This is a genomic window from uncultured Brevundimonas sp., from assembly GCF_947305955.1.
GTDB lineage: Bacteria > Pseudomonadota > Alphaproteobacteria > Caulobacterales > Caulobacteraceae > Brevundimonas.
Window position 1 is genome coordinate 1 of the sequence record NZ_CAMZFB010000011.1, and the last position, 57671, is coordinate 57671.

The 57671-nt window shown below is 62.4% G+C and carries 45 protein-coding genes (1 of these 45 running past the window's edge); 14 read left to right on the forward strand and 31 right to left on the reverse strand.

What is annotated here, in order from left to right; genetic code table 11:
* Positions 1-799: 799 nt before the first annotated feature.
* Positions 800-1687, reverse strand: a complete 888-nt coding sequence (locus Q0Y42_RS04620; RefSeq protein ID WP_297800690.1) for a hypothetical protein — start codon at positions 1685-1687, stop codon at positions 800-802.
* A 1157-nt stretch (positions 1688-2844) separates the two neighbouring features.
* Here Q0Y42_RS04620 and Q0Y42_RS04625 point away from each other — a divergent pair.
* Positions 2845-3663, forward strand: coding sequence for a TIGR02587 family membrane protein (locus Q0Y42_RS04625; RefSeq protein WP_297800693.1), 819 nt, complete (start codon positions 2845-2847; stop codon positions 3661-3663).
* A complete protein-coding gene (locus tag Q0Y42_RS04630) occupies positions 3660-4046 on the forward strand; it encodes a hypothetical protein (RefSeq protein ID WP_297800695.1) in 387 nt (128 codons plus the stop codon). Before Q0Y42_RS04625 ends, Q0Y42_RS04630 begins: the two co-directional genes overlap by 4 nt.
* Positions 4047-4095: 49 nt before the next feature.
* Here Q0Y42_RS04630 and Q0Y42_RS04635 read toward each other — a convergent pair whose 3' ends face one another.
* Together Q0Y42_RS04635 and Q0Y42_RS04640 are read right to left on the reverse strand one after the other, a co-directional pair.
* Positions 4096-5001, reverse strand: a complete 906-nt coding sequence (locus Q0Y42_RS04635; protein WP_297800698.1) for a manganese catalase family protein — start codon at positions 4999-5001, stop codon at positions 4096-4098.
* Between the two features lie 16 nt (positions 5002-5017).
* Complete coding sequence (locus Q0Y42_RS04640; RefSeq protein ID WP_297800703.1) at positions 5018-5533, reverse strand: ferritin-like domain-containing protein; 516 nt, start codon at positions 5531-5533, stop codon at positions 5018-5020.
* 174 nt (positions 5534-5707) lie between these two features.
* Here Q0Y42_RS04640 and Q0Y42_RS04645 point away from each other — a divergent pair, with 174 nt between their 5' ends.
* The 4 genes from Q0Y42_RS04645 (at position 5708) to Q0Y42_RS04660 (ending at position 14698) form a co-directional block, all read left to right on the forward strand.
* The gene (locus Q0Y42_RS04645) at positions 5708-6085 is read left to right on the forward strand and encodes a hypothetical protein (protein WP_297800706.1); all 378 of its coding nucleotides are present in this window, start codon (positions 5708-5710) and stop codon (positions 6083-6085) included.
* 125 nt (positions 6086-6210) lie between these two features.
* Positions 6211-6420: a hypothetical protein gene (locus tag Q0Y42_RS04650; protein WP_297800708.1), complete on the forward strand. Its 210-nt coding sequence runs from the start codon at positions 6211-6213 to the stop codon at positions 6418-6420.
* Positions 6421-6598: 178 nt separating this feature from the next.
* Positions 6599-7324 (forward strand): hypothetical protein, encoded by a 726-nt coding sequence (locus tag Q0Y42_RS04655; RefSeq protein ID WP_366108052.1) that lies wholly within the window; start codon positions 6599-6601, stop codon positions 7322-7324.
* 312 nt (positions 7325-7636) lie between these two features.
* Positions 7637-14698, forward strand: coding sequence for an autotransporter-associated beta strand repeat-containing protein (locus Q0Y42_RS04660; protein WP_297800712.1), 7062 nt, complete (start codon positions 7637-7639; stop codon positions 14696-14698).
* A 128-nt stretch (positions 14699-14826) separates the two neighbouring features.
* Here Q0Y42_RS04660 and Q0Y42_RS04665 read toward each other — a convergent pair whose 3' ends face one another.
* From Q0Y42_RS04665 to Q0Y42_RS04710, 10 genes are all read right to left on the reverse strand, one after another.
* Positions 14827-16239: an alginate export family protein gene (locus Q0Y42_RS04665; protein WP_297800714.1), complete on the reverse strand. Its 1413-nt coding sequence runs from the start codon at positions 16237-16239 to the stop codon at positions 14827-14829.
* Positions 16240-16332: 93 nt separating this feature from the next.
* On the reverse strand, positions 16333-17691 hold the full coding sequence (locus Q0Y42_RS04670) for an MFS transporter (protein ID WP_297800717.1): 1359 nt from the start codon (positions 17689-17691) through the stop codon (positions 16333-16335).
* 110 nt (positions 17692-17801) lie between these two features.
* Positions 17802-18482 carry a class II aldolase/adducin family protein gene (locus Q0Y42_RS04675; protein WP_297800719.1) on the reverse strand — a complete coding sequence of 227 codons (681 nt, stop codon included), beginning with the start codon at positions 18480-18482 and terminating at the stop codon, positions 17802-17804.
* Positions 18482-19336 carry a VOC family protein gene (locus Q0Y42_RS04680; RefSeq protein ID WP_297800721.1) on the reverse strand — a complete coding sequence of 285 codons (855 nt, stop codon included), beginning with the start codon at positions 19334-19336 and terminating at the stop codon, positions 18482-18484. The genes Q0Y42_RS04675 and Q0Y42_RS04680 overlap by 1 nt, the downstream gene beginning before the upstream one ends.
* 35 nt (positions 19337-19371) lie before the next feature.
* On the reverse strand, positions 19372-19566 hold the full coding sequence (locus tag Q0Y42_RS04685) for a 2-hydroxymuconate tautomerase family protein (RefSeq protein WP_297800722.1): 195 nt from the start codon (positions 19564-19566) through the stop codon (positions 19372-19374).
* Positions 19567-19569: 3 nt separating this feature from the next.
* Entirely contained in the window at positions 19570-20346 is a 777-nt protein-coding gene (locus tag Q0Y42_RS04690; RefSeq protein ID WP_297800724.1) for a fumarylacetoacetate hydrolase family protein, read from the reverse strand.
* Positions 20343-21146 carry a fumarylacetoacetate hydrolase family protein gene (locus Q0Y42_RS04695; RefSeq protein ID WP_297800727.1) on the reverse strand — a complete coding sequence of 268 codons (804 nt, stop codon included), beginning with the start codon at positions 21144-21146 and terminating at the stop codon, positions 20343-20345. Before Q0Y42_RS04695 ends, Q0Y42_RS04690 begins: the two co-directional genes overlap by 4 nt.
* Positions 21127-22623, reverse strand: a complete 1497-nt coding sequence (locus Q0Y42_RS04700; RefSeq protein ID WP_297800730.1) for a 2-hydroxymuconic semialdehyde dehydrogenase — start codon at positions 22621-22623, stop codon at positions 21127-21129. The genes Q0Y42_RS04695 and Q0Y42_RS04700 overlap by 20 nt, the downstream gene beginning before the upstream one ends.
* Before the next feature lie 2 nt (positions 22624-22625).
* On the reverse strand, positions 22626-23660 hold the full coding sequence (dmpG, locus tag Q0Y42_RS04705; protein WP_297800732.1) for a 4-hydroxy-2-oxovalerate aldolase: 1035 nt from the start codon (positions 23658-23660) through the stop codon (positions 22626-22628).
* Positions 23661-23668: 8 nt separating this feature from the next.
* The gene (locus tag Q0Y42_RS04710; RefSeq protein WP_297800734.1) at positions 23669-24616 is read right to left on the reverse strand and encodes an acetaldehyde dehydrogenase (acetylating); all 948 of its coding nucleotides are present in this window, start codon (positions 24614-24616) and stop codon (positions 23669-23671) included.
* 142 nt (positions 24617-24758) lie between these two features.
* Between Q0Y42_RS04710 and Q0Y42_RS04715 the strand changes: the two genes are divergently transcribed.
* Positions 24759-25445: an FCD domain-containing protein gene (locus tag Q0Y42_RS04715; protein WP_297800736.1), complete on the forward strand. Its 687-nt coding sequence runs from the start codon at positions 24759-24761 to the stop codon at positions 25443-25445.
* A gap of 15 nt (positions 25446-25460) precedes the next feature.
* Here the strand turns inward: Q0Y42_RS04715 and Q0Y42_RS04720 are convergent, their stop codons facing one another.
* The 4 genes from Q0Y42_RS04720 to Q0Y42_RS04735 all read right to left on the reverse strand — a co-directional run bounded on the left by Q0Y42_RS04720 (position 25461) and on the right by Q0Y42_RS04735 (position 30165).
* Entirely contained in the window at positions 25461-27506 is a 2046-nt protein-coding gene (locus tag Q0Y42_RS04720; protein WP_297800738.1) for a TonB-dependent receptor, read from the reverse strand.
* Between the two features lie 140 nt (positions 27507-27646).
* On the reverse strand, positions 27647-28819 hold the full coding sequence (locus Q0Y42_RS04725; RefSeq protein ID WP_297800740.1) for an acetyl-CoA C-acyltransferase: 1173 nt from the start codon (positions 28817-28819) through the stop codon (positions 27647-27649).
* Positions 28820-28998: 179 nt separating this feature from the next.
* Positions 28999-29859 carry a Ku protein gene (locus tag Q0Y42_RS04730; RefSeq protein WP_297800742.1) on the reverse strand — a complete coding sequence of 287 codons (861 nt, stop codon included), beginning with the start codon at positions 29857-29859 and terminating at the stop codon, positions 28999-29001.
* Between the two features lie 72 nt (positions 29860-29931).
* Positions 29932-30165, reverse strand: coding sequence for a DUF5961 family protein (locus Q0Y42_RS04735; protein WP_297800744.1), 234 nt, complete (start codon positions 30163-30165; stop codon positions 29932-29934).
* A gap of 119 nt (positions 30166-30284) precedes the next feature.
* Between Q0Y42_RS04735 and ligD the strand changes: the two genes are divergently transcribed.
* A complete protein-coding gene (gene ligD / locus Q0Y42_RS04740; protein WP_297800746.1) occupies positions 30285-32735 on the forward strand; it encodes a DNA ligase D in 2451 nt (816 codons plus the stop codon).
* A 4-nt stretch (positions 32736-32739) separates the two neighbouring features.
* On the opposite strand, the gene Q0Y42_RS04745 is transcribed toward ligD, so the two are convergent.
* The 9 genes from Q0Y42_RS04745 to Q0Y42_RS04785 form a co-directional block, all read right to left on the reverse strand.
* On the reverse strand, positions 32740-34368 hold the full coding sequence (locus tag Q0Y42_RS04745; RefSeq protein WP_297800748.1) for a HAMP domain-containing sensor histidine kinase: 1629 nt from the start codon (positions 34366-34368) through the stop codon (positions 32740-32742).
* Positions 34347-35057, reverse strand: a complete 711-nt coding sequence (locus Q0Y42_RS04750) for a response regulator transcription factor (protein ID WP_297800750.1) — start codon at positions 35055-35057, stop codon at positions 34347-34349. Before Q0Y42_RS04750 ends, Q0Y42_RS04745 begins: the two co-directional genes overlap by 22 nt.
* 146 nt (positions 35058-35203) lie before the next feature.
* Complete coding sequence (locus Q0Y42_RS04755) at positions 35204-36184, reverse strand: DUF4105 domain-containing protein (RefSeq protein ID WP_297800752.1); 981 nt, start codon at positions 36182-36184, stop codon at positions 35204-35206.
* Between the two features lie 191 nt (positions 36185-36375).
* Entirely contained in the window at positions 36376-36612 is a 237-nt protein-coding gene (locus tag Q0Y42_RS04760; RefSeq protein WP_297800754.1) for a hypothetical protein, read from the reverse strand.
* A 101-nt stretch (positions 36613-36713) separates the two neighbouring features.
* Positions 36714-38411, reverse strand: coding sequence for a 2-isopropylmalate synthase (gene leuA, locus Q0Y42_RS04765; RefSeq protein WP_297800756.1), 1698 nt, complete (start codon positions 38409-38411; stop codon positions 36714-36716).
* 325 nt (positions 38412-38736) lie between these two features.
* Positions 38737-39564, reverse strand: coding sequence for a DUF2314 domain-containing protein (locus Q0Y42_RS04770; protein WP_297800758.1), 828 nt, complete (start codon positions 39562-39564; stop codon positions 38737-38739).
* Between the two features lie 113 nt (positions 39565-39677).
* Positions 39678-40994: an Hsp70 family protein gene (locus Q0Y42_RS04775; protein WP_297800806.1), complete on the reverse strand. Its 1317-nt coding sequence runs from the start codon at positions 40992-40994 to the stop codon at positions 39678-39680.
* A 125-nt stretch (positions 40995-41119) separates the two neighbouring features.
* Complete coding sequence (locus Q0Y42_RS04780; protein WP_297800807.1) at positions 41120-42406, reverse strand: amidohydrolase family protein; 1287 nt, start codon at positions 42404-42406, stop codon at positions 41120-41122.
* Between the two features lie 137 nt (positions 42407-42543).
* Positions 42544-45561 (reverse strand): TonB-dependent receptor, encoded by a 3018-nt coding sequence (locus Q0Y42_RS04785; RefSeq protein WP_297800760.1) that lies wholly within the window; start codon positions 45559-45561, stop codon positions 42544-42546.
* Positions 45562-45871: 310 nt separating this feature from the next.
* On the opposite strand from Q0Y42_RS04785, the gene Q0Y42_RS04790 reads away from it, so the two are divergent.
* On the forward strand, positions 45872-46777 hold the full coding sequence (locus tag Q0Y42_RS04790; RefSeq protein ID WP_297800762.1) for an acyl-CoA thioesterase II: 906 nt from the start codon (positions 45872-45874) through the stop codon (positions 46775-46777).
* Between the two features lie 98 nt (positions 46778-46875).
* A complete protein-coding gene (locus Q0Y42_RS04795; protein WP_297800764.1) occupies positions 46876-47922 on the forward strand; it encodes an NAD(P)-dependent alcohol dehydrogenase in 1047 nt (348 codons plus the stop codon).
* A gap of 62 nt (positions 47923-47984) precedes the next feature.
* Here the strand turns inward: Q0Y42_RS04795 and Q0Y42_RS04800 are convergent, their stop codons facing one another.
* On the reverse strand, positions 47985-48479 hold the full coding sequence (locus Q0Y42_RS04800) for a DUF3617 family protein (RefSeq protein WP_297800765.1): 495 nt from the start codon (positions 48477-48479) through the stop codon (positions 47985-47987).
* 230 nt (positions 48480-48709) lie between these two features.
* On the opposite strand from Q0Y42_RS04800, the gene rpmB reads away from it, so the two are divergent.
* Positions 48710-49006: a 50S ribosomal protein L28 gene (rpmB, locus tag Q0Y42_RS04805; protein WP_292041291.1), complete on the forward strand. Its 297-nt coding sequence runs from the start codon at positions 48710-48712 to the stop codon at positions 49004-49006.
* A gap of 115 nt (positions 49007-49121) precedes the next feature.
* On the forward strand, positions 49122-50825 hold the full coding sequence (locus tag Q0Y42_RS04810; RefSeq protein WP_297800769.1) for a M1 family metallopeptidase: 1704 nt from the start codon (positions 49122-49124) through the stop codon (positions 50823-50825).
* 58 nt (positions 50826-50883) lie between these two features.
* Here Q0Y42_RS04810 and Q0Y42_RS04815 read toward each other — a convergent pair whose 3' ends face one another.
* On the reverse strand, positions 50884-53235 hold the full coding sequence (locus tag Q0Y42_RS04815; protein WP_297800771.1) for a TonB-dependent receptor: 2352 nt from the start codon (positions 53233-53235) through the stop codon (positions 50884-50886).
* 203 nt (positions 53236-53438) lie between these two features.
* Between Q0Y42_RS04815 and Q0Y42_RS04820 the strand changes: the two genes are divergently transcribed.
* Positions 53439-54614, forward strand: a complete 1176-nt coding sequence (locus Q0Y42_RS04820) for a serine hydrolase (RefSeq protein ID WP_297800773.1) — start codon at positions 53439-53441, stop codon at positions 54612-54614.
* On the opposite strand, the gene Q0Y42_RS04825 is transcribed toward Q0Y42_RS04820, so the two are convergent.
* The 3 genes from Q0Y42_RS04825 to Q0Y42_RS04835 form a co-directional block, all read right to left on the reverse strand.
* Positions 54587-55156: an HNH endonuclease gene (locus tag Q0Y42_RS04825; protein WP_297800775.1), complete on the reverse strand. Its 570-nt coding sequence runs from the start codon at positions 55154-55156 to the stop codon at positions 54587-54589. The two genes, Q0Y42_RS04820 and Q0Y42_RS04825, sit on opposite strands and share 28 nt — an antisense overlap.
* A 143-nt stretch (positions 55157-55299) precedes the next feature.
* Positions 55300-55950: a trimeric intracellular cation channel family protein gene (locus Q0Y42_RS04830; RefSeq protein WP_297800777.1), complete on the reverse strand. Its 651-nt coding sequence runs from the start codon at positions 55948-55950 to the stop codon at positions 55300-55302.
* Positions 55951-56046: 96 nt separating this feature from the next.
* Entirely contained in the window at positions 56047-56703 is a 657-nt protein-coding gene (locus Q0Y42_RS04835; RefSeq protein WP_297800779.1) for a DNA-3-methyladenine glycosylase, read from the reverse strand.
* A 67-nt stretch (positions 56704-56770) separates the two neighbouring features.
* Here Q0Y42_RS04835 and Q0Y42_RS04840 point away from each other — a divergent pair, with 67 nt between their 5' ends.
* Positions 56771-57671 carry the 5' portion of a cupin domain-containing protein gene (locus Q0Y42_RS04840; RefSeq protein ID WP_297800781.1) on the forward strand. It continues 233 nt past the right edge of the window, so 901 of the gene's 1134 nt are visible here — the first part of the coding sequence; it begins with the start codon at positions 56771-56773; its stop codon lies beyond the right edge, outside the window.

Here is a 57671-nt window from a genome sequence, read left to right on the forward strand (position 1 = left end):
TCAAATCAACCTCGGACTCTCGTTATGGCTGGATGAGAAACGGGGGTCACGTCACAATCTATCGCCATAGCGCAGACAAAATGTTCAATCTGGCAGGATCTCTGCCAAATAGTGCTAGATTTGCTGGGCCTACTGGTGTGTCCAGAGATAAGATGAGACCGTAAAGCTTCCGTCGACAGTGGGATCAGTAAGCACAATCAAGCTGGCCGCGCCATGCCCCGGTGTTACATAAACGGCCGCTATCGGCTGCGACGTTCGCGTCAACACCGTCGCGCTACCGAAGCTAGCATCTCCAGGAAAAGTAGCTATTATTCGTTCAGAATCCGATCGGGTTGAGGTCCAGACTCCGATGTAGCGACCAGACGGCGAAGCGAAGCCAAATCTAATGCTCTGCCGCAGTTCGTATCCCTCGATTTGCGGGGGATTCACCGGCGGAGGCTGCAAATAGGACCTCATCTCTTTGCCTGTCGACGCAAGATTTGGGGCCATCCATAAGCAAGTTACTTGCGGCACCCCAGCCTCGGACGAATAACCGTACTTCCAGGACACGACTCGCTCATCATTACCCAAGGCAAGATCAGGATTGCTGCGAAAGTCAGCCCAATAGGCCGGAAGATCCTCATCTATCCGAATCTCTAATGACCAAGAGAGCTTCAGACCCATTAAATCCGCTGGCAATGGTCCGGCGTCTAATCGGGTTACAGAGTAGGCAACCTCATGCGCTTCAACGGGAGCTGGCGACACTTCCTGCGTACAGGCAGGAAGTGCGGCAAAGATGGCTAAAGCAGTACCTATCATATCAATTCACGATATTTTCATTGCTAGGAATTTCATCTCTACCAAAAAATGTGCGGCCACTGCCGCTATCACCGGACGAACCACCGCCAGACGATCCACTACCGGCCGCACCACCGGAGGTCGCGCTGCTAACAGTAGCTGGTTGAGAGTCCACGCCGTACGTCGGAGAGAAGCCTCCAACGGAAACGCCCGCAGCATTGGCAATTCCCGTTGCAAGCGTATTAGTCCACCGTTCCAGATCTTCACTAACGCTACCCAATTCGTTCGTTTTCGCTACACCTGCACTAGTAACGTGCGCAAGTTCGTGAAGAATATAAAAATTTAGTCCGTCTTGACCATTAGCTGCATACCCCATCAAGCCCATATTACTGGAGTTGTTTGCGCCATTGATGTCAATTACGAACAAAGGGTCGCCATTTTGATGAAACGCTCCGCCAGTTCCGTTATTTCCATAGGGATCACCATTAGGTACATCAACGATCTTAAAATCTGTTTTTGACCAAAGTTCCTTCAGTTCATTTCCCGTAAGCTGACTCCCGTCAGGCATAGTGATCACCACGGTAGATGATAGACTGTTGATGGAAGCAGTGACTTCTCTAATTGCCGCTTTGAGGTCCTCTATAACCTTTTTCTCTTCAACAGTAAGGTCCCGACCGATATCTACATCAATGTCAATAGAATCAGTATCTTGAGCAACAATGCTCACACCACTTCCACCATAGAAACTGTCTACCACTTCAGATACGGCAAACATTTCAGCTCTGCCATATTCAGGCAATACCCATCCCTCTGGCGTTCTCTTTCGTGCCGTAACTTTAATCGTTCCTAAATCCGTTACATCGCCTCCACCAGCGACAGCACGAACTTCCTCAAGTGTAAGAACACGCATATCAGCACCCACCGTGTAGAATTAAATATTCCAAGACATAGGACGCACTAAAGACCTCAGCTTCGAATATCTTCTTTGCATTAGGTAACAAAAATAAGTTTCATCAATATCTGAAATTTAAACCTTGGTAAATTACTTATGTCGTTAAGTTATTGACTAAAGATAATATCAGCTAGCCACGTTATTTTCGTTTCCGTTACATTTTACTACAATATGAAGTGTAGATCTTTTGCATATGAAAAAATTTCATACCTATGCCAACCAAAGAGGAATAGGGTAAGAATCAGATAAGTTGAATTAAGATAAGAAAGTTTTAAGCTGCACCTAGAATGCCCATCTTTACTTATCAGATATACTACATTTCAGCCATATCAGCTTAATTTGAAAATCGATTTTATCGGTGCTAGATCATGCGGCCTCAGTACTGAGGAGAATTTAATCAGCTGTTAGTGTATATTCAGGTCGGTTCAGTGCCACAAGGAAGCCTACCAAGGTCGCAGCAGCGACTACAGTAAACTGCAGTGCCCCATGATCTTGTATTAACCTGAAGGATTGTCATGCCCATTGCGGAAAGCTGATATGCAAACCGAAAGGATTGAGGGCACCATAAGATGCGCCCAGAACGCGGGTCGAATTCCGCCTTGAAGATCCATGTACGGCATCAACGTGGCCGCCTTAAGCGCGAACCTAGAAATACTTTGCGATGCCTATCTTGTAAGTTCGAGCCCCATTAGAAATTGGGTATCTCCCACCGAAAATGAGCACGCTTTAAGTGGTTTTGCTCATTTTTGAGCAGCTCTTAGGTGGTCGACTTAAGTGGTCAGATTTCTAAAGCCCAACGTTGGCGGGCCCAAAGTGAGCAGCTCTTAAGTGGTCCCGACAATCCCTTGTCGAAATCACTCAACACCTGCGCAAATGCACTTAAGAGCTGCGCAGCTCAGGTTAATGCCGCCCATCGACAACTGCGCGAGACGTTGGTTCTCCCAAACACAGAACGCGCTAGTGACTGTGGAGGTCTCGCCAAATCCGCCTCGAAAACTTGCGCTCTCTGTCAAATACCGCTCAGCTGGCAACGAATTTGATGGTGGGCTGTTGCTACCTCAAGGAACAATCGAACCTTTCGGTTGGCCCGTTCAATCGAGTTCGGATCATTGCCGATGAGACCTTTGCATTGGACAAGTTGTGAGTCGGAAAGCGCCTATCTGCGTGATCTTGGACGGGCTTTCGGGGGCGCGCTTTTATTCGCCCTGCCGCTGCTCATGACGATGGAGATGTGGGAGCTGGGCATGGTGCTCGAGCCTTGGAGGCTGCTCCTTTGCCTGTTGGCTGGCCTTCCTATTCTCTACGGCCTGTCCCACTACGCAGGGTTCTCCGACCGAAGCGGTCCCGTTCTCAACCTGCTGGATACTTTGGGCGCGGTGTTTGTCGGGGCCATCACCGCTTGCGGTCTGATGCTGCTGTTCAATGTTTTGGAAGTCGACAATCTACGCATCGCAACCGGACAGATGACGCTTCAAATCGTCCCTGCCGCCATGGGGGCTCTGGTCGCCAGAAAGCAGTTGTCATCCGGGCGCGGCGACAAGGTGAAGAAGGGCGATTACGTCGGTGAGCTGTTTCTTATGGCTGCAGGCGCGCTCTACCTGGGTCTGAACCTGGCCCCGACCGAAGAAATGCGCCTGATCGCCTATCGCATCGGTCCTTTGGCAGGATTGGGCATCATGGCCCTCTCACTGGTGCTCCTGCATCTGATCGTCTTCGAGGTTGGCTTTGCGGGACAGGAAGAGAAGTCCAGCCCCATGGGTGCGCTGATGCACTTTACCGTTCCGGGCTACGCCCTTTGCCTGTTGATCAGCGCAGGCATCCTTGGCCTGTTCGGTTCGCAAGACGGACACGAGATGGCCGCCATGGCTACCAACACCGTTGTGCTGGCCTTCCCCGCCTCTCTTGGCGCAGCCGCAGCGAGGCTTCTGGTATGAAACTCTTCAAACGCTCTGTGAAAAAGCCCAAGCACCAGAACGTGTCGCGTATCCAGCTTGCTGCCGCCTGTCTTGGAGTGGCCGTCATCGCCTCATGTTCGGCCATATTGGTCATCGAGACCCTTGAGGCATCTCCCGATGCGGTCCCTGTAATCGGCGAAACTGCAATCACACGCCTTGGCGGGTCGCAGAAGGTCGATGTGACAGTGATCAACCCTGCCAGTCACACCCTTTCGGATGTCGCTGTCACCGCATCAAGCGGGGAGCTTAAGCAGTCTGTCGTCCTCGACTACCTGCCCGCAAAAGGCAGACGCACCATGACCTTCATCATCCCTACCGAAGACGGCGTGGCATTGTCGGTAGATAACTGGACCAAGCCATAAGCCTATAGGCGTGAAAATGGGGCGCGCTTTGTTAGCGCGCCCCATCGCATCAGTCGGGCTTGGCAACCGGCGTCGTCGTTCCGGCACCCGGCCCAGCACCGAGATCCGCCCCCGTAAGCGGTTGGGCCGTAGGATCGGATTGGGTGCGGTCGGCAAAGGCCTTGACGGTCTTGGCGTCAAACCCGCTGAGCTTGACCTCGCACGAGCCATCTCCGCCATCGACGGCCATTTGGGAATCCCGATCGGAAACCACGTCCCACTGCTCTCCTGTGTTCCAGGGCCCCTCGCCCGTCGGTTCACCCTGCGACATGTCGAAATAGGTGTCGGCGAATTTGGGATCAGCGGGCAGCTTACCCGGGGGGAAGTTGTCCGGAATGGCATAGAGGGCTTTCTCGAATGCCTTCTGGTGCGCCACCTCGCGGCTCATCAGGAAGCGTAGTGCATCCTTGATGCCCGGGTCATCCGTGACATTGATCAATCGCTCATAGACGATCTTGGCCCTCGCTTCGGCCGCAATGTTGGAGCGCAGGTCGCAGGTCGGATCGCCGATGGAGTCGACATAGGCCGCTGTCCACGGCACGCCTGCCGAGTTGATCAGAGGCGCTCCGCCGCCATACAGCAAGGTGGTGGTGTGGCTTTCCCCACCTTGTGTCATGGTGGCGTACAGATCGGCCTCTTCCTCGACTCCTTCGGCCAGACGGCCCTTCGCCCCGCGATTGAGCATGCTGACGATCGAACCGATGATCTCGAGGTGGCTCAGCTCCTCGGTCGCGATGTCCATCAGCAGGTCGCGGCGGTTTATATCCTCATCGGCAAGACCCTGGGTGAAATAGCGCATGGCCGCCGCCAGCTCGCCCTGCGGTCCGCCGAACTGTTCCAGCATCAGGCTCGCCAGCGCCGGATTGGGTTCGGCCACGCGCACCGTGTACATCAGTTTCTTATTGTGTATGAACATGGGTCAGTCCTCCCGATTAACGGCTGTGTTCAGCGTCGCTACGCTTCAGGGCGAGGAATTTTTCGGTGATCATGGGCAGGCTTTGATCCACCCATGAGGCCATCCTCATTTCCTCGTCAAGCGAGGCGTTCAGCGGGTCGTAGGCCGCCGAATATTCCCCGTGCCGGGCCAGCAGGATGAGCCCGCGATAGGATGCGACCTCGAAATTCTCGAAGGCGAAGTTGGCGAACGAGTTCTTGAGGATTTCGTCATCGGCAAACATGTGGCCGAGAGCCGCCATATTGCCGCTGAGGGACAAGGCAGTGTCCTTGATCGTGGACGGCTTCTCGTCAAAACCCTCCAGTAACTGCTCCAGCCGCTCGATTTGCTGCTCGGTCTCGGTCCGGTGAGACTTCAGCATGTTGGCGACTTCGGTGAAGCTTTTTGCACGCTCGATCTGTCGATCCATCAACGCCAAGGCCTGATGCTCGACCGCATGGGCATTCTTCAGGCCGCTGACGAAAACGTCGCGCCAGATGTGATCATTATTCATCTCGATCTCCTCGGAGCCCCCGAAGACAACGCGAGGAGGAGATGACGGTCCGTCTCTGTCCATCGTTGAACTAAGCGAGCCGGAAGATGCGCGGTAGCGCGGGCCAAATGTCTCGGAACAGGCCCTCAGGAACGCCCCCAGCGTGGGGGCATTTCCTTTACAAAGGAGATTACAATGTCAGGTACCTACGGCGACCCCAAGGGCTCGAAATGGCATACACCCGGCAAGGTGGACCATTCGACGGGCTCCACCAAAGACGTGCTGGTTGATGGCAACAACAACCCCACCAAGATCGGCATAGAAACGCTGGAAAACGGCGATGCGGGCGAACAGAGCCGTGGCGTCGGTCAGGTCAACATCAGCGCCGAGCCGCCCGCCAACATTCCTTCTGAGGCCTCTATAAGAGATCACCCGGACCGCGGGGCAAACAGCAAGGATGAGCGCCTCGCCACCCGCGGCGCGCAAGATCGCAATGCCCCGCCCCCGCTCACTGTCGAACGCGAACAGCGCCAGTATCCCGAAGGAAACAAGCCCAATTCCGACAAAAGCTGAGGAAAGGGGAACAGGTATTTCCGACCCGATTTGTTGCCAAAAGACCGTCGCCCGACACAACACGCTCCAGGGCAACCGGACGTTCTCAAGAGCCTTTTCTTATCGTTAACAACAGGAGAGGCCCCATGACCGATACCAACCAAAATCCTCAAGTCGATCGTCAGCAACAAGGCCAAGACCAGCGTCAACAACAAGGCCGCGACAGCCTTCAAGATCAGGCCCGCGCCGAAGCCAATAAGAACGACGTCGACAACATTTCTCCGGAAACAGACATCGACCGGGAGCAAGAGGAACGTCAGCCGGGTACTGACCCTCAACAGACCAACCCGAACTGACCCGAGCCCCGCCTTAACCGGCGGGGTTCTTTTTATGGGTGATTTTGAACTGCGCCGCGATCCGAATGGCCGCGCTTGCGTTGAGAAGGATGCGGAACAACGCCCATGAAGCAGAGGACCCCAGAAGACATTGGCCACTGACGCTACCCCCTCCGGCCTACGCTGGTGCTCCGATGAGATGGAGGGCATACGGCGCAAGAAGGCAGGACGCGGCTTCTGTTATGTGGGAGCCGACGGGAAACGCATATCCGACGCGGCAGAGCTCGCCCGAATACGGGCCTTGGCCATTCCCCCTGCATGGACAGACGTCTGGATTTGTCCGCACAGCAATGGCCACATCCAGGCCACCGGACGCGACGCGCGCGGACGCAAGCAGTACCGCTATCACCCGGCGTGGACGCAATCCCAGTCCGAGAACAAATTCTCCCGCATGCCCGCCTTTGCCGCGGCCCTGCCCCGTTTGGAGGCCGCCATCGAGAGGGGTCTGGCACGTCGCCAGTATGATCAGGAAAAGGTGGTGGCCACGGCCATGCGCCTAATGGAACTGAGCCTGATCCGGGTGGGGAACGCCCGCTATTCGCGCGAAAACCGCAGCTATGGCCTGACCACCCTGCGCAAACGGCATATCGACGTCAGCGGCACCGAACTGCGTGTCCGCTTTCGTGGCAAAAGCGGGATCATCCACGATGTCTGCGTCAAGGATCGCCGGCTGGCGACAGGGGTCCGGCGTCTGAGCGAACTGCCCGGGCACACCCTGTTTCAGTATGAGGACGAGGATGGCGAGCTGCCCCGGCGATATCGATCAACTCGTCAGTTTGAATGTCCACTCTTCCCTCCACGTCGTTATTCGCGCCTCTGCCTTTTGACAGAACCACGCCAACGGCAGGACCATTCTCTATGGTGACCCTTAGCCGTTGTGACTGGGGGGACAGTATGATCGCACTGCGAACGCAGCCAATCCAAACTCCAGATTTCCTATAATCCCATCTTATCACGCCCGCCTGTGCCAGCCATCACGCGTAAATCCTATGGGTTTATGCACTCCCAAAGTGCCCGACACAGGCTGCCCCGTACCTTAATTGTTAAGGTTACCTCCCTTAAGGGACCACCCGAGTAGGAGTGGGTAGCGTGATCTGTGGCTCGCCCAAACCGTAACAGTCATTTGTACCGCTGTCCGCAGGTCGCAGGGGCGGTGGATTAAGGGGGAGTCGACCGCATGCCTCACCGTAAGGCTTCGATTTCGCGCGCCTATCTTCAAAACAGCACAGCTTTGGACACCGCACGCGGTAAACGCGATGCTCGATCCGGTTGGCGCGAGCGGGGCTTGGCCTCTGCCGTCGCTGCCGTGCTTGGCACCGGCATACTGGCCTTTTCCGGACAAGCCTTCGCGCAGGATGTCACCCTCGACGATGTCGGCGATGACTACGACATCTCGACCCTGGGGGCTCGAACCATTGGCGCGCTCAACGGCATCGCTGGCACCAGCGTAACCCTGGGGGCCAATACCCTGACGACCGACTCGGCCGTGGACTCGGTTTACGGTGGCACGATCAGGGGCGCTGGCGACTTTATCAAGACGGGAGCAGGCACCCTCACCCTGACCGGTACCAATACCTATACCGGACGCACCACTGTGGCAGGCGGCACACTCGCTCTGGGCCTCAATGGCTCGATCAGTGCGTCGAGCGGGCTCAGCCTCGCCCCGGGTGGCCAATTCGACATTTCAGCCAGTACCACGGAACAGTCGGTCCGCTCTCTAACCGGCCAAGCCGATACGAAGATACTGCTTGGAAGCAACACCCTTACCGTCAACGCAGCACAGTCGGGTATTTACCACGGCGTGATCAGCGGTACGGGGAGCCTCGTCAAGACGGGCGCTGTGAACCTCACACTCGCGGGCGAAAATACCTATACGGGAGACACCGTCGTACAAGAGGGATACCTGCAAATCGGTGCCTACGGCACAACAGGTTCGGTGGCAGGGAACATCGTCAACAATGCAACCGTGTATTTTCTCCGAAGCGACGACTACACCTATGGCGGCGTCATCAGTGGCACCGGTGCGATCAGCCAGAACTTCACCAGCACGCTGACACTGACGGGCGCGAATACCTATACGGGTAGGACGGGTATATTCTTCGGAACCATCGCCATTGGTGCCGGTGGATCCCTGAGTGATCGTTCCATCGTGAGCTTCAGTAATGCCGACACGACGTTTGACATCTCGGCAGCGACGACCGCCCAAGCCATCGGAGGCCTAAGCGGCACATACGGGAGCGTCATCCTCGGGAGCAACGACCTCACCGTTAACTCGGTCACCTCCACCACCTTCAACGGCACAATCAGCGGAAGTGGCGGCCTGATCAAGAATGGGACCGGGCGTCTCACCTTGTCGGGAGCGAACACCTATTCGGGCGGTACCGTTATCAATGGCGGCACCCTCGCACTTAGCCAAAGCGGTACACTGAATGCCAACAGTGCACTGTCACTCGACGGAGCAGCGTCCGTCTTCAACATCTCGGCCAGCAATGTAAACCAAACCCTGGGCGAGCTCTCAGGCGTTGCAGGCTCCGAGATCATCCTCGGTTCGCGCGATCTCAACATCCTGCAGTCCACAAACACCACCTTTGCCGGTGTTATCTCCGGCACGGGGAGCGTATCCGCGCAGGGAACGGGCGTCCTGACCCTGACGCGCGAGCAAGCCTATACCGGAAGCACCGTGATCAGCGACGGCACCTTGGCCATCGCAGGCAATGGCTCACTGGCGCATTCCTCTGGAATCCGCCTTGTGGCGGGTACAGGCACGTTCGATATCTCCGCAGCCAACGCCAATCAGACCATCAGAGGCTTGGTTGGCCTGGCGGGCGACAAAGTGGTGCTCGGCTCCAGAAGCCTGACCGTCAACACGGACCTCATCGATCCAACCGACACCTTTAACGGCACCATCAGCGGGTCCGGCTCCCTCGCCACGACTGGCACTGGCACTCTGCGTCTGCGGGGCTCCAACACCTATACCGGTGCCACCAATATCAATGGCGGCACCCTTGCCCTGCAAGAAGCCGGTTCGATTTCGGCCTCCAGCGGGATCAACCTGACCACTGCCGGTGCGGTGTTCGATATCGCCCAGAAGTATGGGGGCACCACTATCGGTTCATTGTCAGGGGTCGCGGGCACCGGGGTGGTTCTGGGGGCCAACGACCTTACGATCAATCAAGTCACGGACGCGGAGTTCCGCGGCGTGATCAACGGCATCGGCAGCATTACCAAGTCGGGCAACGGCACCCTGACCCTGCTGGGTAACAACACCTATACCGGCAATACGGTTATCAATGCGGGCGCGCTCGCCATCGGCAACGGCGGAACAACAGGGGCGATTGCCAGCTCTATCGAGACCAACAGCCTTGTGACCTTTAACCGCTCCGATAACTACACCTTTACCGGCGGTATCTACGGCACCGGTTCTCTGACGAAGGCGGGCGCAGGCACACTGACCCTCCGGGGTGTACTCAGCTACGGCGGCCAAACCCTTATCGAGAACGGAACACTGGCTCTGGCCGGAACCAGCATGCTGTCGAGTACCTCTTTGGTGAATCTGGCCAGCGCCGGAACCGCACTGGATATCTCGAATGGCCTCCCGTCGATTTCCATCGGCGCTTTGACCGGCGTCTCGGGAAGCGAACTGAAGCTCGGAGGCAACTCGCTCTATGTTAATCAACGGACGTCGCAGAACTTTGCTGGCTCGGTCACGGGTACCGGCGGCATCGTAAAGGTGGGTAGCGGAACCCTCTACCTGACCGGCGACAACACCTATTCCGGCGGCACGGTGATCAGCGGGGGCACGCTCTCCATCGGTAACGGTGGCACGACAGGGTCCATTGCCAGCAGTCTGACGAACAACAGTGCTGTGGTGTTCAACCGTTCTGACGACTTTACCTATGCCGGCAGCATTGCCGGTGTCGGCAATCTGACGAAACAGGGCGCAGGCACTCTGACCCTGACGGGACGGCACACCTATTACGGTCAAACCTACGTCAACGAAGGCAGATTGGAGTTTGCAGGCGAGGCCGGTAGCGGCCCTATGGACATCGGCGGCATCGACGTCGCGTCCGGTGCCACCCTGGGCTTCTCGAGCAGGGGAACAGCGTCGGTAGGCGGCGAGATCAATCTGCAAGACGGTACCACCTTGTCCATCCGCGCCGGAAACCAGCTGACGGCGCTGCGTGCCGATAGTCTGGTTCTGGGCCAGAACACGACCTTCAACCTCAGCGGCATTGGCGATGAGGCCCGACTGCCCCTGACGCTCGTCAGCACGCTGGGCGGCATTACCGGCGACTTTGCGAGCGTGACCGTGGGCGGCTTTGCGGGTTCGGTCGACTATATGACCGTCCATACCGGCAAGTCGGCCGATGGCCTGAGCTATACCGCGAATTACGGGCTGAGCTGGAGCGCAAACAACAATCTGGCGCACGGCACCTTTACCCTGACCGATGCCACCAACAGCTTCACGCTCGGCACGGCTCTGGCCAATCAGACGGCCAATGCTGCCACAGGCTGGAACGGCACCAGCCTGACCAAGGCCGGCGCGGGGACGCTGATCCTGACGGGGGACAACACCTATACCGGTGGCACCACCATCTCGGGCGGCACGCTGCAACTGGGCAACCAGACCGCGACCGGTTCTGTCTTGGGGAACATCGTCAACAACGGGACCCTGTGGATCGACCGCACCGGAGACAACACCTTCTCGAACACTGTCTCGGGCTCGGGTGGCCTGGTCTATAGCGGTGGCGACACCCTCACCCTGACGGGTAACAACAGCTATTCCGGCGGCACGCGTGTGCTGGCCGGGACCCTGTCGGTCAGCGACAACTTCAATCTGGGTGCCGAAAGCGGCGGTGTCGAGCTGGACGGCGGGACGCTTCAACTCACCGGTTGGGGGTTCCGCACGTTCGAACGCGCCCTGACGATCGGTACCAATGGCGGCGCCATCGACATCGATGAACTGATGCTGGAGGTCGATATCACGTCGGACATTACCGGTGGCGTGCTGACCAAGCGCGGCGCGGGTATGATCTCCCTGAGTGGTAACAACCGATATGGCGGCCTTCGTGTTGAACAAGGCATCGTCTTCACGCGCCTGGACGAGATTGCAGGCGATATCGAGGTGCTAAGCCCCGATAGCGCGCTCGGCCTCGCCCATACCGACACGACCTATCTGGGTACGATCAGCGGCGACGGCTTCCTCGGCTTCAACGGCAGTGGTCATACGACGCTGGGCAGCGACAACTCCGGCTTCACGGGCAGGACCTTCGTCAGCGGCTCCCTGATTGTTGGCACGCAACAGCATGCATCGGCCAAACTGGGTGGCTCGGTCATCGTCGAAGACGGTGGGTTGCTGGGCGGCTCGGGCACCATCGGCTCGGGCGCTGGCTCGGTCATCACTATCCACGATGGCGCGACGCTGTCGCCGGGCAACTCCATCGGCGCCCTGACCATCGATGGCGATCTGGTGCTGGCCGGAGGCTCTATTCTTAACGTGGAACTGGGCACTGCCGGTAGTGCGCTGGGCAGCGCTTCGACCAATGACCGCGTGGATGTGACCGGCAACCTCACGCTTGGCGGCACCCTCAACCTGACGCAAAGCGCCGATGCCAGCGATGGCAATGTCGGCTATGGCTATTACCGCCTCGCCACCTATGGCGGGACGCTGACCAACAATGGTCTGAGCATCGGCAACTTCCCCGCCGTCGAGGGGGGCGAGTTCCAAATCCTGACCACCTCGGCGGGCGCTGTTGACCTCTTCATCGCCGCCTTTGGTGACCAGAGCCTGCAACACTGGCAGGGCGGCGACGGCGTGTGGAATGGCACCAACGCCCAGTGGCATAACCACGACGGTCAGCTTGCCTCGACTTGGGGCGGCAATACCGCCGTCTTCCGTAACGCCCAAGGGGGCAACATTGCGGTCGAGGGTGCCGTGTTCTTCGAGGGGCTGCAGTTCGTCGATGACGGCTTCAGCCTGATCGGCTCGGGCCTGTTGGAAATGGGTTCTGACGGTGCGGAAATCCGCGTCCTCGCCAACAGCGCCAACATCGCGACCTCCATTATCGGTGCGAGCGGCATCACCAAGACCCAGGCCGGTACCCTGATCCTGTCGGGCTACAACGTCTATAACGGTGGCACCACGATCACGGGTGGGACTGTCTCGGTTTCGCGCGATGAGAACCTAGGCGCAGCCAGCGGCGGTGTGACCCTGAACGGTGGCACGCTGCAGGTCACCGGCACCGACTTCGGCACCCTGTCGCGCGGCATCACCATCGGTGACAATGGCGGTGCCATCGACGTGGCCGATGCGGCCCACACCCTGACCGTCACCTCGGCGATCACGGGCGGCAACCTGATCAAGCGCGGCGCAGGCACTCTGGCCCTGATCGGCAGCAATGCCTATGGCAACACCAGCATCGAACAGGGTGCCATGACCGGCTCGCTGTCCAACTTCGGCGGCGACATCAGGGTGAGCGCCGGTGCCACCCTGAATCTGAACCAGACCTTCGGAATGACCTTCAACGGCGCGTTCGGCGGTCAGGGCACCATCAACATTAACGGCGACGGTTACACCCTGCTGACGTGGGACAACTCGGCCTTTGCCGGCACGACCAACCTGAACGGCGGCACCCTGCTGATCGGTGATGAACAGTCGGCAGGCCGTCTGGGCGGTTCGCTGAATGTGGCCAGTGGCGCGCTGCTGGGCGGTTCGGGCATCATCGGCTCGGGCTCTGGCTCGCTGGTCACCATCGGCACAGGCGCAACCCTGTCCCCGGGCGACTCCATCGGCATGCTGGTGATCAACGGCGACCTGAAGTTCGAGGACGGCGCCCGCTATGTGGTCGAGGTCAACCCGCTGGGCCTCAACAGCGACAAGCTGATCGTCACCGGCACCGCCACCCTGAACGGCGGCACGGTGGCCCACATCGGCGCGACGGGGACCTATAACCCGCGCTCGACCTACACCATTCTGGATGCAGGCACGCTGACGGGCGCGTTCGGTTCGGTCACTTCGGACTTCGCCTTCCTCAATCCGAAGCTGGTCTATGACTATGCCGCGGGTACGGTGGATCTGGAACTGGTGCGCAATGACCGCGACTTCGCTTCACTGGCCCAGACACGCAACCAGTCGGCAACCGCCAATGCCATCGAGAGCATCGGCTATGCGGCAGGCCATGCCGTCTATGACGCCGTGGTCCAACTGGCTGACGATGCCGAGGATATCCGCCGCAGCTTCGACCAGCTGTCGGGTGAACTGCACGGCTCGGTCCGCTCGACCCTGATCGAGGACAGCCGCTTAGTGCGCAACGCGGCCAACGACCGCCTGCGCGCCGCCTTCGGCCAGTCCGCAGGCGACCAAGCCCCTGTCCTCGCCTATGCCGCCAATGGCGATCAGGTCGCCGTAGACGCCACCTATGAAGGCGCCGCCTTGTGGGCGCAGGGCTATGGCTCGTGGGGCAGCTTCGATGCCGACGCCTCCAGCATCGAACTGGACCGCCAGACCGCCGGTGCCCTTATCGGTGGTGACGTCCGCCTCGGCCAATGGCGCGTGGGTGCCATCGCCGGCTTTGGCCAGTCGGACATCGACACCGATGGCCAACGCGCCGTCATCGAAAGCCGCACTCTGGGCGTCTATGCAGGCTCGCAGTGGGGCAAGGCTTCCTTGCGCCTCGCCATGGCCCAGTCGTGGCATGATGTCGATGCCAGCCGCTCGGTCCAGCTCACGGGCCTTGCCGACTATGTGGAGGGCGAATACAGCGCCACCACCCGTCAGGCCTTTGCCGAGATCGGCTATGAGCTGATCTCGCGTGACAGCAGCCAGCTGGAAGCCTTCGCCAATGTGGCGCAGGTCCGCGCCCGTACCGACGCCTTTGGCGAGACGGGCGGCGCGGCGGCGCTGGATATCGCCAAGGCGGACAACGACGTCACCTTCACCACGCTTGGCCTGCGCGGCTCGCGCCAGATCGAACTGGGTGAAACGGCAGCCATGCTGCGCGGCTCGGCGGGTTGGCGCAGCGCATCGGGCGACCTGTCTGTCGAAGGCCTGCATGCCTTCTCGGCGGGCGGTGCCTTCGCTGTCGCAGGTGCCCCGATCGCCAAGGATGCCGCTGTGATCGAAACGGGTGTGGATGTGCGCTTCAACGCCACCACCACCTTCGGTCTGACCTACACCGGCCAGATCGCGGACAAGGCACAGGACCACGGCTTCAATGCCCGCCTGAACATCCGCTTCTAACCACAGACCATCCCCGCTTCGTTCATCGGAGCGGGGATGCCTCCCCCATCCGCTTGCGGGATAGGGACCACAAAAAAAGGGCTGAACCCGCGACGGGTTCAGCCCTTCTTTTTTAGATCGCTTGGCGCTTAGAACTTCGCCGTGATCCATGCCCCGACATAGGACTGATCGTCCGAGGTGCCGGTTTCCTTCAGGAAGTCCCCTGCCGTGGTGTGGTTGACCACACCCGTCACGCTGAGATGCGGGTTGATCACGCGGGTGACAAAGGCCGCATTGCGCCAGCCGACGTAGGAAGAAGTGCCTTCCACGCCCGAGCGGATCGGCATCCCCGAAAGGGCATAGACGCCGTCCTGATCGCTCTGACGCCACAGGCCCGCGGTCATCAGGCCGACCGTGGTCTTGGGGTTCGGCTTGAAGGTCAGTTGCGGCTGGATCGTCACAAGGTTGCTGACGCCGAAATCGGTCCGCATGGAGATCGGCGGCTGGTTCAGCTGGTTATAGGTGTTCAGCTTGCCGTCGTTGCGGTTCTTGTCGCCCGAGGCAGCGTCCAGACGCACGGCCAGACGCGGCGACCACGCATGGTCAAACGTATAGCCCGCCGTGGCCGAGACGTACCACGCCTCGATATCCAGACCGCGGAAGTCACCACGCTGGATCACGCCCTCGACGTCATAGTCCCAAGCCTGCTGGCGGCCATCCAGACGCACCGAGACGGTGTGACGGTCATCGCGTCCGGCAAGGCCGGTGTCGAAAGCCACGCCCATACGGTCGGTGTTGGCGTACAGCAGCTCCAGCTTGGGTGCGGTTGCCCCCTCGCCCAGCTTGCGTGCCGCGTGAACACCGAACAGGCGATAGTCATAATTGGTGCGGTTATCGAACGAGGTCTTGGCCTCGCGGATGCCATAGCCCGCAAAAGCGCCGCCCGACCAACCGTTCGGATTGTCATAGATCACACGCGCCAGATCCAGTGCGACGCGGGCATTGCCCCCTTCGCGCGGTTCGAACAGGCGCATGGAGCCGATGCCGAACTCCTGACGGCCGACGCGCACTCGGGTGCGGCCACCGGCAATCTTGCCTTCCACCTCGACGAAGGCCTGATGGAAGTCGGTGCGGTTTTCCTCGGTGATGGTTTCGCCGCTGTCGAGGTCGTGCGAGCGACCGTCCTGCAGTTCGACGAAGGCGCGCACATTGCTGTTCAGGTGCAGGTCACCCCACAGGCGCAGACGCTGTTGCAGCAGACCGTCATCATCCTGTGCACCACGACCGAAACGCTCGTTGCCACGGTATTCGGCACGCCAGCGGCCCTCCCCGCCAAGGCTCAGCCAAGCGTCGCCCGCGATGGGGATGTATTTCAACTTGGACCAGGTGGTCGTGCGGCTGGCCGGATCGGCAAAGCGGCTCCAGTCGTCCTCGACATTGAGCGGTTTGAAAGCGACGGGCGCAGCCGCCGGAGCGGGAGCTGCCGTGGTGGCAGCGGTCGTGGCAACAGCCGGAGATGCGGACAGCAGCAAGGCTGCGGCCGCCGTAGTGGAAAGCAGCATGAATTCCTCCATGTCGCCCGTTGGATCGGGCTTTGATGTCTTGAATAAAAAAGCCGCCTCCGACGGATCGGAGGCGGCAGGGGTCTCGGGGAGTTAGCCTTGAGACTGAACCAGACGGGCTTCGGCGCGACGCGAGCCCCAGATGTGCGCACCGATGACGGCGGCTGCGATCACAGCCGGAATGGCCAGCGATGCGAGGATGGTGGCGAAGCTCCAGCCCAGTTGCAGCAGGGTACCGCCGACCAGAGCGCCGGCGATGCCACCAAAGCGACCGATGCCCAGCGTCCACGCCACGCCCGAGGCACGGCCTTCGGTCGGGTAGAATTTGGCGGCGATCGCCGGAACGGTAGCCTGTGCACCCGAGAGCAGGAAGCCCAGCACCAGAATACCCGTCGCCAGCAGGCCGATGTTGCCCAGCCAGTGCGAGAAGATGAAGATCATCACGCCCGCGATCAGATAGGTGATCGACACCACGCCGTCGTGACGCAGGCGGTCAACCAGCCATGCCACGCCGAACGCACCGACCGTGCCACCGATGTCGAACAGGGCGGCAAGGAAGCCAGCGCGCTGGATGGATTCACCCGACAGGGTCACCAGCGTCGGCAGCCAGCTGCGCAGCAGGAAGATGACCAGCAGACCGAAGAAATAGGTCGCCCACAGCGCCATGGTGCCAGCGATCAGGTCGCGGCGGAACAGCATGCGGGTACCGCCCTTCGACGACGGAACCTCGGCGGCCGAGTTGATGAAAACCGCGTTGGCCGGGATCGGACCGCGACGCTCGATGCGCGACAGCACCTTGCGGATGGTTTCGGTCGCCTGGGTCTTTTTGACGGTCAGGTACTTCAGCGATTCCGGCAGGAAGAACACCATGGCCAGAGCCAGTGCCAGAGGCGCAAGACCACCGGTGATGAAAGCGCTCTGCCAACCAAAGGCCGGAACCATAAAGCCGCCCAGCAGGCCACCGCCCGCCGAACCCAGTGTAAAGCCCGAGAACAGCACAGCCACCATCACCGAGCGGCGACGGTTAGGCGCATATTCAGCCATCAGGGTGGCCGCGTTCGACATCGCCGCGCCCAGACCGAGGCCCGTCACGAGACGCAGCCAGGTCAGCATCGGGATCGAGGTTGCCATGGCCGAAACCAACGTAAAGACGCCGAACACCAGCACCGAGGCGATCAGAACCCAGCGGCGGCCGAAACGGTCGGCCAGCGGACCGGCCGCCAGCGCACCGAAGGCCACGCCGAACAGCACCGAAGCCAGGACCGGCTTCATGGCGGCGGGTTCAAAACCCCATTCCTTGGACAGAACAGGCGCGACGAAGGCGGCGACTGCGGTGTCGTAGCCATCGAGGAACATGATCAGGAAACAGATGGCCAGAACGCCCCACTGAACGGGCGCGATCTTGTTATTGTCGAGGACGTCTTGGACGTCGACTTTTGGCAATGTCGTCACGACACTGACCTCCCTTTTTATATTACTTTGAAGCGACTGCTCTTTGCGGCAGTCGTCATTGTCCCCATCGGTCGGCAGCACAGGCCGCCGACCGCCCGAAAGGTGCGTCCCTATTGCGCCTCAGCCTCCGGATCACCGGCGGTCAGAAACTCCCACATGCGTTCGAAAATCCGTCCGGCGTCGGTGGCGCGCTTGGCGCAGTCCTCGGCCGAGATGACAGGGCCTTCGCCGCCGCACGAACGCACAGCCAGCTCCACGCGGGCCGCATCCTCGAGATACCAGGTCAGGCCCACGGCCTTCTCCAGCGTCTCGGCAGCGACCACGGCGCCGTTGCCACGCATGACAATGGCCGAGGCCTTGCCCATTTGCGCGACCATCTGGCGGGCCTGCTCGTCCGAGCGCAGCAGCTGGATATCGTCCCACAGCGGCGGCTGCGGCGCGAAATAGGTGCCAAAGCCGTGACGCGGCAGAGGCGTCGCCCCCAGCGTCGCCAGCGCCATCACCGACGGCGGCATGGTGCGGCACACGCCGCCGATTTCCGGGCGCGTGGCATAGATCTGCTGGTGGATGCGGACTTCGCCCAGAACGCCTTCGGGCAGTTCACCGCGAACCGGAACGACCGTGCCCGCCTCGCCCACGCGGACCAGTCCCATCGGACGGGCCGCACAGACGAGGAAATGATCCTCGTCCAGACGGGTGCTGCAGTGGCCATAGGCGTGGGCCAGATTGGCGCGACCAATGGCACGCGCCGCCATGCGCACGAGGACCTGGGTCTGTTCAGAAACGATCATCACTTGAACTCGGCGATGTCCGGCTTCGCGCCCCACATGCAGAAGCCTTCCGGCACGGCGGGGAACTGGCGCGGACGATGGTTTTCTTCGTCCGTGATGTGCGAAACGCCGGTCGAGTATTCATAAACCATGCCGTCCGGTCCCTCGAAATAGAGGAACATGGCACCCGAGGTCGGGTGACGGCCCGGGCCGAACTGGATGCGGACCTGACGGTCCTGCAGGAAGTACCAGGAGCGCATGATGTCATCGATGCTGGCAACCTGGTGGTTGATATGCTGCACGCCCTTACGCTGGGTCGGGAACAGCGCGATCTTGTGGTGCACCTCGTCGATACGCAGCAGCGGCGAGTTTCCGATGTAGTCGCTGACGCGGGCATTGAAGATGTTGGTCCAGAAGACCTCGTCGCGGGCCGGATTGGAGCTGCACAAACCAACGTGGCTGAAGCCGGTGATGCCTGCATCGCGCGACGGGAAATAGCGCCAGCCGCTGACTTCGGGACGGACGACCAGCTCGACCTTGTTGCCGTTCGGGTCGAACAGCGAGGCGAGACCCTTGACGCGGCGGCGCTCCATCTCCTCGACGGTGCCGAGGGTTATGGCATGGCCCGCCTCTTCCAGAGCTGCGCAGGCCTTGTCGAGAGCGGACTGGGTCGCGACCTCGAAAGCGACAGTATGGTCGGTCGGATCACCCTCGAAATAGCACAGGGTGTGCTCGCGGTTGTCGGAACGGAAATAGACTTCGTTCCCCTCGCGGCGCCCGACCTGAAGGCCGAGAATCTCGGTGGCGTAGCGTTCGGCTTCGGCCAGATTACCCGTGCCCAGACGGACATAGGTGATGTCTTCGAGATCGATCATAGTCCTGTTACTCCCCACTAAGACGCCGACTGTTTTCAGTCTTGCGCCGGTTGTCCCTTCGGCACGCCGCCCACGGACCAGTGGAAGGCAGGAACTTCATTGATGATGACGCGCACGGAACCGAGCGGCGCATCCAGCGTGCGCGACAGGGCCTCGGCCACTTCGCGCATCGCAGCCGCCCGCTGTTCAGCGGAGCGGCCTTCGATGATGGTGATTTGGGCGACGGGCACCGATCAGTCCTTCACGAACAGATCGACGCGGCCTAGGCCTTGGGTGTCGAGGCGCACGTGGCGCTTGCCCGCCAGAGCCACAGCGGCGGTTGCGCCACCGGCCAGAACGATGTCACCGGCCTGCAGCGGCTCACCGGCGTCGGCGGCCACGCGGGCGGCGGCGACCAGCGAACGCCACGGATTGCCGAGGATGGCGGCGGTCGAGCCGATTTCAGCCGGTTGGCCGTCCACGGTCATCACCATGCCGAGGTTCGACACGTCGGTGTCAGGCGAGGCCCAGTCACCGATGACAAAGCCCGACGACGACGAGTTGTCGGCGACAACGTCCGTCAGCGAGAATTTGAAGTTCTCATAGCGGCTGTCGATGATCTCGATGGCCGGAGCCAGAGCTTCAACAGCGGTGCGGGCTTCCATCAGCGACACGTCGCGCGGCAGCGGCTTGTTTAGCAGGAAGGCGATTTCCGGCTCGACGCGGGCGTGGACGTATTTGGCGCGGCTGACCTCGCCATTCTCTTCCACGCGCATGGCGTCGGTCAGACGGCCCCAGATCATGTCGTGGACGCCCATCTGCACCATCTTGGCGCGGCTGGTGAAGCCCATCTTGATACCGACGCGCTTCTCGCCGCGCTGATAGCGCAGGCCCAGCGACATCTTCTGGACGATGTAGGCATCTTCCAGCGACAGCGGCTCGGTCAGCTGCGGCGTCGCGGTTGCGGTGCGGGCAGCATTGTCCAGACGGGTGGCGATAGCGCCGAGGTCGATCATGTTCTCTTCGGTCACAGCTTGGCTCCCGAGTTGAAGGAAGCGCGGACGGTGCCGACGCCGTTGATACGGGCCTCATAGGTGTGGCCCGGCTTGACGTTGACCATCGGGCCAAGCGCGCCCGACAGGACCACGTCGCCAGCGCGAAGCGGTTGACCCAGTTCGACCATGCGGCGGGCGAGCCAGCGCAGGGCGTTCAGCGGGTGGCCCATGCACGCGGCACCGGCACCGAACGACACCGGATCGCCATTGGCTTCCATCACCATACCGGCCAGCGTCAGGTCGGTTTCGCCCAGCAGACGCGGGGTCGCGCCCAGCACGAACAGGCCTGCCGAGGCGTTGTCGGCGATGGTGTCGACGATGCTGATCTGCCAGTCAGCCACGCGGCTGTCGGCGATTTCCAGTGCCGGAACCATGTAGTCGATGGAGCTGATGACCTCGTGCAGGGCGGGCTGCTCTTGGGTCAGGTCCATGCCCAGAACAAAGGCCACTTCGGCCTCGATCTTGGGGGCGACCAGGGTTTCGAGGGCGATCAGCTCGCCCTCGTCACGGTTCATGTCGGCGAACAGAACGCCATAGTCCGGCTCGGACACACCCAGCTGGGTCTGAACGGCACGCGAGGTCAGGCCGATCTTGCGGCCGACGATGCGGCGGCCATCGGCCAGATCCATGGCGGTGACAGCGTCCTGAACGGCATAGGCCGAGGCGATATCGCCCAGACGGTCTTTCACCGGAGCGATCGACTTGGCGTCGATACGGGCTTGGCGCAGTTCTTCAGCGCAGGCCTTGATCACGGCTTCAGAGCTTGATGCAGACATTACGCAGCTCCGTGTAGAATTCGAGAGAGTGGACGCCGCCTTCGCGGCCGATGCCCGAGCGCTTCGAGCCACCGAACGGGGCGCGCAGGTCACGCAGGAACCATGCGTTGACCCAGTTGGTGCCCGCTTCCAGTTGCGAGGCCACGCGGTGGGCGCGCGACACGTCGTTGGTCCACGTCATCGAGGCGAGGCCGTACGGCGAGTTGTTGGCCAGAGCGACGGCCTCTTCCTCGTCGTCGAACGGACGGATATGGGCGCACGGGCCAAAGATTTCTTCGGTCACGCACTTGGCGTCGTCTGCCAGACCCGTCCACAGGGTCGGCTGGATCCACGAACCACCGGCCAGAGCCTCGTCCATGTCCGGAATGCCGCCACCGGTGATGGTCTCAGCACCCTGCTGACGGGCGGCTTCATAGTAGGACAGCACCTTATTGCGGTGCTCCTGGCTGATGAGCGGGCCAAGCGTGGTCGACTTGTCCCACGGATCGCCAACCTTCAGAGCCTCGGCCTTGGCCTTCAGACCTGCGACGAACTGGTCGAAGATCGGGCGCTGGACGTACAGGCGCTCGGTCTGCAGGCAGACCTGACCGGCATTGGCGAAGACCGAACGGGCGGTCGTCTCGATGGCGGCTTCGATGTTGCAGTCGGCGAAGATCAGGCCGGCGTTCTTGCCGCCCAGTTCGAACGAGACCGGACGCACGCCGCGAGCGGCGGCGCGCATGATGGCCTCACCCGTGCCGGTTTCGCCGGTGAAGGTCACACCGTCGACGTCCGGGTGGTTGGTCAGGAACTCGCCGGTCGAGGCACCGCCGAAGCCGTTGACGACGTTGTACACGCCATCCGGCACGCCGGCGTCGCGCATCACTTCGCCCAGCAGCAGAGCCGTGCTCGGGGTTTCTTCCGACGGCTTCACAACCACGGTGTTGCCGCAGGCCAGAGCCGGAGCGACCTTCCAGGTCATCAGCAGCAGCGGCAGGTTCCACGGGCAGACCACGGCGATCACGCCCAGCGGGGCGCGGATCGAATAGTTGATCGCCTTGCCACCGTCCGGGGTGGTCATGGTGGTGCTTTCGTTGGCGTGCTTCATCACGTCGGCGAAGACGCGGAAGTTGGCCGCACCGCGCGGGATGTCGAGGTGCGAAGCCAGCGACACCGGCTTGCCCGTGTCGCGCATTTCGGCGGCGAGGAAGTCGTCGAAGCGGGCTTCGATGCCAGCGGCCACGCGGCGCATGATCTCAGCGCGCTGGTCGTCGGACATCAGACGCCATTGGCCGCGGCCCGCCTTGCGGGCGGCTTGGACGGCACGATCCACCATCGCCTCGTCGGCGACTTCGATCTGGGCGATGACCTCGCCGTTGGCGGGGTTGATATTGTCATAGACGGCCGCGCCAGGGGCTTCGACATACTGGCCGTCGATGAAGGCGATGCCGCGAGAATACGCCGCGCCAGCGCCGAAGGGGGAAGTCTTACTGGTCATAGTTACTGAGCCATATTCTGAGTGGATGCCTTGGCGGCGGCAAGATCGAGCGCGACATCGACGATCATATCTTCTTGACCACCCACCATGCGGCGGCGGCCCAGTTCGATCAGGATGGCGCGGGTATCGAGGCCGAACTCCTCGGCGGCACGCTCGGCGTGACGCAGGAAGGACGAATAGACACCGGCATAGCCGAGGCTGAGGGTTTCGCGGTCAACGCGGACGGGGCGGTCCTGAAGCGGGCGCACCAGATCTTCGGCGGCGTCCATCAGGGCGAACAGATCGCAGCCGTGATCCCAGCCATATTGGTCGGCGGCGGCGATGAAGACTTCCAGCGGGGCGTTACCGGCACCGGCACCCATGCCCGTCAGGCTGGCGTCAACGCGGGTCGCGCCATGCTGGACAGCAGCGATGGAGTTGGCGACGCCCAGCGACAGGTTGTGGTGGGCGTGGACGCCACGCTCGGTTTCCGGCTTCAGAACGCGGTCATAGGCGTCCAGACGGGCGGCGATGTCGTCCATGGTCATGGCACCGCCCGAGTCGGTGACATAGACGCAGTTCGCGCCATAGGATTCCATCAGCAGAGCCTGCTCGGCCAGTTTTTCCGGCGCGTTCATGTGGCTCATCATCAGGAAGCCCGACACATCCATGCCCAGCTCGCGGGCATATTCGATATGCTGCTTGGAGACGTCGGCCTCGGTGCAGTGGGTGGCCACGCGAACCGAACGCACGCCCAGATCATAGGCCTGCTTCAGGTCATGGATGGTGCCGATACCCGGCAGCAGCAGGGTAGTCAGAACCGACTTGGTCAGGACGTCGGCAGCGGCCTCGATCCATTCCCAATCGGTGTGGGCCCCAAAGCCATAGTTAAACGACGAGCCCGACAGGCCGTCGCCGTGAGCGACTTCGATGGCGTGGACACCGGCAGCGTCCAGAGCCTTGGCGATCTTCTGGACGTGGTCCAGACCGTACTGGTGACGGATGGCGTGCATGCCGTCGCGCAGGGTCACGTCTTGAATATAAAGCTTCTTGGTCATGTCCGGGCTCAGGCTGCGGCCTTGGCGGCGCGCTTTTCGACGATGCGCTCGGCGGTACGCAGCGCAGCGGAAGTCATGATGTCGAGGTTACCGGCGTAGGACGGCAGGTAGTGGGCGGCACCCTCGACCTCGAGGAAGACGGTGACCTTCAGGCCCGACGCCTTTTCATTGCTGCCCGGAATGCGGACCGGCGCATCGGCAGGAATGGTGTCGAACTGCACCTTCTGCTTCATGCGATAGCCCGGAACATAGGACTGCACTTCCTTGACCATTTCGGCGATCGAGGCCTCGATGGCGTCGGTGTCTGCCGGATCGGCGAGGCAGTAGACGGTGTCGCGCATGATCAGCGGCGGCTCTGCCGGATTCAGCACGATGATGGCCTTGCCCTGCTCGGCACCACCGACCTGCACGATGGCGGCGCTGGTCGTCTCGGTGAACTCGTCGATGTTGGCGCGGGTGCCCGGGCCAGCCGAGCGCGAGGAGATGGAAGCGACGATCTCGGCATAGCGCACGCGGGTCACGCGGCTGACGGCAGCCACCATCGGGATGGTCGCCTGACCACCGCAGGTCACCATGTTCAGGTTCTGCTGGTCGAGGTTGGCCTCACCGTTCACCGGCGGCACCACATAGGGGCCGATGGCAGCGGGTGTCAGGTCGATCACGGTCTTGCCGTGAGCGCTCAGAATTTCGTTGTGGCGCTTGTGCGCGCCCGCCGAGGTCGCATCGAACACGATCTCGATGTCCTTGAAGCCTTCCATGGCCACCAGACCATCGATGCCGCCCGCGGTGATCGGCACGCCCATGCGCTCTGCGCGCTTCAGGCCGTCCGATTCAGGGTCGATACCGACGAATGCGCCCATTTCGAGCGTCTTGGACAGGCGCAGGATCTTGATCATCAGATCCGTGCCGATATTGCCCGAGCCGATAATGGCTACACGGGTACGAGGTGTACTCACGCCCTCTCCTCCCAAGAGTATTGACGGAATGGCCAAAGCCCGCTTGGACAGAAGCACAAATCGTCTGCGGTTTCGCTTTTTGTCGATAAAACTGTAAATCGTCGATTTTAACTGTCAACCCCGATACAAGGGCCGTTCATCGATGAACGTTGTGCAAACTGTTGAGCTGACCGACACCGAAAGAGCGTTCAACGCCCTGCGGCGCGCGATCCTGCACGGCGATCATGCGCCCGGTGAAAAGCTGAAAATGGAGGAGTTGAAGGCCCGCTACGGCCTCGGGGCCAGCCCTCTGCGCGAGGCCCTGGCGCGCCTGACCAGCGAGCGTCTGGTGGCGTTCAACGGGGGGCGCGGCTTCCGCGTCACCGGCGTTTCGGTCGAGGATCTTCAGGAAATCGCCGCCGTCCGCAAACTGCTGGAAGGGGCGGCCCTGCGGGAATCAATCGCCCGTGGCGGTGATGAATGGGAGGCGGGAATCGTCGCCGCGTTCCACCGTCTGGGCGTGGCGGAAAAGCGCGTACTGGAAGACTCCAGCGCCATGGACGAATGCGAGGCCCGCAACCGCGAATTCCACCAGAATCTGATGGCCGCAGCAGGTTCCGAACGCCTGATCCAGCTGGCCGAGGACATGTACGACCAGCACGAGCGCTATCGCCGCCTGTCGCGTCTGGAGCGCAGCCCCAGCCGCAATGTTCACGAAGAACACAAGGCCATCATGAACGCGGCGCTGGAACGCAATGCCGATCTCGCCGCCCGCCTCAACGACGAGCACATCGACAAGACCACCCAGCGTGTCAGCCAGATGATCGCCGAGATGGCCCATCCTGAATAGGCGACACAGCGTCCGTCAGTAGGTCAGCCGGACACCGGCCCGCCATGTGCGCGGCGCGGTGTATCCGGCAACGCCCGTGGCCGTCTCCGACGTCTCGATGTCCTCATCCATCAGGTTGTCGACGGCGACCCACAGCGCCGCATTGGGCAGCGCCTGCCATTCCGCTCGCGCATCCATCGTCCATGCGGCATCCAGCACGCGGCTGTTCAGGTCATCGTCGAAACGGTCGGATTCATAACGGCCATCGACATTGAGCTTCAGCCGCTCGGACACCTGCCAATCCAGCCCCAGCACAGCACTCCATTCCGGAGCCTGAGCGGGACGCAGGCCTGTCAACTGGGCGGCACGGGTGCCGCCATCCATTTCCGCATCCGTCCACGACACGGCCCCGCGAAGGTCCAAGCCGTCCGAAATGCGGGCCTTGGCGTTCAGCTCGATTCCCGTCGCATCGATGGTGCCCGCGTTCTGGCGCTGACGCAGCACACCGCCCGCCGGAACAAAGCCCGCCCGTGGAAAGGTACCCGGCCCCTCGGCAAGGGTCACATTGACGATGGCATTATCGATCCGGTTCCAGAACAGGCTGGCTCCAAACTCGAACCGCGCATCGGAATACGCCAGACCACCCTCAATCCCCCTCAGCGTCTCCGGCTCCAGCAAGGCATTGGCCTCGGTCAGGTCATTGCCGACACGGAAAGGGCGATGCAGTTCATTCAGGCTCGCCGGACGGAAGCCGGAATAGGCCGCGCCCCGCGCACTCCATCCCCCGCCCAGAGCCCTCCTGACAGCCAGACGCCCGCTGAACACCGTGTCCGAACGCTTGTCCTCGACTTCGTCCAGGGTCACATCGCCGGTCTGGAGATCTTCCTCAAACCGGAAGCCGTTTTCGTTGGTCCAGTGATCCAGCCGCACACCACCGGCCACCAGCCACGGGCCAGCCGCCCATGAACCATCCAGATAAAGCCCTGCCACAGAGGCCTCACCGCCCGCCTTGCGACCGCGCGTGAACTGTCCGTTCTGGAAGCGGAACAGCTCCTGCGTCTCGCTCTCGGTAAAGCGGGCATCGGCCCCCACTTCCCACTCCAGCAAGCCGCCCGCCACGCGGTCACGGCGACGCCACGCCGCATTCGCCCCCCAGCCTTCGGCGGGTGTGCGATATTGTTCGTTCGCGGGCGTCACACTGTTGCGGTCGCCCGCCACCGCGCCGGAGCTGTTGTAGAGATTGCTGATGGTCTGCCACGCCTGAAGCCGCCATCCGCCCTGCCCTTCGGACGGGTTGCGCGCGAGGGTCGCCGACAGGCTGTGGCCCGAGGCATTGGCGCGGTTGTTGCCCAAGCCGGACCCGCGGTCCTCTTCCCATTCTGCCGCACGGATCGACAGACGCACCTCATCCGTCACCCGCACATCCAGACGGCCCGACAGCGCTTGGGACGTCAAATCCATCGGCACATCCGCCGCGCCCGCATCTGGGCCGCGCACCGGCACATAGCCGTCCGTCGTCTCGTGAACGCCCGACACCGTCAACGCCATCCGCTCGCCGGAGATGGAGGCAGAGCCTGCCGCCCGCAGACTGCCGCGATCACCCACCGACATGTCCAGCACACCGCCATCGGCATCGCGTTCACGCAGTGCCACCACGCCGGTCAGCGCCCCCGCCCCATAAGGGCCCGCGCCCGATCCACGGATGACATCAATGCCCGACAGGCTCTCGGGCGCGGCCTGCGCCCAGATCACCCAGCCGCCGAACGGATCATTCAACGGCACCCCGTCCAAGGTCACCAGCGTGCGCCCTGCCCCGCTCGGCGCGATGGCCCTCAGCGAAAGCCCTTGCGTGGTCGGATTGGCCGAAAGGCTGGTGGTACGGCGAAACAGCGAGACCGCCGGAACCGACCTCAGCACCTCATCGGCCCGCACACTGGCCTCGATATCCCCCTGCCCCAGCCGCACAACAGAGAAGGCCGCCTCGGACGCCGCCGCAGGCAGCCGCGCCGCCGTGACCACCACATCCGAAACCTGAACCACTTCATCCTGAGGACGCTCAGGCAGCACGAGATAGTCAAACAACTCGGCAATCTCCACGAACCGGAACTGGCCCACCTCAATGCCAGCGCACAGAAATCATTGCTAGACGAAAGCAGGTCGCACGGCCCGACAAAAAAGCCCGGCAGAGCGATCTGCCGGGCTTTGTCCTGATCCACACGGAATCAGTAGATTTCGAACAGGCCTGCAGCGCCCATGCCGCCGCCCACGCACATGGTTACGACGCTATAGCGCGCCTTGCGACGGCGACCTTCGATCAGGATGTGGCCCACCATGCGCGAGCCGGACATGCCATAGGGGTGGCCGATGGAGATGGCACCGCCGTTGACGTTCAGCTTCTCCAGCGGAATGCCCAGAACCTTCTGGCAGTACAGCACCTGTACGGCGAAGGCTTCGTTCAGCTCCCACAGGTCGATGTCATCGACCGTCAGGCCAAAACGCTCCAGCAGCGGCGGCACGGCCTTGACCGGACCGATACCCATCTCGTCCGGCTCGACGCCCGCGACGGCCATGCCGACATAGCGGCCCAGCGGTTGCAGACCACGACGCTCGGCCTCCTTGGCCTCCATCAGCACATTGGCCGATGCGCCGTCGGACAGCTGGCTGGCGTTACCGGCAGTGACGATGCCGCCCGGAATGACTTCGCGCAGACCTTGCAGCCCTTCCAGCGTCGTCTCGGGGCGGAAGCCCTCGTCCTTGGCCAGAGTCACGTCCTTGAACGAGACCTCGCCCGTGGCCTTGTCCACCACCTTCATGCGCGAGGCCAGCGGGGCCAGTTCGTCGGCATAGGCACCGGCCTCATAGGCGGCGGCGGTGCGCTGCTGCGAGATCAGACCGTATTCGTCGCACTCGGCGCGGCTGATGCCATAGCGTTTGCCGACGATCTCGGCGGTGTTCAGCATGGCGATATAGGCGTCCGGCGCATTCTTCAGAACAGTCGGATCGGACTGGACGCGCATCTCGGGCGTCTGGACCATGGAGATGGACTCAACGCCGCCGCCGACCGTGATCTGCATCTGGTCGGTGATGATCTGCTTGGCCGCCGTGGCCACGGCCATCAGGCCCGAGGCGCATTGGCGGTCCAGCGTCATGCCCGAAACCGACACCGGAAAACCGGCAGCCAGAACGGCATTGCGCGCGATGGTGTGCTGGACGCCCTGCGGCATGGCACAGCCCAGCAGCACATCCTCGATCTCGCCGCCTTCCAGACCGGCGCGGCTGGCCGCTTCCCTCAGCGCGTGGCCCGCGAGGGTCGGCGACGGGGTGTCGTTGAACGCTCCACGATAGGCACGGCCAATGGGCGTGCGGGCGGTGGAAACGATGACTGCTTCTCTCATGATTTATCGCACCGTGACAGGGCCGGACACACCGGCTGCGGCCAGCTCTTGAGTGGCCTGTTAGAAACCGAACGCGGGTACATGTTCCTGCCCACGATCCACGACCTTGTCCCAGTTGGCAATGACCTGTTCGCCCGCATCCGCAGCGCGGCTGACCGAGAACCGGCAGCGACCTTAAATCAGCTCGCCTTGCGCGTGCGGGATTTGGTGGTTTTGGCCGCGCTGGATTTGGCGCTGGCCTTGGTCGATGCCTTGGTGGACTTCGCGGCCTTGGCGTCCAAGCTGGCGCGCAGGGCGGCCATCAGGTCGACGACATTGTCTTCCTTGGCCTCGGTCACCTTGGCGGGCTTCTTGCCCTTTTGCTTGTCGGCGATGAGGGCTTTCAGGGCGTCTTCGTAGCGGTCATTGAACTTGCTGGGATCAAACGGCCCGGCCTTCTGCTCGATGATTTTCTCGGCAATCTTGATCATGTCGGGATCGGCCTTGGCAGACGAAATGCCACCAAAAACCTCGTCGGGTTCGCGCACCTCGTCATCAGTTCTGAGCGTATAGGCCAGAATACCTTTGCCGCGCGGCTCAAGTGCCAGAAGCCGTTCACGCGTCGACATCACCACCCGCGCCAGGGCGATCTTGCCCGACTTTTCCATGGCGGTGCGGATGACCGTAAAGGCGTCCTGTCCGATCTTGCCATTGGGGGCGAGGAAATAGGGATTATCCCAATACAGGCGGTCGATATCCTTTGCCGGCACAAAGGTCTCGATATCGATCGTCTTGGTGCTCTCCAGCTTGACCGACTTGATCTCCTCGTCGGTCAGAAGGACGTACTCGCCCTTGGAGACCTCATAGCCCTTCACTAGCTCCGAGCGTGCAATCGGCCCGGTGTCCGGATCGGTTGTGACCATCTTGATCCGGTTATTGGTCTTGGGATTGATCAGGTTGAAGTGGACGTCCCCGCCGGTCGAGGTCGCCGTGTACAGGGCCACCGGACAGGTCACGAGCGACAGCTTCAGATGGCCTTGCCAACTCGGTCTGGAAACCATGGACGTACCTCTTTTGTGAACAGCCAAGCCGATCCGGCCCTTCACAAACGGCTGTTACGCCAAACGGTTCTCCTAGCCGCAGGCCTCAAGGTCGCCACTGTCGGTATCCAGCACGAAACAATGCTGGTTACCGTCCTCGATATCGGTCACCCACAGCTTCAACTCTGGCACTGGCGGCGAGGTGACAAAGTCCTCGATATAGCTGACCGCGGCAGCCTCTACAGTCGGTTCCTCGACCAGACGGGTCGGGTGTCCCGTTGCCGTGACGCGATAGCGGTTCAACTCTGAAGCTTCAGTTGCAGCCATAGCTTTCCTCCGTCCCCATTCAAACGCACAGCACGGCGTAAGGATTCACTGAGAGAACCGAATTCTGTGGATGAGGGAGCACAAAGCTTGGCTGGCCGTTAGCTACGGCGGAGGTCCTCATGCCTAATCCCCGTCTGGATACCTATCGCAAGATGCGCGACTTCTCGCGCACCGAAGAGCCGTCCGGCATCGGTGCCGAGGTCGCGCCCTCGGACCATCTGCGTTTTGTCATCCATAAGCATGATGCCAGCCGCCTTCATTTCGACCTGAGGCTGGAATGGAACGGCACCTTCCTGTCGTGGGCCGTGCCCAAGGGACCGTCGCTTGATCCCGCCGACAAGCGGCTGGCCATGGCGGTCGAGGACCACCCGCTGGATTACGGGGACTTCGAAGGCACCATCCCCAAGGGCCTGTACGGCGGCGGGACGGTGATGATCTGGGACCGTGGCCTGTGGATTCCCGAGACCGGCTTCGAGGACATCGACAAACACCTCCAGAAGGGCGAGCTGAAATTCGTCATGGAGGGCAACCGCATGCACGGCTCATGGGTGCTGGTGCGGTTGAAGCCCAAGCCCGGCGAAAAGGGCAGGCCTTGGATGCTGATCAAGCACAAGGACAAGGCGGCAAAGTCCGGCAATCGCGGCGGGCCGACCGATCGCGACAAATCGGCAGCCTCGGGCCGGACCATGGCCCAGATTGCCGCCAGTAAGCCCGCCGCGGTGGAGCCCTTCATGACCCTGCCGAGGAAAGCCGCAAAAGCGCGCCCTACCGCCACCTCTAAGGCCGCGCCCGCCCGCCGATCCAAGACTTCTGCATCGCCCCTGCCCGATTTCATCGCTCCCCAGCTGGCCGCCACAGCCAACAAACCGCCGACGGGTGATGCGTGGGCCCACGAGATCAAGTTTGACGGCTATCGCCTGCAGCTGCGCATCGCGGGGGGTGAGATCACCTTGCGCACGCGAAAGGGGCTGGATTGGACCGAGCGGTTTGCGCCCATCGCTGCCGATGCCGCATCGCTCGACGACGGCCTCTATGATGGGGAAGCCGTAGCCCTCGATAGCGAGGACAAGCCCAGCTTTGCGCTGTTACAGGCGGTGCTGGGGGGCGAAAGCGATGCGCCCCTGATCTATTACGCCTTTGACCTCCTGCATGACGGGAAGGCCGATCTGCGCGAACGCCCGCTGAAAGCCCGCAAGGAAAAGCTGGCCCAGCGCCTCGCCAAGGCGGATGGTTCGATCCGCTATGTCGACCATTTTGAGACGACGGGAACGGCCCTTCTGCAGTCGGCCTGCCGGCTTGATCTGGAAGGGATCATCTCCAAACGGCTGTCCGCCCCCTATCGGTCGGGGCGCAGCGAGGACTGGCTGAAATCGAAATGCCGACAGGGGCAGGAGGTCGTCATTGCCGGTTGGGCGACCACGGGCGATGCCTTCCGATCCCTCATTGCGGCGGTCTATCGCGAGGGCCAGCTGGAACATGTGGGCCGCATCGGCACGGGCTTCAGCCGCAAGACGGTCGAGCAGATCATGCCCCGCCTCAAGGCCATCGAGACCTCGAAAAGCCCCTTCCCCGACGGGCCGAAATCCATCGCGGGCGTGCACTGGGTCAAGCCAGTGCTGGTGGCCGAAATCGCCTTTGAAGGGTTCACAGGCACCGGCGCGATCCGTCAGGCCTCGTTCAAGGGCCTGCGCGAGGACAAGGCCGCGCGCGAAGTTGCTCTCGACACCCCTACCCCCGCTCAAAGCGCCCAAAAGCCCAAGGCCCCGGCACCCCTTCGCGGCGTGAAACTGTCCAGCCCCGACAAGGTCCTGTGGCCCGCCACCGACGACAGCCCCGCCATCACCAAGCGCGATCTGGCCGAATACTATGAGCGCGTCGGCGAGAAGATGCTGGAGCATATCCGTGGCCGCCCCTGCTCCATCATCCGCATGCCCGACGGCATCACGGGCCAGAGCTTCTTTCAGCGCCATCCCGTCAAGGGCCAGTCCCCCCTGATCGAAGCGGTCGAGATCAAGGGCGATCCCAAGCCCTATATCCGCATCGACACGGTTGAGGGGCTGATCGCCGCGGCCCAGTTCGCCGCCGTGGAAATCCACCCGTGGAACTGCGTGCCCTATCAACCCGACAAGGCCGAGCGGCTGATCTTTGACCTAGACCCCGCGCCGGATGTGCCGTTCGACGACGTCATCAAGGCCGCCAAGGAGGTGCGTGACCGTCTGACCGACCTCGGGCTTGAAAGCCATTGCAAGACAACCGGCGGCAAGGGTCTGCACGTCACCACCTATATCGAACATCTCGACATGGACTGGACCGAGGCCAAGGGTTTCGCGCGCGAGTTCGCCCGTGTCATGGCGGCAGAGGCACCGGATCGCTACCTGATCAACATGTCGAAGAAGCAGCGCGAGGGCCGCATCTTCATCGACTATCTGCGCAACGACCGCAAAGCGACGGCAGTCGCCCCCTATTCCCCGCGCGGCAGGCCGGGCGCTCCCGTCTCCATGCCAGTGAAATGGTCACAGGTCCGCAAGGGACTGGACCCTATGAAGTATCGCATCTCCACGGCCCGATAGGTGGTCAGCGCGGCCTCTGCGCCTTGGCATCGGCAGCGGGCAGAGACAACCGGAAGCAAGCCCCTGTCTCTGACGGCTCCAGCGACAGTTCGGCATGGCTGGCCTGAAGCAGGGACACGGCTATCGACAGGCCAAGCCCCGCCCCGCCCTGACTGCGTCGGGTGGTGAAGAAGGGCTCGAAGATGCGATCCACATCGCCCTGTGCCACCCCCGGTCCATTGTCGCGCACCCGCACCACAACCGCATCGTCGACAGCGACGGCGCTGATCTCCACGCGGCTTGCCCCCACCTGACGGCTGTTCTCGAACAGGATGGTCAGGACCATTTCCAGACTTTGCGGCGGCAGGGCTACCTCAGGCAGGTCGCCCGGCAGGTTCGGCCTTATCTCGATCCCGTCTCCCACAGCCGAGCGGACATGGGCCACAGCATCTGCAAGGTCAGCCGCCACCCCCGTCTCGGGCCGCGCCATATCCGCCCGCGCCATATCCAGCAGGCGCGTCACCAGATCGGCCAGTCTGCGGGCATCGGCATCGATATTGTTCAGGAAGCGGGTCCGCTGTTGCGGCTCCATATCCTCATGGTCCTGCAACAGTTCGACCGCGCCCTGAATACCGGCCAGCGGGGTCTTGAACTCGTGGCTGACGGCGGCGGCAAAGTCGCGCAGATACCGCGAGCGCCGCTCCACATTCTCGGCCATCCGCCCGAACTCTTCATACAGGTCGCGAATTTCCACGGCGGCGGTCGGCGGCGGCGGCGGCACCGTGCCCTCGCCCCGCGTCACATCCAGCGCCGCCCGTCGCAGCCGCTCAATCGGGCGGGCAATGCCGCGCGAGACCATCACCGCCACAAGGCTGAGGAAACCCAGCACCACCACAATGCCGATCAGGAACTTGCCCCGATCCTGATAGATGCCCTTGAACAGGGCGCGGGGAGACCGCGAGGTCAGGATGACGGCCTCGACCTTTCCGTTCACCACCACAGGTCGGGCGTGGTGGATACGCAGGCCCGAGGCGCGGCTCAGCCACTCCATCGAATAGCGCGGGCGATAGTTGGAACTTTGCCGCAGCACCGTCTCGGGCCGCCCCTTCAAGGCCGACTGCACCTCGGGCAGGGCCGCCCAGTTACCGCCGAACCCCGCCCCCAGAACCACCGTACCGTTGCGATCCAGCACGGCATAAGACGCCAGCGTCGTCCGCCCCGTCGCATCGATCACAGGGGCCAACCGGTCGGCCATGGCCATGGCGGCAGCCTCGGCAGGCCGCTCGGCCTTCACGGCGATGGGGCGCGGCGGCAGTATCTCGTCAGAGCGCAGATCGATAGTCGCAGGCTCGGGCCGATAATAGTCGGGTCGTTCGCGCTCGGCCTCCGTGGGGCGGACCAGCGTCCCCTCGCCCCACATAGAGGCCGCCGTCGCCGCAACGGCCGCGCTCTGGGCAATCAGCTCGGCCTCGGTCTGGCGCACGAGGGTGTTCTCGTACACCCGCAGAAAGATCGCGCTCAGCCCCGGCAGGACCGCCGCGAACAGCAGCACGCTCAACAGAATGGTCCGCAGCCGCATCGCCGGCCAGTGCGAGCGGACAAAGGCCCTGAGGCTTTCGATCACCCCAGCGATCAATGGCGCACGCCGAGGCATGGCCCCATCTGATAGCCGACGCCCGCGCGGGTCTCGATGACATCATTGCCTCCGACAGCGGCAAACTTGGCCCGCAGGTTGCGGATATGGCTGTCGATAGTGCGGTCGGTCAGTGCAAAGCCCGGCCCGTGGATGCGGTCGATGATGGCGTCGCGGGTAAAGACCTGACGCGGATTGGCAGCCAGAGCCTTGACGATACCGAACTCGGTCACCGTCAGCGGCACGGACGTATCATCCCATGACGAGCGCCAGCCGTCGGTGTCCAGCGACAGCCGTCCCACCCGCACGGCCCCCGGTGGGGGCGGCGGCGGGGCAAGGTTCACACGGCGCAGAATGGCCGCCACGCGGGCCACAACCTCACGCGGGCTGAAGGGTTTGACGACATAGTCATCCGCCCCCAGTTCGATGCCCAGAATGCGGTCGATCTCGTCATCGCGCGACGACAGGAAAAGGACCGGCAGGTCCCCCTGCGCCCGAATACGGCGGCACACCTCGATGCCGTCCATGCGCGGCATGTTGATGTCGAGGATCACCAGATCGGGCTGCTGCGCGTCAATGGAGGCCAGCGCCTGCTCGCCATCCCCCGCCTCACGCGTCGCCAGTCCGGCCTTGCCCAGAGCAAAGGTCAGAAGGTCGCGAATGTGGGGGTCGTCATCGACGACCAGAACGGAACGCTGCATGATGGCCATGTTCAGTCTCTGGCTCCAAAGGTCAACTCATCGGACGGCGGCTGCCGTGATGGATTGATGCCTTGGCTTCGAGCAGGCCCTATGGCGCACGCAGGGATTTTCAGCGCAGGGCGTGTGCAGTTTCTGTGCAGACGCCCCTGTCCCGCCTACAGCCCCTCACGGATAGCGACAGAAAACTCGGCGTCTTCGGGCAAGGCGCGGGCCTTTTCGGTGACGTGGGCCTTGGCCTTGATCTCGTCTAGCGGGCGGTCATTGGCGATCACACCGAGGTCATAGAGATAGTCCTCGGTATGCCCCGACAACAGGATGCGCCAATCCATCGGCAGGCGTGGATCCACCGTCCGTGCCAGCTTCCAGATCACCGTCGTACAGTTGGTGGTTATAGTCTGGTACCAGCGCGGGCGCGCCGCCAGATCATTGCCCAGCTTGAGATAGGACAGGAACAGCGCCTTCTTCTGTTCCGACGTCATGGTCAGGGGGAAGATCGACACATCCTCGCCCCGCGTATGGGTTCGCAGTTTGACGATGTCCTCCTCGGTGGCCCCGATCAGGACCAGTTCGAACTTTTTGAAAAAGCCGCCCAGCTCGGAAAAGGACTCGCCCTTCTCGCGGCGGATTTCGGCGGAAAAGACGATGTGTTGGCCGTCCTCAAAGCCAAAGCTGATCATGGTGTGGGCGATGTGCGGGCTGGCCCAGATCGTGCTGATAAAATCGACCGTCTCCAGCCGGTTCAGATCGACCGTCTGTTCGATCCAGCGCGCCTCGCCGTCATCGCGGGTGCGCCAGCGGAAGTCGCGCACATGGCGAAGATGGACCGTGCCACCCTCGATGTCCGCCTCGATACCGCGTGACAGTTCGGGCACCCAGTCGCGATACTGCAAGGGCCGGACCTGCGCCCACGCCACCGCGACCATGACCATCATGATGCCAAGGACCGCCCACGCCCGCTTCGCCCCCTTGGTCGAGGCCCACAGCACCAGAGCGGTCATAACCGCAGGGAACAGATAGACCCACCACCCCAGCGCCCCCAGCTGGAAATGCACGGCCATAAAGGTCCACGCCAGAAACGGGATGCTGATCAACAGGCTGCCCCATGCCCAACGACGCTTTTCGGTACGCGGTCCCAATCACAGCCCCTGTGTGACAAACGAAAACGGACCCATGCCTAGCACACAGGTCCGCAACGTCACTCTCAACTGCACCACCCTGCAAAAGGATGCATTGCGCCGGACGATCAAACGGTCCCGATACCGCGTGCCCGTGCCGTTACGCCAGCGCGGTCCGTTGGTAGGACCTAGACCTAGACCTAGACCTAGACCTAGACCAACACCATCGCCACCAAGGCGATCATGATGCCGACAATTGGCCACGCCCATTTCGGCCCTCGGGTCGAAGCCCACAGCACCACAAGGGCAACCACCGCCGGGGGCAGATAGACCCACCAGCCCAACGGCCCCAGAACCAGATGTACGGTCATAAAGGTCCACGCCAGAAACGGGATGCTGACGAACAAACTGCCCCAAGCCCAGCGGCGTTTTGCGGTATGCGGTCCCAATCACAGCCCCTCTGTGACAAACGGACCCATGCTTAACACACGGGTCCGCTACGCCACTGTAAACTGCTGCATCAGCGACACTGATGCATTGTGCCGGATGATCAGGCCGCCAGCGTCTGTTCCTGACGCGCAGACGCGGTATTGGCCGCGCTGATGACCGCACGGGCCGAGGCCGTGGCCACGTCGGAATCCATGCCAAAGCCGAACACCGTCTGGCCGTCCGAGGTCCGGCACTGGACATAGGCTGCGGCCTTGGCATCGGCACCCGATCCGATGGCGTGCTCCTGATAGTCGACGATCTCGAACGCCGGACCGCCCGCCTCGCGCATACCGTCCAGCAGGGCCGAGATCAGGCCGTTGCCGCGTCCGGTGATGTTCTGGACCTTGTGGCCGATCTTCACATCGCCGCTGAACACGCGCTGGCCGTCGCTCTTGGCGATGCCATGCTCGGCAAAGGTCATCAGCTCGAACTGCTGCGGGCCTTCGACGCGATAGGTCTTTTTGAAGGACTCCCAGATGTCGGCGCTGGTCAGCTCGCGGCTGGTCTCGTCGGCCAGTTTCTGGACCGCGCGGCTGAAGTCGGCCTGCATGGCCTTGGGCAGTTTCAGGCCCTTGTCCTGTTGCAGCACCCACGCCATGCCGCCCTTGCCGGACTGCGAGTTCACGCGGATGACAGCCTCATAGCTGGCACCGATATCGGCCGGATCGATCGGCAGATAGGGCACGTTCCAGATCTGGTCGTTGCGCTTCTCCTGCGCCTCGAAGCCCTTCTTGATCGCATCCTGGTGCGAGCCCGAGAAGGCCGTGAACACCAGCTCACCCGCATAGGGATGGCGCGGATGGACGGGGATTTGGTTGCAGAACTCCACCGTCTGGACGATCTCCTCCATGTTGGAAAAGTCCAGCTCCGGCGAGACGCCCTGCGTGTACATATTCAGCGCCAGCGTCACGATATCCACATTGCCCGTGCGCTCGCCGTTACCGAAGATACAGCCCTCGATACGATCGGCACCGGCCATCAGACCCAGCTCCGCCGCCGCCACCCCCGTGCCACGGTCGTTGTGCGGATGCAGCGAGATCACCACCGCATCACGGCGCGACAGGTTGCGGATCATCCACTCGATCTGGTCGGCATAGATATTGGGGGTCGAGCATTCGACCGTGGCCGGCAGGTTCAGGATCATCGGCTTTTCAGCCGTCGGCTCCAGAATGTCCTGAACGGCCTCGGCGACTTCCAAGCTGAAATCCAGCTCGGCGGTCGAGAAGGTTTCCGGTGAATATTCAAAGCGCCAGTCGGTGTCGGGACGCTTTTCGGCCTCTTCGCGCAGCATCTTTGCGCCTTCGATGGCCAGTGCCTTCACGCCCGCGCGGTCCATGTTGAACACCACCTCGCGCCATGCGGGCGAGACGGCGTTGTACAGGTGGACGGTGGCGGTGCGCGCGCCTTCCAGCGATTCAAACGTCTTCTGGATCAGGTCACGGCGTGACTGGGTCAGCACCTGCACCATCACATCCTCGGGGATGCTGTCATTACGTACCAGCCCCGAGATGAAGTCGAACTCGGTCGCGCCCGCAGAGGGGAAGCCGACCTCGATCTCCTTCAGGCCGATCTTCACCAGCATGTCGAAGAAACGCTGCTTCTTGGCGGCGTCCATCGGGTCGATCAGGGCCTGATTACCGTCGCGCAGATCGGTGGACAGCCAGCGCGGCGCCTTGGTGATCATCTTGGACGGCCACTGGCGGTTCGGCAGGTCGATTTGCGGAAACGGACGGTATTTGACCGAGGGGTCGCGCAGCATGGATTGCGCCTCTCTTGGATATGCGGATTTTTAAAGGGAGATGTGCGGCGCAGACACGTCGCCACCGAGGCAGCCGTTAACCCCGGCGGCCACTCATAAGTCGCCCAAGGGCGAGTCCGTTATGGAACTTCATCTCAACCATCGCCGCGTTCACTACTGCACTGCAGCGCAAAAATCCACCCCGCGAAATAGGCTAGACCGCACACCATAGGATCAAATTGCCTAAAACATAGAACATTTAGGAATCCTGTTCCGACTTCTTGCCGCAACGCCGACATCTTTCATCCGCCATCGACCGAAAAAGGCGATGATCATCCTTTGTCGATCAGCGGGTCAGAGCCTGAACGATCCGGTCCCAGCCCATGGCCTTGGCCAGATCCAGCGGCGTGCGGCCATCCGGCGTGCGGGCGTCGCGGTCTGCGCCCAGTTCTAGCAGAACCTCGACCGGTGCCAGATTGCCCGCGAACGCCTCCTTATGAAGCACCGTCCAGCCGTCCTCCATCGGCTGCGTCACCCATTCGGGGCTTGCCCGCAGAGATTCAGCGATGCTTTCGCGCGCATTCTCGCTCATGGGGTGCTCGTACGCCCGCGCATGGGCCAGCGCCTCCTGATACGGCAAGCCGGGTGATGCTGTTGCCTTCTTCCACAATCGCGACAGCCCGCTCGCAGGCTTGCTCTTCTCGGCCGCAAACGGCGTGATGTTGCACAGCGCCGGATCGGTGAATGGCAAGCCCCATGCCTCGTCATGCCCCTTGCGCTCGGCGGCATCCATGTCCGCCCGCATGGCCTGTACGGTGAACCCGCCACAGACCATCCCGTCGCAGACGTACATCCAGTCGTCCAGACGCTCGAACGGGGCCGACACGTCCCTGCCCGGCACCATGCCCGGAATATAGTCCGAACCGTTCAGCAGGGTTCCGCTGACGGTCTTGCCGTCAAACCCCACATCCGAGATCCACATGTGTTCGGTCTCGGGGGCATCGCCGCCCTTGGGCACATCAAACGACAGTTTGACCGCGCTCAGGCCCAGCGCCTTGACGATCCGCCGCTGTTCCCACGACTGCTCCCGCACAAAAAAGGGAAAGCTTTCCTTGGCGCGTCGCACCGCCTCGCGCAGGGCCGGATTGTCAAAAGCGGGATAAACCGAGGACACGAACGACTCCTACTGAGACTGGCGCACGGCCCCGAAGATCGGGAGCCGTTAACCACTTCATCACAGGGTCTCGTCAGCTCCAAGCTGAGCCGAAGCCGCTTTTCTTGCGGGCCTTAGCCCAGCCGTTCGCTCCACAGGTCGAGGTCGCTCTCCTGCCCGATCAGGGCCAGACCCGAGGCGATGGATTCGAACTCGCTGCCGCTCTCGATCCGCTCGGCACCAAACCGGCTGACGAAGATATCGCGCACCGCCGGAACAAAGGAGGTGCCGCCCGTCAGGAAGACGCGGTCAACACCGCCCGCATCAATCCCCGCCTCGGCCAAGGCCTTGTCCACGGCGGCCTCCATCGCGGCCAGATCGGGGGCGATCCAGCCCTCGAAGGTGGCGCGGCTGATGGTGGCGCGGATGTCGATGTCTCCGGCCTCGAACACGAACTGCGCCTCGTCCTGCGACGACAGGGCCATCTTCAGGTCGGACACGGCGCGGTAAAGGGCATAGCCGTGGTTGTCGTCCAGCACCTCGACCAGACGCTCCACCTTCTCCGGCTCCTCGGCATCGCGCACCAGCGAACGGATGTCCTTCATGTCGCGCGACGCCCGCAGCAGGGCCAGCTGCTCCCATTTGGCAAAGGCCGTGTAATAGCGTTGGGGAATGGGCAACAGTTTGCCGAAGGCGCGATATTCCGTCCCCTTCCCCAGCTCCGGCGACACCAGATTGTCGATGATCCGATAATCGAACGCATCACCCGCGATCCCCACACCCGCACGGCCAAGCGCCGTCGAGCGCAGCCCTTGCGGCGTCGGCTCGAACCGGATCAGCGAAAAGTCCGACGTACCGCCGCCGAAGTCGGCCACCAGCACGGTCGCAGCCTTGTCCAGCTTGCGCGCGAAGTAAAATGCTGCGCCCACCGGTTCATAGGCATAGCGGATATCCTCGAAACCCAGCTGTTCGAACGCCGCCTGATAGCGTTCCAGCGCCAGTTGCTCATTCGGATTGCCACCAGCAAAGGTCACCGGACGGCCCACGATCACGCGCGGCGGCAGGTCCGCCATAGCCGCGCCGCCATAGTGTTTGACCTGTTTCAAAAAGGCCGCCAGCAGGTCCTCGAACCGATAGCGTTTGCTGTCGATCACCGTCTCGATGAAGGCGGCGCTAGCGGCGAAATTCTTGAACGACTGGATGAAACGCGTTTCCAGAGGATCTTCCAGATAGGCCTCAATGGCCCACGGCCCCGCCGTGATGACGCGCTCGGCCACACCGCCCGCATTGTGCACCAGCTGGAACCCCAGCGCCGAGCGATAGCCCTTCTCCGGACCGTCCGGACCTTCCAGCGTCATGACGTGGGTTTCGCCATCCGGCTGGCTGATCGCCACCACCGTATTGGTCGTTCCAAAGTCGATACCGATGGTGGGAGAGGTCACAGTTTTGATCCGGCAGTCAGTCAGGGGGCGCTCCCCCTACAGCAAAACGAAACGCATTTCGCCCCCGCCAAAAGGGAAAAGGCCGCCCTCCTGACGGAGAACGGCCTTTGGAAGCAGTAAGAGAGAGAGATCGCTTACTGGTTCTTGTAGACGGTGCCGGCGCGCATGACGAAGTCGACGTCCATCAGGGTCGTCACATCTTGCAGCGGGTCGCCGTCAACCGCGATGATGTCCGCGCTGTAGCCCGGGGTGATACGGCCGATCTGGTCGCCCAGACGGAAGTGGTCAGCCGCATTGATGGTGGCCGCCTGAATGGCTTCCAGCGGGGTCAGGCCGGCTTGGACCAGCAGCTGGAACTCGCGGGCATTGGTGCCGTGCGGTGCCACACCGTTGTCGGTGCCGAAGGCGATCTTGACGCCAGCAGCGTGTGCGCGGCGGGCCATGTCCAGCATCAGCGGACCGGCTTCCAGCGACTTCTGGCGCTGGTTGGCGGTGAACTGGTTGCCCGGACGGACAGCTTCGCGGGCCACGAAATCACCGGCCAGCAGGGTCGGCACCAGATAACGGCCCGTCGACTTGAGCAGGCGGATACCTTCGTTGTCGATATAGGTGCCGTGCTCGATCGAGTCGCCACCGGCGCGCAGGAAGCTGGCGATACCGTCCGTACCGTGGGCATGGGCGGTGACCTGGCGGCCCATGAAGTGGGCGGTCTCGACAATGGCCTTCAGCTCTTCATCCGAGAACTGCTGGTTCAGACCGGCACCCGTATCGGACAGAACGCCGCCGGTAGCCGAGATCTTGATGATATCGGCACCATTACGGACGCGTTCACGCACGGCGCGGCGGCAATCGTCCGGACCCGAGCAAACGGCCGTCGAGCGCAGGATCGGCACGAACTGTTCGGCCACGCCGTTGGCGTCACCGTGACCACCGTGCGGGGTCACCATGCCGGTTGCGGCCAGAATGCGCGGACCGACGGTGCGGCCTTGCTGGATGCTGCGACGCAGGGCCACGGCCGATTCACCCGGCCCGCCCAGATCGGCGACAGTGGTGAAACCGGCCTCAAGGGTGATGCGGGCATAGTAGGCGGCGTTCAGAGCCGAGTCGGCCACGGTGTTGGTGTAGCGGGTCGCGCGGTCACCATCACCCTGCTGGCTGCTCAGGTGGACGTGGCTGTCGATGAAGCCCGGCAGGACGAACTTGCCCGACAGGTCCACGACATTGCCTTCACCGACGAAGCCGTCGCGGATTTCCTTGACCTTGCCGTCCTCGATCACCAGCGTCTGGCGCTCGGCCACGCGGCCCGTGGCCGGATCGGCCAGCACGCGGCCAGCGTGGATGTAGGACACCTCACCCGCGAACGCGGCACCGGCCGAAGCCAGCAGGGCGGCGGCAACGCCTGCGACCAGACCCTTCTTCATCGAAACTTTCATACTTCTCTCCTCCGCAGTGCATGTCGCACTGCCCCAAGAACATCACTCTCGCCTCGCCGGTGAAGGTTCGTCCACCGGAAAAGCAGGAAGGGGAGCCGCGAAGGATCGCCGCTCCCCAAGGGTCATCAGAACTTCTTCGTCACAGCGACCGAATAGTAGCGTCCCAGAACGTCGTAGTTCTGCGGATCATAGGTGCCGCGGTTGTCGCCGACCTGCGGCGGTTCCTTGTTGAACAGGTTGGTAACGGTGAAGCGCACCGAGGTCTCCCACGGCAGGTCGACACGGGCGTTCAGGTCGAACACGTCATAGGCATCGACACCGCGCGTGGTGCTGGTCGGCGAGGTCACACGCGCCGAGTTGATCATCTCGGAGGTGTGTCTCCAGCGCAGGCCGACATTCCAGCTGTCACGCGAATAGCCGAGGCTGGTGACGGCCTTCCACTCTGGGTGGGCCTGACCGGCGTTGGCTTCGATGGCGGTGCCCCACGTACCGGCATAGTCATAGACCGGCGCGCCCGGCAGAGCCTGAATCTCGAAGCTCTGCAGATAGGAGATGGCCGAGCCCAGCGTCACCGTGCCGGTATCGCCAAAGCCCAGATCGGCCAGATGCAGACGCCAGTCGAACTGGAAGTCCACGCCCGTGACATTGAACGCACCCAGGTTCAGCAGCGGCTGCTGCGGGTTGATCATATTGCCGTCGACCGTGCTGCGGCCCTGCAGCTGGCAGTAGTAGTTGTTCTTGTCGTAGGTCGGGTTGTTGCCACCGTCGTTGAAGCAATAACGGATGGCATTGTTGACCGTCAGGGTGCCCACCGCATCGGCCACCTCGATCTGGTACCAGTCGATCGAGGCGTTGATGTTGCTCAGCCACGGCGACTGGAAGTTCGGCGAGATGACCGCGCCGAACGAATAGGTGTCAGCCGTTTCCTCTTCCAGATCGGGGTTGCCGCCGGTCAGGGCAAAGACCTGTGCCGCACCGAACTGATAGGTGTCGATGATGGTTTCCGGCACGCCCAGGGCGACGCATAGGGCCGCGACCTGCTGGCCGTTCGGACCTTGGCGGAAGGACGAACGGGTATCGCACGGATCGCCGTCGGTATTGGCCGCGGTGGCGGTACCGATGTTCACCGTTGCTGTCGAGATCGGCGCATACAGCTCACCCACGCTCGGCGCACGCACGGCGCGGTTATAGCCGCCGCGCAGACGCAGGATGTCATTGACCTCCCAGTTCACGTCCGCCTTGTAGGCCTGCACGCCGCCGACCGAGCTATAGTTGGAATAGCGGTAGCCCAGATCGATCTCGAGCGCCTTGACGAATGGCAGGTCCTTCAGGACCGGAATGAGGAATTCGGCAAAGATTTCGGTCGAATCCACATCCCCCGAAGAGGCGCGCAGTTCCGAATAGCCGAGGATGTCGCTGGTGCCATCGGGCTGGGCCAGCAGCGAGTCCGGCTCGAAGGCGAAATCGTTGTAGCGATAGCCGACACCCGCGGCGAAGCGAACCTCGCCAGCAGGCAGTTCGAACAGGCCGCCGGTCACGCTGGCTTCCGCCATGCGCTGGTTCAGCTCATTGGTGTTCTTGGTACGGCGGGTGATGTAGTTCACGCATTCCGCAGACGGAACGTGCGCCCCGAACGGATTGAAACCACCGTCGCACAGTTCGCTGCCACCGGTCGGGCTGTAGAGCAGTTTCGAGATGGCCGTCCGCGACACGCCACCCGACTGGATATTCTCGAAGGCCGAGCGCGAAACCGCCGCATAGGCTTCCCACGTCCAGTCCTTATAGCCGACCTCGCCCGAAAGGCCGCCGATGAACTGGAACACATCATAGGCATAGGTCTGCAGACGCGGACCTGCGAAATCGAGGTCCTTCCAGAACGAGAAGTCCGCCGTCGGATCGGGACGCGAGGCCAGCAGGCCCGCAAAGTCCGAGCTGATATAGGGGTTGGTGACCGGAACGCTCAGGGCATAGGCCAGACCGGCCAGCGTCGGGTTGTAGATACCCTCGGACTCATAGCTGGTCAGGGTGCCTTGCAGGAAGAAGTCGATATTGGGCGTCAGCTCATAGTCGACGCGCGTAAACAGCGAATAGCGCTCATTGTCGTTCTGCACGCTGTTCTGGGTCCAGCCCCACAGCATGTTGGTGCCTGCAGCGTTCAGGAACGCCCCGTCGGTTTCTTCATCGCGCAGGTTCGAAACCGGTGCCGTGGTGCCCAGATTGAACAGGGTCTGGTCGCCGGTGTTGAAACCGATCTGGCCGTTGTAATAGCCGCCGACGCCCGCAATCGGGGCCACGCCATACTGGCCGACGAACAGGTCGTTGACGGCTTCGATGGTCGGACGGTTGGTGCCGAACCAAGCCGTGCCCTGGGCGATGATGGCGGTGTTCGACTGACGATTGCGGCGATAGTAATAGTCGCGCTCGGCCTGCAGGGCGACGTCGCGCGTGGAGTAGTCCAGCGAGATGACGGCCCGTCCACGGTCATCGGCAAAGCGGTCACCCGCCGTTACCGACAGGCGGAAGCTCTCGCCATCGCCATAATCCGAAATGCCGTACTGGGAGGCGACCGTCACGCCTTCGAAGTCGCGCTTCAGGCGGAAGTTCACCACGCCTGCGGTGGCATCCGAACCATAGGCGGTCGAGGCACCACCGGTGATGACCTCGACATTGCCGATCAGGGCTTCGGGGATGATGTTCAGGTCGACCGAACCGTCAGGGTTCGACGGCTGCAGACGCTTGCCGTCCAGCAGGATCAGGGTGCGCTTGGAGCCCAGACCGCGAAGGCTGGCATAGGCCTGACCGCCGTTCAGCGCCGTCGAGGACGAACCCGAGGTGCTCTGGCCCATGGCACCGGCGAACTGCGGCATCTGGGTCAAGGCCTTTTCAACGGTGATCTGGCCAGTGTTCTCGATAGCCTCGGCCGTGACAGAGGCCAGCGGGCTGTTGGAGGTGTAGTCACGACGGGCGATACGCGAGCCGGTGACGACGATGTCGCTGACCTGCGAAACAGATCCGTCCTCGGCAAGGTCCGGCACGTCCTGCGCAAAAGCGGCTCCTGCTGCCAGCGCGGCATAGGCACAGGCCCCCGTCAGTGCGGCACGATATGCCAGACGACCCGTCGAAAAACGTCCACCGAGGCGCATACGCGACTCCCCCATTACAAGTTGTTGGGGCAGCCATGGCACCGGACAACGCGTCCCGCCTTCGCGTTGAGAAATATATTCGCTCAATGGATAATTTCTTTGCCGTGTTTGGAACTATTTCGTTCCAATATTTTTCACTTGCGGAAATATCATTGCATAAAACGCCGAAGGTGCGACATTTCAGCCTTTCATAACGCGACTTTCCGTCTTGCCCCCTTCCGCAAGGACAAGAAGCGGCTTTTGCTTGCACCCCACAACCGCACAGCCGATGATTGGACCCTCCCCTTTGAAGACCTAAGTCTCGCGCCTCATGACCGAACTGCCCTCTCCGAAAGACCCCTCGTCGCCCTCGGCCCCCTCACGCGTGGACAGCCTCGTCGAACTGCTGACGGTCGAGACCCTGGATACGGACCTGTATCGCGGCATCCCCCTGCCGGGTGGCAAGGGTCGCGTTTACGGCGGCCAGGTGGTGGCGCAGGCCCTGCAGGCCGCACAACAGACGGTGGACGGCGGCGTCTGCCATTCGCTGCACTGCTATTTCATGCGCCCCGGTCAGGAAGGCCGCCCGATCATCTTCCGCGTCGCGCGCGACCATGATGGCCGTACCTTCTCGACCCGTCGCGTCATCGCCTCGCAAGGCGGCGAGCCGATCCTGAACATGCTGCTGTCATTCCAGGTGCCTGAGGAGGGGTTAGAACATCAGGACGAAATGCCTGTCGTGCCCCCGCCCGAAGAGCTGGTGCCCGAAATAGAAATGTGGCGTGCAGTCGCAGACAAGCTGCCAGAGGGGCTGCGGGACTATGCTCTGCGCCCCCGCTCTATCGAGTTCCGCCACGTCTATGTCCGCAATCCGATGGCCCCCAAGCCGGAAGCCCCGCGCCATGCCTCGTGGTTCCGCACGTCTAGCCGGCTGGGGGATGACGCGGCCATGCACCGCGCCGTGCTGGCCTATGCCTCGGACATGACCCTGCTCAGCACCTGCGGCCTGCCGCACGCGATCAGCTTCTTTGACCCGGCCTATCAGGTGGCCAGCCTCGACCACGCCATCTGGTTCCACCACGATTTCCGCGCCGATGACTGGCTTCTTTATGTGACGGAAAGCCCCTCGGCATCGGGCGGTCGCGGCTTCAACCGCGGCAAGATCTTCACCCGCGACGGCAAGCTGGTCGCCAGCGTCGCCCAGGAAGGCCTGATCCGAAAACGCGCCCCCAAATAATCCCCCCTGTGTGATCCGCACGACTGGGACTAGGGTAAGCCCCGCAAAGTCCGCGCATGAATTGCTGCGGGTCCACACTTCCGACGGAGCCAATCCCTATGAACGTCAAAGCCTATGGCGCGACCGCAGCCAACCGTCCGGTAGAGGCCATCGAAATCCCCCGCCGCGATGTCGGTGCCCACGACGTCCAGATCGAGATCGCCTATTGCGGCATCTGCCACTCGGACCTGCATACGGTTCGTGGGGAATGGGGCCAGATCAACTTCCCCTGCGTGCCGGGTCACGAGATCGTGGGCCGCGTCTCGGCCGTTGGTGCATCGGTCAGCCGCTTCAAGGAAGGCGACGTCGTCGGCGTCGGCTGTATCGTCGACAGCTGCAAACACTGCCATTCGTGTGACGAGGGGCTGGAGCAGTTCTGCGAGAACGGCATGACCGGCACCTATGATTCCAAGACCGCTGACGCGCCGGGCCACACCCTGGGCGGCTATTCGCAGCGGATCGTGGTCAAGGACGACTTCGTGCTGAAGGTCACCCACGCCGAGGAGCAGCTGCCCGCCGTCGCCCCCCTGCTGTGCGCGGGCATCACTACGTGGTCGCCGCTGCGCCACTGGAAGGTCGGGCCGGGCATGAAGGTTGGCATCGTCGGCATCGGCGGCCTTGGCCACATGGGTGTGAAGCTGGCCCATGCGCTGGGCGCGCACGTCGTGGCCTTCACCACCTCGGAGTCCAAGGTTCAGGCCGCGCTTGATCTGGGAGCCGACGAAGTGGTCGTGTCCAAGGACAAGGCCCAGATGAAGGCCCACGTCCGCAGCTTCGACTTCATCCTGAACACCGTGGCCGCCAGCCACGATCTGGACGCCTTCACCCGCCTGCTCAAGGTCGACGGGACCATGTGCCTTGTCGGCGTGCCGGAAAACGGCCACCCGTCGCCGAATGTCTCCATCCTGATCGGTGGTCGCCGCTCCATCGCCGGCTCGCTGATCGGCGGCATCAAGGAAACGCAAGAGATGCTCGATTTCTGCGCCGAGAAGGGCATCGTCTCGGACATCGAAATGATCTGCGCCGAGCAGATCGAGGAAGCCTATGAGCGGATGCTGAAGTCCGACGTCAAATACCGCTTCGTCATCGACAACAGCACCCTCTAGGACAGACAAAAGCCCGCCAGATCACTCCGGCGGGCTTCTTTCTCAACCTTCCGAGCGCAAGATCAGAAGTATTCGGCGTTGGCGGGGCACTGGGCCGAGATGCGGCGGGCCGTGATGCTGGCCGGAATATAGGGCGTACCGCGCGACAGCTGGGCACCGCCGTTAAAGCGGAACGATTCCTGCTGATAGGTACCGTTCAGGCGCACATTGACGCTGCGGCCCTTGCGGTCACGGCAGCTGCCCTGGAAGCGGGCATTGCCGTTGCCGACCTCGCGCACAGGATAGGTGCACTGCCATTTGCGCGTCGACAGACCACCGAAGAAGCGGTTGATCTCGGACGGGCGCACGCATTTCTGTTCGGTGTCACGCACACCCAGCACGCTGGTGGTATATTCCCAATAACCCGGCAGGACCTCGTGCTGCGAAGCCTGTGCCTGCGGTGCGGACGCGGGCGCAGCCAGCAGGACCGCACCGGCAACCAGCGGAAGCGTCACAGCGGCCAGACGCAGACCTTTGGAAGGAGCGACGGCAGCGGCTTTGATTTTCGAACGGCTCATCATAGGCTCCTGTATATGGACAATGGCTTGAACGGTGGGTGAACGGGTTTGATCCCTGACATTTATCCGAAGATTCCGTCGTTGAACGGACTCAAACGCCAGACTCGGCTTGACGCCAAGTGAGTCCTTCCTCTATACGGCCCCCTCTCGCGTGGGCCCAAAAGCCTTACGCGCCACCTGTTTTCATGCGTCCGCAACGTTTGCGCGGATGTGACCTTGAGGATCTTAAGATGTCGCGTCGTTGCGAACTCACCGGTATCGGCCCGATGGTCGGCCACAACGTGAGCCACTCGAACATCAAGACCAAGCGTCGTTTCCTGCCGTCCCTGAAGACGGTCAAGGTAACCTCGGACGCTCTGGGCCAAACCTTCTCCCTGCGTATCTCGAACGCTGCCCTGCGCACGCTCGACTACAAGGGCGGTCTGGATGCCTTCATCGTGAAGGCTCGTGATGAGAAGCTCTCGGCTGCTGCCCTGCGCATCAAGCGTCAGGTCAAGGCCAAGCTGGCTGAACAAGCCGCTGCCTAATCAGCCCTGCTGATTTTGAAGTTCTGGAAGAGGCCGCTGGAAACAGCGGCCTTTTTCTTTTGCCTCTTCGCCCGTAAAGCTCGCCGGATACCCGAGATTCACGGATTGATAGAAGATGCCCCTGCGCCGCCCCGCCCTGTTGTGCTGCACCGCCCTTATGGCCTGTCTGGCCGTAACGGTTCCCGCGTTGGCAAGCACGGAACAGCGCACGGCGACGCCCTTCACCCTTTCCAGCGGCACGCCCCGCACGCCGGAACAGGAAGCGGTCCGGTTCGATTCCGCCCGTCTGGCCTTTGATATCAAGCCCGAAACCTATTCCGTTCAGGCCCACGCCCGCCTCGATTTCACGGCGACCGCGCCCGTCTCGGCCATCGTGCTGGAACTGGATACCCGTTTCGACATCGACGGAATTCAGGTCGGCGATACCGACATCACCGACTGGAGCAATCCCGAGGGCCGCCTGACCATTCCCCTGCCGCGCCCGCTGGCAGCCGGAGAATCGGTGGCGGTGAACATCGCCTATGGCGGCCGCCCCCATCCGGCCAGCCGCGCCCCGTGGGACGGTGGCTGGGTCTGGAGCCTGTCGAACGGCAAGCCGTGGATCGCCACCGCCGTTCAGGGCGAGGGCTGCGACCTAATCTTCCCCTGTATCGACCATCCGCTGGGCGAGCCCGCCCGCGTGGACATGCACATCACCGTGCCTGCCGGCCTTTCCGCCCCCGCCAATGGCCGTCTGGTCGGCAAGCAGGAGCACGGCGACGGCTCGACCACATGGCACTGGACCACGCGCGATCCCGACACCTATGCCATCACCCTCAATGTCGGCCCCTATCAGGAACTGACGGGCCAGTACGAGAGCCGCTTCGGTAACACCATCCCGATGCATTTCTGGGCGCTGGACAGCGTGCCGCAGGACAAGGCGCAGGGCCTGTTCGCCCAACTGCCGTCGATGCTGGATTTCTTCGAGGAATGGGTCGGTCCCTATCCCTTCGCCGACGAAAAGGTCGGGGTGGTCGAGACCCCGCACCTCGGCATGGAGCACCAGACGATCAACGCCTATGGCAATGGCTACAAGCTGGACGGCAAGGGATACGACTGGCTGCTCCAGCATGAACTGGCGCACGAATGGTTCGGCAACCAGATGACCAATGTGTCGTGGGACGACATGTGGCTGCACGAAGGCTTCGGCACCTATATGCAGCCGCTCTACGCCTATTGGCTGCACGGCGAGCGGGCCATGCAAGCCGAGCTGGAAACCATGCGCCGCACCGTCACCAACCACCACCCCATGGTGTCGGGCCAGCCGCAATCGGCGGGCACGGTCTATAAGGCCGAGACGGGTCCGGCGCTGGACCTCTATTACAAGGGCGCGCTGATCGCCCACACCCTGCGGATGCAGATCGGTGACGCCGCCTTCAAGGAAACCCTGCGCCGTCTGGTCTATGACCGTGCCGATCCGCAACCGGGTAATTTCCAGCCCGTTTATCGCACCACCGCCGACTATGTGGCCATCGTCAACGAAGTGACGGGCAAGGACTGGGGCTGGTTCTTCGACGCCTACCTCTATCACGCCGCCCTGCCCGATCTGGTCATGACACGCGAAGGCGAAGCCGTGCGCCTGACGTGGCATACAGGGTCGGATCGCCCCTTCACCCTGCCGGTCGAAGTCGAGATCGGCGGCACCCGCCGCACGATCGACATGGCCGATGGTACGGCGGTGTTCAGCGCCCCCGCCAGCGCCCACATCATCCTCGATCCGCAGTCGAAAATCCTGCGCCGCCTGCCCCACATCGAGGCATGGAAGGCCGCCGCCAACTGACAAAAAGGCTCCGCAGTTGGCTGCGGAGCCCCTCGTTCATCGGCCAAGGTGCGTACGATCAGTATTTGACCGTCAGCTGCAGCCCAAAGGTGCGCGGCATGTTGAAGTTGCCATAGTCGCCGAAGGTCGGGCGGTTGGACGGGTCGCGGCGGTACACGAAGGTCTTGTCCAGCAGATTGCGCGACCACAGTGCCAGCTCCAGATCGGGACCGCCCGGCTTGGTCGGGATGTCGGCGATGGCGATACGGCCGTTGACGATGAAGGAGCTGTCGTTCTTCACGTCGAACTGCTCGAAGCTGTAGCTGGCGTCGGCATAGTTGGCGTCAATGTGCGCCTTCAGGGTCACCCCCATGAAGGGCGATTCCCAGTCAGCAGCGAAGTTTGCAGCATTCTCGGGCGTATAGGCGATGAACACCTGCTGGACCTTGCCCGTGAACGGGTTGGCCGTGTCCGGCACCTTGGCGTCGGTATAGGTGTAGGATGCCGACAGACGCAGGTTCTCGGTGGCTTGGAACTGGCCCTCCAGCTCAAGCCCGCGGATCTTGGTCGTGCCCGGCGCATTGACCGTTTCCAGCGTGTTTCGGGTGCCGGTGATCAGGCTGAAATCCAGCTGGCTGTCGGTGCGATCCATCGCATAGAGCGCCGCGTTCAGGCGGACGCGGTTGTCGAACAGGTCGCTCTTGATGCCGATCTCATAGGCCTCGACCTCTTCCGGATCGAAGGAACGATAGGTCAGCGAGCGCGAAGACGCCCCGCCCGCACGGTATCCGGTCGAGTATTTGGCATAGACGCTGACGTTCTCGCTCGCGTCATAGGCCACCGTGACCAGCGGGTCGAAACGCTCGACCGAGGAGGCGAACGTCAGCTCGCCCGACACGCCGTTCACGACCGGAAGCGCGTTGTTGACGATCTCCAGCGTGCCGTCCTTGTCGTCCCATGTGAAACGGCCGCCGACCGTGATGTGCAGGGCGTCGTTCAGGATGTCCGGCGTCCAGGTAGCCTGACCATAGACGGCCTTGGATTCCGAATGGGCGGTCGAGGCGCGGTCGATGAAGCGCGAACCGCGCAGCGTCGGCGTCGGGTCAAGGATGGTGTAGCCCGTGCCATCCGCGTTCCAGCGGTTGGTCGTCGGTGTCGCCGCGTCATCCGACACGGTTTCCTTGAAGTAGTAGAGACCCGCCACATAATCGATACGGTCACCGATATTGCCGACCGCCTGCAGTTCCTGACTGAACTGGTGCTGCCAGAAGCCCGCCAGCGAATAGCGGCTGAAGTTGGCGTTCGGGCCGACCACCGGGGGACGGTGGGCCCCGGCGATATTGTCCCACTGGTCCACATCCAGATCGCGGTAGGCGGTGATGGAGCGGATTTCCAGATTATCGCTCGGACGCCACGACAGGTGCAGGTCGATGCCGCGCGTGTCGTTGATGTTCCATTGCTGCGGCACGCCGATATCGGCCACCCGCATACGCTCCTTGCCCTCGACCTCGACCAGCGGCGACAGGTCACGAATGCTGCCCGACGGGATGGAGGTGGAGGTGAACGGCACCACCGGCAGGTTGAAATAGTTCCAGTTCAGCAGCTGGCTGTAGAAGGGGGTGTTCTTGTCCTTGCTGATGTCGGCGGCAAGTGTGGCGCTGAAGGTATCGCTCGGCTCCCACCGCACCTGTCCGCGCAGGCCACGTCGGTCGTATTCGCCAAAACCCTGCTCGCCCGACAGGCGGTTCTTGGTCACCGGACCCTGCACCGAGATCACACCATCGACCTTAAAGGCGAAGTCGCCCAGCGCGGGGAAGTCCACGTGGACTTCGGAGTTATAGGAATCGAGGTTGCCGATACCCGCCACGGCCCGCAGTCCGAACTCGCCCGTCGGCTTCTTGGTGATCAGCGACAGGGCGCCGCCTTCGGTGTTTCGGCCAAACAGGGTGCCTTGCGGACCCTTCAGCACTTCAACGCGATCGATATCCAAAAGCGCCGCCGCCAGACCATGCTGGCGCGCCAGATAGACGCCGTCGATATAGACGCCAACGCCCTGTTCACGCGCGGGCTGGTTGGCGTCATTGGGCACGATGCCACGAATGCCGACCGTCAGCGCCGACTGGCGGGCTTCAAAGGTGGTGATCCGCAGGCCCGGCACGCTGCCATCCGACAGGTCCATCAGGCTCTGCACATTGCGGTTGGTCAGGTCCTCGGACGAAGCCACCGAGATCGAAATCGGCGTGTCCTGCAGATTGGTGGCGCGCTTGGTCGCGGTCACGACAATGTCCGACAGCCTTTGCGTCGTGTCGGCATCGGTCATCGGCACCGCATCTTCGGGTGCTCCGTTGACCAGTTCATCATTGGCCAAGGCCGGAGCGGCCATTGCCAGAGAAAGGGCTGAAAAGGAGACAGCCGCCATCAGTCGTTTCATCGCATATCCCTCGCCTCGCGCCTGTCGCGTCGAGCAAGGGGCGATCTACGAAGCGATTGCGAACGGCTGACGACCGAACAGCCTCAAGAACAACACTGTTTTTCCGCAGCAGCGTGACGATCACTCCGACCTCGGACCAAGCGTTACACATCCGTCGATTTGACGTATTGCTGTGGTCGCAATTCGAACCGGAGGGGTTTTCCATGCGCCGACTTTCCGCACTGGCCGCCAGCCTGATCCTGAGCACCGCGCTTGTTTCGCCCGCGGTGGCACAGGATGTCCTGCCCGCGCTGGAGACGCCGTCGCAGGTGCTGTTCTGGCCGCAGGCCGCGCGCGAGGCAGGCTTTCGCGCCATGGACCAGATCGTCCCCCACCGCGTGATCAAGGCGGGCGAGCGTCCCCATCCCCTGCCCGCCGGAGAGCCACTGGATCTTGATGTCGACGCCTATATGCAGAGCGAGCACACCGCTGGCATCCTCGTGCTTCAGGACGGCCATATCCGATTCGAGAAGTACGGCCTTGGCTTCACGCCCGAGGGCCGCTGGACCTCCTTTTCGGTCGCCAAATCCCTGACCTCGACGCTGGTCGGGGCGGCGATCAAGGATGGCTATATCGAAAGCCTCGAGACACCCATCGTCCGCTACCTGCCCGAACTGGCGGGCAGCGCCTATGACGGGGTCACCGTGCGCCAGCTGCTGACCATGACATCGGGCGCGGACTGGAACGAGGACTATACCGACCCCAACGCCGACGTGGCCCGCTTCTTCACCAAGCACGAGACGGGCGGCATGGACCCGACCCTGCATTACATGCGCCAGCTGAAGCGCGCCGCAGAGCCGGGCACCCGCTGGCACTATTCAACGGGCGAGACCAATCTGGTCGGCGTTCTGCTGACCCGCGCCACGGGCAAGCCATTGGCCGACTACCTGTCCGAAAAACTATGGCAGCCCTATGGGATGGAGCGCGATTCCGGCTGGATGATCGACGAGACGGGTCAGGAAGCTAGCGGCTGCTGCGTCATCGCCACCTTGCGCGACTGGGGCCGCGTGGGCCAGTTCATCCTCGACGGCGGGCGCATCGGCGACACCGAAGTCCTGCCCCACGGCTGGCTGGAACAGGCCACCACCAAACAGGCCGACATCGGCGAGGAAGGCGAAGGCTACGGCTTCCAGTGGTGGACCCACGAGAACGGTCGTTTCGGCGCCTATGGCATCTTCGGCCAGTCGATCACCATTGACCCGAACCGCCGCACCGTCGTCGTCATCCTGTCGGCATGGCCCACAGCCACAGGCCGCTCCGCCCAGCGCTCGGCCCTGCTCGCGCAAATCGCCGCCGCAGTCGACGCCGCCCCTCAGGCCTCCAGCGCGACGTCCCAGTAAAGAAAGTCGAGCCAGCTCTTGTGCAGGGTCTGGGGCGGGAATTTCCGGCCCGCTTCCTGAAGCTGCCATGTGGTGGGGCGCTCGACTTTTCGTCGCAGGGGCATCTGGGCCTGCAGGGGGGTCCGTCCGCCCTTCTTCAGATTGCACGGACCGCAGGCGGTCACGATGTTGCGCCATGAGGTGATGCCGCCCTGCGAGCGGGGCAGGACATGATCGAAGGTCAGGTCGTGGGACGTGCCCCGCTCTCCGCAATACTGGCAACGGAAGCCGTCGCGCAGGAACACATTGAAGCGGGTAAAGGCGGGACTGCGGTCCTGATCGATATAGGACTTCAGGCAGACCACACTGGGCAGCTGCATTTCCATCGAGGGGCTGCGGACCACGCGGTCATAGGTGGCCACCACCTCGACACGGTCCTGCCAGACCGCCTTGATCACCTCTTCCCACGACCACAGCGACAGCGGGAAATAGGACAGGGGCCGGAAGTCGGCATTCAGCACGAGAGCCGGATAGCCCGAGGGCGAGCCAGTCAGGACCTGCATCGCGCAAGCCCTCCGGCACGGCAATCTATCGACGCAACAGGACTGAAGACACGTCTCCTTCCTTCGTCAGGACGAAGAAAGGTTAAACCTGATTCCCGCACATCACCATGACTTAAATATCATGGTTCTTTTATAGCCAAGCTTCAGAAACGCTGCGGCGTTGAGGGAAAGGCCGGAAGGCTCCAGCCCTTGAGGATGGCCCCCGCACGCAGGGCCAGACCTGCGGCAATCGCCACCAGCACCGCAATAACGGTCGGCACGCTGATGGCCTTGAGAGCCACGAACAGGGTCGCCGATAGCAGGGCCGCCGTAATGTACAGTTCGCGGCGCAGCAGGATGGAGGGCTGGTGCGCCAGCACATCGCGCACGATGCCGCCGAAACAGGCCGTCAGCGCCCCCATGACAATGCAGATCAGCGGTGCCGCGCCATAGGACGCCGCCTTGGCCGCCCCCAGCACGCCATAGGCCGCCAGACCCACCGCATCCAGCCACAGCAGGGCGCGAAAACGCCAGGTGCGCGCCCCGATGATCCAGACCGCCAGAGCCGCCGCCAGACAGATGGCAATGTACCACCAGTCCTTGACCCAAAAGACCGGAGCCCCGATCAGCAGATCGCGCACGGTCCCCCCGCCCACGCCCGTAAAGGCCGCAAAGAAGGCAAAGGTCACGAGGTCATGCTTCTGGCGCGCGGCGGCCAGGGCACCGGTGGCGGCAAACACGGCCACACCCGCCAGATCCAGCAGGGGCAGTACGTTTTCCGGTCGGGCCAGTTCGGTCGTCGCGCTCAGGGTCACATCAATCCTCCGGCGCAATCGGGAACGCGCCAAACCCTATCCATAACATGCTCTTGGCAAATGTCCGTCCCGACAAAAGGCGGCTCGATAGGGGCGTCAGCCTTCCAGCGCGATGTCACCGCGCTTTACCGCCCCGTACCAGTGCCACAGTATCTGGGCCGCCACCGAGCGATAGGGCTTCCACCCCTCGGCCACGGCATAGAAGTCGCGCTCTTTCAGACGCACCTCCTGCCGGTCCGCCCAGCGCCACGCCTCCTGCAGGGCGACATCGCCCGCCGGAAACACATCCAACCGCCCCTCACAGAACATCAGAAATGTCTCGGCGGTCCACCGCCCCACGCCCTTGATCGCCGTCAGGGCCGCAATCGCCGCATCATCGTCCAACCGTTCCAGATGGTCGAAATCAATCGCCCCGCTGGTATGCGCCTGCGCGATCTCGTGGGCATAGCGCGCCTTCTGCACCGACAGGCCAAAGGCCCGCAGCTCGTCGATTTCCAGCGACAAGACGCGCTGCGGCGAAATCTCGCCCAGCCCCTCGCCCACGCGCCGCCAGATCGAGGCCGCCGCCGCCACCGACACCTGCTGTTCTACGATCATCCGGAACAGCCCCTCAAAACCGCCCGTCCGCAGTCGCCATTCGATAGGCGGCGTCTGGGCGTGGATCACAGCCAGACGGGGATCAAGGTGCGCCAAGGCCGCGCGCGCCTCAACCATCCGCTCGCTCAGGGCCTTGGCCTTATCCGTATGCGTCATCCGGCGATCTCCGCGAACCCACGGCCCCTCCCTCGACAGGGTCCGCCTCTCGGACTAGCGTCCCTGCATGATCAGTCTGGCCGAACTTCTCCACCCCGTCACGCCCGACGACTTCTATGGCCAGTACCATGACCGTCAGCCGCTTCACATTCCGGCGGCGTCAGGATCGGCCAAGGATGCGCTGTTCGGCTGGTCCGATTTCAACATACTGCTGAACCAGTCGGGCCACTGGACGCCGCAATCGCTCAAGATGGTCCACAACACCCAGCCCGTGCCGCTGGACCAATACTGCCGCGAGGCCGTCACGCCCCAAGGTCGCCAACCTGTCCCCGATCCGCGCAAGATCGAACTGCTGCTCGCGCAGGGGGCCAGCCTGATCACCGACGATGTCGGCGGCCTGCATCCGGCCATCGCCCAGCTATCGGCTGCGCTATCCAAAGAATTTGCCGCCCAGATCGGGGCCAACATCTATTGCTCGTTCAAGAACGTGCAGGCGTTCGGTCCTCATCTAGACATGCACCATGTCTTCGCCATTCAGGTGGAGGGCGAAAAGGTCTGGCGACTGTATCGCAACCGTATTGCCGACATCGTGGACCTGCCCGCCACGGGGCGCGATCTCACCCAGTGGTACAGCGCCAACTGCGGACCGCTGGTGACCGAAATCACCATGAAGCCCGGTGATGTCCTCTATCTGCCACGCGGCTGGTTCCACGACGCATTGGCCAAGGATGGCCCGTCGCTTCACGTCACCTTCTCGGTAACCCCGCTGTACGGACGTATCCTGTTCAGTCTGTTGGAACACGCCGCCATGCAGGACAGCGATTTCCGTCAGTATTTCCCGCCGGCATCAAAGGACGGCGGGCGGGCACTCCAGAACCACCTCGCCAAACTGGGCCAAAAGCTTTCGGCGCTGTGCAGCCATCCGGCCTTCCGAGACGAGGTGGCCATGGCGCAAAACCGGCTGGTCC

Bases quoted from the DNA above. Each gene is read 5' to 3' on its own strand.
- Q0Y42_RS04630 (WP_297800695.1), top strand. From the start codon at position 3,660: ATGAAACTCTTCAAACGCTCTGTGAAAAAGCCCAAGCACCAGAACGTG.
- Q0Y42_RS04665 (WP_297800714.1), bottom strand. From the start codon at position 16,239: ATGCTGCTTTCCACTACGGCGGCCGCAGCCTTGCTGCTGTCCGCATCT.
- Q0Y42_RS04715 (WP_297800736.1), top strand. From the start codon at position 24,759: ATGAACGTTGTGCAAACTGTTGAGCTGACCGACACCGAAAGAGCGTTC.
- Q0Y42_RS04730 (WP_297800742.1), bottom strand. From the start codon at position 29,859: ATGGTTTCCAGACCGAGTTGGCAAGGCCATCTGAAGCTGTCGCTCGTG.
- Q0Y42_RS04625 (WP_297800693.1), top strand. From the start codon at position 2,845: ATGAGACCTTTGCATTGGACAAGTTGTGAGTCGGAAAGCGCCTATCTG.
- Q0Y42_RS04750 (WP_297800750.1), bottom strand. From the start codon at position 35,057: ATGGCCATCATGCAGCGTTCCGTTCTGGTCGTCGATGACGACCCCCAC.
- rpmB (WP_292041291.1), top strand. From the start codon at position 48,710: ATGTCGCGTCGTTGCGAACTCACCGGTATCGGCCCGATGGTCGGCCAC.
- Q0Y42_RS04725 (WP_297800740.1), bottom strand. From the start codon at position 28,819: ATGAGAGAAGCAGTCATCGTTTCCACCGCCCGCACGCCCATTGGCCGT.
- Q0Y42_RS04675 (WP_297800719.1), bottom strand. From the start codon at position 18,482: ATGATCGTTTCTGAACAGACCCAGGTCCTCGTGCGCATGGCGGCGCGT.
- Q0Y42_RS04780 (WP_297800807.1), bottom strand. From the start codon at position 42,406: ATGAAGAAGGGTCTGGTCGCAGGCGTTGCCGCCGCCCTGCTGGCTTCG.
- Q0Y42_RS04680 (WP_297800721.1), bottom strand. From the start codon at position 19,336: ATGATCGATCTCGAAGACATCACCTATGTCCGTCTGGGCACGGGTAAT.
- Q0Y42_RS04785 (WP_297800760.1), bottom strand. From the start codon at position 45,561: ATGCGCCTCGGTGGACGTTTTTCGACGGGTCGTCTGGCATATCGTGCC.
- Q0Y42_RS04795 (WP_297800764.1), top strand. From the start codon at position 46,876: ATGAACGTCAAAGCCTATGGCGCGACCGCAGCCAACCGTCCGGTAGAG.
- Q0Y42_RS04815 (WP_297800771.1), bottom strand. From the start codon at position 53,235: ATGAAACGACTGATGGCGGCTGTCTCCTTTTCAGCCCTTTCTCTGGCA.
- Q0Y42_RS04810 (WP_297800769.1), top strand. From the start codon at position 49,122: ATGCCCCTGCGCCGCCCCGCCCTGTTGTGCTGCACCGCCCTTATGGCC.
- Q0Y42_RS04745 (WP_297800748.1), bottom strand. From the start codon at position 34,368: ATGCCTCGGCGTGCGCCATTGATCGCTGGGGTGATCGAAAGCCTCAGG.
- Q0Y42_RS04645 (WP_297800706.1), top strand. From the start codon at position 5,708: ATGTCAGGTACCTACGGCGACCCCAAGGGCTCGAAATGGCATACACCC.
- Q0Y42_RS04825 (WP_297800775.1), bottom strand. From the start codon at position 55,156: ATGCAGGTCCTGACTGGCTCGCCCTCGGGCTATCCGGCTCTCGTGCTG.
- Q0Y42_RS04700 (WP_297800730.1), bottom strand. From the start codon at position 22,623: ATGACCAGTAAGACTTCCCCCTTCGGCGCTGGCGCGGCGTATTCTCGC.
- Q0Y42_RS04735 (WP_297800744.1), bottom strand. From the start codon at position 30,165: ATGGCTGCAACTGAAGCTTCAGAGTTGAACCGCTATCGCGTCACGGCA.
- Q0Y42_RS04655 (WP_366108052.1), top strand. From the start codon at position 6,599: ATGGAGGGCATACGGCGCAAGAAGGCAGGACGCGGCTTCTGTTATGTG.
- ligD (WP_297800746.1), top strand. From the start codon at position 30,285: ATGCCTAATCCCCGTCTGGATACCTATCGCAAGATGCGCGACTTCTCG.
- leuA (WP_297800756.1), bottom strand. From the start codon at position 38,411: ATGCTGCGCGACCCCTCGGTCAAATACCGTCCGTTTCCGCAAATCGAC.
- Q0Y42_RS04650 (WP_297800708.1), top strand. From the start codon at position 6,211: ATGACCGATACCAACCAAAATCCTCAAGTCGATCGTCAGCAACAAGGC.
- Q0Y42_RS04835 (WP_297800779.1), bottom strand. From the start codon at position 56,703: ATGACGCATACGGATAAGGCCAAGGCCCTGAGCGAGCGGATGGTTGAG.
- dmpG (WP_297800732.1), bottom strand. From the start codon at position 23,660: ATGACCAAGAAGCTTTATATTCAAGACGTGACCCTGCGCGACGGCATG.
- Q0Y42_RS04695 (WP_297800727.1), bottom strand. From the start codon at position 21,146: ATGTCTGCATCAAGCTCTGAAGCCGTGATCAAGGCCTGCGCTGAAGAA.
- Q0Y42_RS04820 (WP_297800773.1), top strand. From the start codon at position 53,439: ATGCGCCGACTTTCCGCACTGGCCGCCAGCCTGATCCTGAGCACCGCG.
- Q0Y42_RS04800 (WP_297800765.1), bottom strand. From the start codon at position 48,479: ATGAGCCGTTCGAAAATCAAAGCCGCTGCCGTCGCTCCTTCCAAAGGT.
- Q0Y42_RS04635 (WP_297800698.1), bottom strand. From the start codon at position 5,001: ATGTTCATACACAATAAGAAACTGATGTACACGGTGCGCGTGGCCGAA.
- Q0Y42_RS04640 (WP_297800703.1), bottom strand. From the start codon at position 5,533: ATGAATAATGATCACATCTGGCGCGACGTTTTCGTCAGCGGCCTGAAG.
- Q0Y42_RS04790 (WP_297800762.1), top strand. From the start codon at position 45,872: ATGACCGAACTGCCCTCTCCGAAAGACCCCTCGTCGCCCTCGGCCCCC.
- Q0Y42_RS04660 (WP_297800712.1), top strand. From the start codon at position 7,637: ATGCCTCACCGTAAGGCTTCGATTTCGCGCGCCTATCTTCAAAACAGC.
- Q0Y42_RS04620 (WP_297800690.1), bottom strand. From the start codon at position 1,687: ATGCGTGTTCTTACACTTGAGGAAGTTCGTGCTGTCGCTGGTGGAGGC.